Raw genomic sequence first — 57,046 nt, 5'->3', positions numbered from 1 at the left:
TTTGGCGGGGGAGGGGCTGCGGCTCCTGGTCGTGGACACCCGGGTGAAGCACGAGCTGGGGGACGGCGCGTACGCCCAGCGCCGCGCCATGTGCGAGCGCGGTGCGCGGGCGCTCGGCGTACACGCGCTGCGCGATGTGCCGTACGCACACCTGCCCGCCGTACTGGACGGACTCACCGCGGAGCACGGCGAGCCGGGCGACGGGCCGGGCTGCGGGCACGTCGACGTACCGGGCGACCGCGGTCCCGGCGTCCGGGCCGTCGTACGGCACGTCGTCACCGAGAACCGGCGCGTGGAGGACGTCATCGCCCGCCTGGACGCCGGCGAGCCCCGCGCCATCGGCCCGCTGCTGACCGCGGGGCACGCCTCGCTGCGCGACGACTTCCGGGTCTCCTGCGCCGAACTGGACCTCGCCGTCGACGCGGCGGTCGCGGCGGGCGCGCTGGGCGCCCGGATGACGGGCGGCGGATTCGGCGGCTCGGCCGTCGTCCTGGTCGAGGAGACGGAAGCGGACGCCGTCGCCGCGCGGGTCACCGAGGCGTTCGCGGCGGCCGGGCACCCGGAGCCACGGATCTTTCCGGCCGTTCCGAGCGCGGGCGCCCGGCGGTTGCTGTGAGGCCCGGCGCCCGGAGCTCACCCCGCTCCGGGCGCTTCCCGCCGGTCGCTCCGGCCGATCGGATTCGGACGAACCTTGTCGACTCGTGCCCCTCGACGACCGTTGGGCCCCACTGTGAACACTTGGGCCGGGCAGTTTTGCCAATAGCCTTCCGTTGCCGCACCCCGTCCGTACTCTGAGTCCCAGCACCGGTGGGGGCCGGTGCTGATCAGGGGGCGAGACAGTCGGGTACGACGCCCGGGGTGGGGTAGCCAGGCGGCACGGCGGCGGCCGTGCGGCTGCGTCGGCCTTGGTCCCGGGCGCCGTGCCCACTTGGTCCGTTCCCCGAGACAGGGGGTCTCAGTGCAACGCATCCGGGTTCTGGTGGTCGACGACCACCGCATCTTCGCCGAGTCCCTGGCGGCCGCGCTCGCGGCCGAGCAGGACGTGGACGTGGCCGCGGCCGGCAGCGGACCGGCGGCTCTGCGCAGCCTGGAGCGGGCGGCCGCGGACGGCCGGCGCTTCGACGTGATGCTCATCGACGCCGACCTCGGCACCGTCGCGGCGCCGCTGGCGTCCGTACCGGACCGGCCCGCGCCGGGCCGCGACAGCGCCGCGGACGGCGGCCCGCTGGACGGCATCTCGCTGGTCGCCGGCGTCCGTACGGCGTACCCGTACGTCCGTACCGTCGTGCTCGCCGAGAAGGACGACCCGCGCCGGGCCGCCTTCGCACTCCAGGCGGGTGCCGGCGGCTGGGTCGCCAAGGACTGCTCGCTCTCCCGCCTGCTCGCCGTCATCCGCGGCGTGCTGCGTGACGAGACGCACCTGCCGCCCGCGCTGCTCACCGGCGTCCTGCGGGAGCTGACGGCGGCACGCAAGCACCGTACGGAGAGCGAGCGGCTGGTGGAGTCGCTGACGCCGCGCGAGCGCGAGGTGCTGCGCTGCATGGTGGCGGGGCTGGGCCGCAAGGCGGTCGCCGAGCGGCTGTTCCTGTCCCCGCACACGGTCCGTACGCACATGCAGAACGTGCTCGGCAAGCTGGGCGTCCACTCCACGCTCGCCGCCGTCGCACTGGCCCGGCGGGCCGGCGTGGGCCCGGTGGAGCTCGAACCGGCCACCGCCGCGGCGTCCGCGCTGACCTGAGGCGCGGCGCGGGCCCGCCCGCGCCGCGCCCGGCACCGCCGGTCCCCGGTCAGCCGCCCGCGGGCACCGCCCCGTGCAGGTCCTTCAGCACGGCCGCACCGCGGGCCGGCAGCCCTATCCGGTACGTGTGCTCCGCCCGCTCCCCGCGCGTCCCGGCGAGCGCGTCGGCCATCGGGCACGGCAGGGTGATGTCGGCCGCCCGCGTGCCGTGGTTGAGCAGGAAGAGGAAGCGGCCGCCGGCGCCTTCCCGGACGGTGGCCTGCACGCCGTCGGGCAGCCCGGCCAGCACCGGCCGCACGCCCGCCGCCTCCCGTACGCGGTCCGTCAGGGCGCGCATCAGCGGCGGTTCGAGGCGGGTGCCCAGATACGTCACCGTGCCCGCGCCGTAGCCGTGCCGGGTGACGGCCGGGGAGCCCGCCAGATCGCCGTCGGTGAACTCCGCGACGGGCTCGGCGCCCTCCAGGCGGACGGCCTCCGACCACAGGTCCGCCGTACCGGCGGGCAGCACCCAGGCGCCCGCCGCCCCCGTACGCGCCCGGCCGCCGCCCCGCCCCCGTACCCCCGCCAGACCCCGCACCCCCACCGTCGCACCCTCGTCCAGCGGCCAGAACTCCTCCACCCGCAGGCCCAGCAGCGACCGCAGCGGCCCCGGACAGCCGCCCGGATGCACCCGGTCGCAGTCGTCCACGACCCCCGAGAAGAACGACATCAGCAGTTGGCCGCCGCCGCGCACGTACGACGCCAGGCGCTGCGCGACGGACCCCGTCACCAGGTACAGGTTCGGCACGACGACCAGCCGGTAGCCGGACAGGTCACGGTCCGGCGGCACGACGTCGCACGCCACCCCCGCTTCGAACAGCGGCCGGTAGTGCCCCAGCGCCAGTTCCGGCAGGCGCAGCGCCGTGGACGGGTGCGAGTCCAGCTCCAGCGCCCGCCAGCAGTCCCAGTCCGTCACCAGCGCCACCGTCGGCCGCACCACCCGCGTCCCCGCGAGCTCCGGTACGGACGCCAGCTCCCGTCCCAGGTCGCACACCTCGCGGAAGATCCGGGTGTCCGTACCGGCGTGCGGCACCATCGCCGAGTGGAACTTCTCCGCGCCGCCGCGCGACTGCCGCCACTGGAAGTACAGGACGGCGTCCGCGCCCTGCGCGACGGCCTGCCAGCTCCACAGGCGCATCGTGCCCGGCGGCTTCGGACCGTTGCGGGCCCGCCAGTTGACCGCGCCGGGCGCCTGCTCCAGCAGCAGCCAGGGCTGCCCGCGGCGCGCCGAACGCATCAGGTCGAAGGTGTACGCGGCCTTCAGATGCGTCTCCGGGTCGAACGGGTCCTGGTAGAAGTCCAGCGCCATCGCGTCCATGTCGCGCGACCACGCGAAGGCGTCCACCGGCTTGTGGAACGGCATCAGGTTCGTGGTCACCGGCATCCCGGGACTCAGCCGCGCCAGCACCTCCCGCTCCGCCAGGTAGCAGTCGCGCAGCGCGTCGTCGCTGAAGCGCAGATAGTCGAGCTGATGGGCCGGGTTGGGGAAGGTGGGCGCGGTACGCGGCGGCAGCACCTCCTCGAAGTCCGTGTACGCCTGCGACCAGAAGGCCGTGGACCACGCGTCGTTGAGGCGCGCCACGCTGCCGTACCGCTCGCGCAGCCACCGCCGGAAGTCCGCGGCGGACACGTCGCAGAAGCACTGGCGGGTGTGGCAGCCGTACTCGTTGCCGACGTGCCACAGGGCCAGCGCCGGGTGACCGGCGTAGCGGGCGGCGAGCCGCCCGACGAGACGGACCGCGTGCTCGCGGTAGACCGGGCTGGACGGGCAGTAGTGCTGCCGTCCGCCGGGCCAGCGGCGCTGTCCGTCCGGGCCCTGCGGCAGCACCTCCGGGTGCGCGCGGGTGAGCCAGGGCGGCGGGGAGGCGGTCATGGTGGCCAGACACACGCGGATGCCCGCGCCGCCGAGGCCGTCCATGACCCGGTCGAACCAGTCGAAGTCGTACGCGCCGGGCCGGGGCTCGGCCTTCGCCCACGAGAAGATCCCGGCGGTGACCATGGTGACGTGGGCCCGCTTCATCAGGCCGATGTCCTGCTCCCAGACCTCCTCGGGCCACTGCTCGGGGTTGTAGTCCGCACCGAAATGGATGCCCATCGGATCCCCTTGGTCGCGACGTGTGGTGGCACGAGCTGCGGGCGGCGCGGCCGGCCGTGCCCGGGAGCGGGCCGCCCGTACCGCCATGATTCCCGCGGCGGGGCGCCGCAGCGCGCACATCCGGCCTCACGGCGGTCTCACGTCGGCCTCACGGGGGCGTCGGCGTTTCGCGCCTGCCCCTCAGGACGACTCCTTCCGCACGCTCCAGCCGCCGTCCACGACCAGGTCGGTGCCGGTCACGTACGACGCGTCGTCGGAGAGCAGGAACGCGATGGCGGTCGCCACCTCCTCCGGACGCCCGAGCCGCCCGGCCGCCGTCGCCTCGGCGCTGGCCCGCCGGTCCGCCTCGCCGACGGACTCCCAGGCCGCTGTCAGCACCGGCCCCGGCAGCACACTGTTCACCCGCACCTGCGGCCCGTACTCGACCGCCAGCTGACGGGCCAGACCGGTCAGCCCCGCCTTCGTCGCGGCGTACGCGGGACGGCCCGGCAGGCCGAAGTGCGCCTGCACCGACGAGGTGAGCACGACGGCGCCGCGCCGCTCCCGCAGGTCCGCCAGTACGGCCCGTACGCCCAGGAAGGCCCCGGTCAGGTTCACCGCCAGTTGCCGGTCCCAGTCCGCCGGCGCGATCACGTCGGCGGGTGTGTGCGGCCCCTGCAGCGCCGCGTTGCTGACCAGCGCGTCCACCGGCCCGTACCGCTGCCGGGCGGCGTGCGCGGCACGCTGCCAGTGGTCCTCGCGTGCCACGTCGCAGTGCTCGTACGAGGCCTGGCCGCCGAGGGCGCGGATCCGGCGGGCGGTGCGCTCGCCGCGCTCGTCGTCGATGTCCAGGAGCAGCACCCGCGCGCCCTCGGCCGCCAGCCGGTCGGCGGTCGCCGCGCCGATTCCGGCGGCGGCACCGGTCACCAGGACCGTACGCCCGGTGAAGCGTGACCCGTCCGGCGCTCCGGCGGGCCGCCGGTGTCCCTGGCGCCGGGAGTGGCCCTGCTGCCCGTACCGGTCCTCGTGCCCGTACCGGTCCTGCTGTCCGTACCGGTCCTGCTGTCCGTACCGGTCCTCGTGCCCTGGCCCGCCGTCATGCCCCTGCTGGCCCCGCGGGCCGTGCTGGCTCATGGTCGCGATCCAAGCCCAACGGGCGGGGGCGAGGCAAGGGGACGTGACGGGGCCCGGCGGCGGCCGGGGCCGGCCGTCAGCCCGGCGTGTTGTCGAACGGCGCCGTCAACTGCCGCAGCAGCCCGGACAGTTCACCGCGCTGCTGAGGGGACAGCTCGGCCAGGATCGCGCGCTCCTGGGTGAGCAGCCCGGCCAGCGACTCGTCGGCCGCCTCGCGCCCCTCCGGGGTGAGCCGGACCAGTACGCCGCGCCGGTCGCTGGGGTCGGGCAGCCGTTCGACCAGGCCCTTCTTGGCGAGCCGGTCGATGCGGTTGGTCATCGTGCCGGAGGTGACCAGCGTCTGCGTCAGCAGCGCGCCGGGGGACAATTGATACGGAGCCCCCGCGCGGCGCAGCGCGGTCAGCACGTCGAATTCCCAGGGCTCCAGACCGACCTCGGAGAAGGCGAGGCGGCGCGCGCGGTCGAGGTGCCTGGCCAGCCTGCTGATGCGGCTGAGGACCTCAAGCGGTTCCACGTCGAGGTCCGGGCGCTCCCGGCGCCATGCCGCGACCAGTCGATCGACCTCGTCCTCCATGTCGATCAGTGTAGTTGGTCTGTCGATGTGAAGTCTCTTGACATCAAGATATATTTCCGTGGACTATTGGGCATCGTCGGCGATGGGCTCACGCCGCGCTCGCGTGGCCTGTACCAACCCTGCACCAGCCGAAGGGGTTCGAACATGCACGTCGCACCAACCTGGGACCCGCAGCAGTACCTGCGCCACGCCGGACACCGCACGCGCCCGTTCCGCGATCTCCTCGCCCGCATACCCGAGCTGCCCCACCGCAACCGCCCCGCCCGCATCGCCGACCTCGGCTGCGGTCCCGGCAACGTCACCGTCCAGCTCGCCGACCGCTGGCCCGACGCGCACATCACCGGCCTGGACAGCTCGGCCGAGATGCTCAAGGAAGCCGACCTGTACGCCGGACCCACCCCCGGCGGCGGCCACCTCGACTTCGCACACGCCGACGCCGCCGACTGGCGCCCCGCCGAACCGTTCGACCTGATCATCTCCAACGCGGCGCTGCAATGGGTCCCCAACCACCCCGAGTCCCTCCCGGCGTGGATCGACGGCCTCACCCCCGGCGGCACCCTCGCCTTCCAGGTCCCCGGCAACTTCACCTCGCCCAGCCACGCACTGCTCGGCGAACTCTGCGACGAACCCCAGTGGCGCGACCGCCTCGCCGACCACGGCCGCCGCTTCGTCCACATCCTCGCCCCCACCGCCTACCTGGAACGCCTCACCGCGCTCGGCTGCGCCGTGGACGCCTGGGAGACGACCTACGCCCAGCTCCTCCAGGGCGAGGACCCGGTCCTCGACTGGGTCAAGGGCACGGCCCTGCGCCCCGTACTGACCGCCCTGGAGGACGACCCGGCGGCCCGCGACGAATTCCTGTCCCAATACCGGGACCTGCTCCGCAAGTCCTACCCGCCCGGCCCGCACGGCACGGTCTTCCCGTTCCGCCGGATCTTCGTCGTGGCCCACAAGGAACACTGACCCCGGATGAGGTGAACCCGTGATCACCGGCCTCGACCACGTCCAGCTCGCCGCACCACCCGGCAGCGAAACCGTCCTGCGCGCGTTCTACGGCGGCATCCTGGGCCTCCGGGAGATCCCCAAGCCGCCGTCGCTCGCCGCGCGCGGAGGCTGCTGGTTCGAGGCCGGCCCCACCACCCAGCTCCACCTGGGCATCGACCCCGACTTCAGGCCCGCCCGCAAGGCCCACCCGGCTCTCCGCGTCACCGGCATCCGCGCCCACGCGACCCGCCTCACCCGCCACGACATCACAGTGACCTGGGACGACACCCTCCCGGGCCATCACCGCTTCTACGCACACGACCCCGTGGGCAACCGGCTGGAATTCCTGGAATGAGGCAGGGGCCTACGGAATCGGATCCTTGTGGCCGAGCGTCCCCGGGAAATGCTTCATGAATTCCCCATCCCCCGGAACGAACAGAGTTCCCCACGACCCGTCGGAAAACCCGAACTGTATCTCGTTCTTCGGCTCGTGCCGCCGGGTCCACACCAGAGCGTCGTGCGGAAAAGAGGCCCCCAGCTCGACAGCCTCACCCAGTCCACCTAGGACGCGCCGGTACTGTACGTAGACAAAACGCATACACACATCGGTGACGGCCACGACGGCAGCCACCCCGGTCTTGGACTGCGGCTGGCCGGCGATCAGGAACTGCCCGGTCAGACTGTCCCAGCCACCGAAGAACGAGTCCTTGTTCTTCTGGCGCTCGCCCCGCAGCGAAGGCCCCTCGACGGAGACGCCGCGCTGCTGAGCAGGCACATCAGTGGTGAACACGCGAAAAACCCGGGAAATGAAGCGAGTCCAGCCGTCCCCGTCCTTCTCCTGCCCTACCAGCACCTTGGGCCGTCGCGAGTCCGGAGCGCTGCTGCTCCCGCCCCGACCGCGGCTGAACGCCAACGAACGCGAGACCTCGAAGCCCGTCAGCAGCTTCTCGCCCGGCGGCAGAGCGGAAAAAACCTTCTGTTCGAGCTCGGGTGTCATGACGGGCAACTCCTCATACGATCTGTCCAGCGGTCTTCCGGAAGAAGACGAGGGTTCATGGAATGGGCACCAGGTGGCTGAGAGTCCCGGGAAAAACCTGGAGGAAATCTTCTTCCGGCGCGGCCATGACCGTGCCCCAGGACCCGTCGGTGAACCCGAACTGCATGTCCAAGTGCGTGTTCCTGCGGCGCGTCCACGTCAGGGAGTCAGGCGAGAAGGACGCCCCCAGCTCGACCGTGTCGCCGAGGCGGCCGGTCAGACGCCGACGGAGTATGTACTCGAAGCGCAGCCGCTTGTCGGTGAGGACCACGGTAGTGACCAGCCCCGCACGGGAGCGAGGCTGTGCCGCCGCCAGCCACTGCCCGGCCAGACTGTCCCGGCCACCGAAGAACGAGGCGTTCTTCCGCTGCCGCTTCGGACGTTTGGCGGGATCCTCGGTGCCCTCCCGGGCTGACGGCGACCCCACATCGTTGATGACCCCCTTGAAGGAGGCCGAGATGCCGGCACCCCACAGAGCGCCCTCCCCGGCCAGCGCCCGCGGCCGACGCTCGGCCGGCGCGTCGGAACTCACCGAGTCCTGGCCGGTGGTCGCCCGCATGACGCTGAACCCGCCCACGAACCGCTCGTCCTGAGGCAGAGCCGCAACGATCCTTTGCTCCAAGTCTGGCCGCATGGGTCAGTTCTCCTTACGGGGCAGCGCATGCGTACCACCGGAGCGATAGGGAGTTCGTCAAGGAATGGGAAGTTCTTTTCGGTGAGCGTACCGGGGAAGAAACGGCGGAAATATTCTTCGTCCGGACCCGAGGCCACGCCCCACGACCCGTCGGTGAAACCGTACATGTAATCAAGGAACTGCTTGTCGCCCAGACGGGTCCACGCGAGGGCGGAGCGGTCGAAGGACGCACCCAGCTCCATGACACCGGCGCTCCCCGCCTGAGCGCGGAGCCTGCGCGTACACGAACTGGAACGTCCGCTCGGTGAGTGCCGCGTACGTCAGCACTCCCGCCTCGGAACGGGGCTGCGCCGCCGCCAGCCACCGGACCGCCGGACTGTCCCAGCCGCCGAAGAACGTCGCCTTCCGCTTCTGCCGCTCCCGGCGCAGGGCGGGACCGTTCTCGGTGCGGGTGGTGGACGAGGGCGGCAGGTCGTCGAGGACGGGACGCAGCAGCAGCGACCCGAATTTCCCCCGGTCTCCGCGGACGGCCGCACCCGACAACACCACGGGCCGTTTCGCCTGCGGCGCATCGCACCCCTCCTTCCCTGACGGACAGTTCATCGACCGGCCGACACGGAGTGTGCCGACACATATCTCCCCGCGGGGAGTGCGGCGGCGAAATTCTGCTCCAGGTCAGGGCGCAAGGTGACGGAACTCCACTTCAGCCGGAAACGGAATCCGATGCTATCGAGGTGTGTTCGCGCGGCGAAGACACCTCGACGGTCGGCCGGATTTCGGCGAATGTTCCGCGAAAGGGGAGACCGGGAGGTTTGGGGAGTGCAGGAGGGTTGTCGCTCTATGGGGTGTTTTGGGGTGCGTGGGCAGGAGGCGCCTGCGGGCCGGGGCCGGAGCGGTCCGGGGTCAGGCCCGCCGATGGCCTATCAGGCGGGGCTTCGGTTCCAGGCCGTCCAGGCCGTGCCAGGCGAGGTTCACCAGGTGGGCGGCCACCTCGGACTTCTTCGGTTTGCGGACGTCGAGCCACCACTGGCCGGTCAGGGCGACCATGCCGACCAGGGCCTGGGCGTACAGGGGGGCCAGTTTCGGGTCGAAGCCGCGGGCCTTGAATTCCAGGCCGAGGATGTCTTCCACCTGGGTGGCGATGTCGCTGATCAGGGAGGCGAAGGTGCCGGTGGACTGGGCCACGGGGGAGTCGCGGACCAGGATGCGGAAGCCGTCGGTGTAGGTCTCGATGTAGTCGAGGAGGGCGAAGGCGGCCTGTTCGAGGAGTTCGCGGGGGTGGCCGGCGGTCAGGGCGCCGGTGACCATGTCCAGCAGCTGGCGCATCTCGCGGTCCACCACGACGGCGTACAACCCCTCCTTGCCGCCGAAGTGCTCGTAGACGACCGGCTTGGAGACGCCGGCCTTCGCCGCGATCTCCTCGACCGAGGTGCCCTCGAAGCCGCGTTCGGCGAAGAGGGCGCGACCGATGTCGAGCAGCTGCTCACGGCGTTGGGCGCCCGTCATCCGCACCCTGCGGGTGCGCCGGGTCCCCGCGCCGGAGGGGGCCTTGCCCTGGTTGTCGTTCACGCTGCTGCCGTCGATCGCCACCCGTCAATCATGCCTTCCCCGGCTGTCACCGCCCGGTACCCCCGGGCGCGGCGGCGTCCGCGCGCTTCGCGTCGAGGCGGGAGGCGTTCGGCCAGCGCACGTCGTACGCCCAGCCGGCCTTCTCGAACCAGCGGATGAGGCGGGCGCTGGAGTCGAGCTGCCCCTTCATGACGCCGTGCCGGGCGCACGTCGGGTCGGCGTGGTGCAGGTTGTGCCAGGACTCGCCGCAGGAGAGCACCGCCAGCCACCAGACGTTGCCGGAGCGGTCGCGGGACTTGAACGGGCGCTTGCCGACCGCGTGGCAGATCGAGTTGATCGACCAGGTGACGTGGTGGAGCAGACCGACGCGGACCAGGGAGCCCCAGAAGAACGCGGTGGCCGCGCCCTGCCAGGACATCGTGACCAGGCCGCCGACCAGGGGCGGGACGAGGAGGGAGACGACGGTCCACAGGACGAACTGGCGGGAGATCCGGCGGATCACGGGGTCCTTGATCAGATCCGGCGCGTACTTGTGCTGCGGCGTCTGCTCCTCGTCGAACATCCAGCCGATGTGGGCCCACCACAGGCCCTTCATGAGCGCCGGCACCGTCTCGCCGAACCGCCAGGGGGAGTGCGGGTCGCCCTCCGCGTCGGAGAACTTGTGATGCTTGCGGTGGTCGGCCACCCAGCGCACCAGCGGCCCCTCGACCGCCAGCGACCCCATGACCGCCAGGGCGATCCGCAGCGGGCGTTTGGCCTTGAAGGCGCCGTGCGTGAAGTAGCGGTGGAAGCCGATGGTGATGCCGTGGCAGCCGATGAAGTACATCGCCGCCAGCAGCGCCAGGTCGAGCCAGGTCACACCCCAGCCCCAGGCCAGCGGCACCGCGGCCACCAGCGCCACGAAGGGCAGGGTGATGAACAGCAGCAGGGTGATCTGTTCGACCGAGCGCTTGCTGTCGTCGCCGAGTGTCGCGGACGGCAGCGGCGTTTCGGCGGGTTTCGGTGACTCTTCGATGACTTCGGGGCCAGCGGTCATGTGGTGTCCCTCGTAGGGGGCTCGGGGGCACGGTTACGGCTACGGGACCGTAACCTACGGTTTCGTAAGTATGGCAGTGCCCTCGGTACGGGCAAGGGTCCGACAGGTCGGTAACGGGTGACCGATTGCGGCAAAAACATCAGGCAATCAGGTGAGAGAACCGTGCAAGTTCCGTCACATATGAACAACGTCCAGGTGTGAGCGCCACCCCGAACAGGTAGGTGCCCACAGAACGGACAGGGTGATCCGCCGACGCCGCGGAGACCTATCCTGGGGAACGTCGGACAGCGCGGTCCGCGAACCGCCCCCAGCACCGCCGGGCCCACCCCCGGCAGCCGCTGGGGAGCACCCCTGCCAGCGCCCGGACGTGCTCAGATCACGAAGATCACTGCAAGGAGCCGCACCTGTGAGCAGTGCCGACCCCACCCCCGCCGCGAACGACGAGCGCACCGGCGCCACCGACACCCCGGCCGCCGCCGACGCCGCACGCGACAACGGGCCCCTGCGCGCCGACATCCGCCGCCTCGGCGACCTCCTCGGCGAGACCCTCGTCCGCCAGGAAGGCCAGGACCTCCTCGACCTCGTCGAACAGGTCCGCGCCCTGACCCGCACCGACGGCGAGGCCGCCGCCCGGCTCCTCGGCGAGACCGACCTGGCCACCGCCGCGAAGCTCGTCCGCGCCTTCTCCACCTACTTCCACCTCGCCAACGTCACCGAGCAGGTCCACCGCGGCCGCGAACTGCGCGCCCGGCGCGCCGCCGAAGGCGGCATCCTCGCCCGCACCGCCGACATGCTCAAGGACGCCGACCCCGAGCACCTGCGCGCCACCGCCGCCAACCTCGGCGTACGGCCCGTCTTCACCGCCCACCCCACCGAAGCCGCCCGCCGCTCGGTCCTCACCAAGCTCCGCAAGGTCGCCGAACTCCTCGACCGTACGGACACCACCGAACGCCGCCGCGCCGACCTGCGCCTCGCCGAGAACATCGACCTCATCTGGCAGACCGACGAGCTGCGCGTCGCCCGCCCCGAGCCGACCGACGAGGCCCGCAACGCCATCTACTACCTCGACGAGCTGGGCCGCGGCGCCGTCGGCGACGTCCTCGAAGACCTCGCCGCCGAACTGGAACGGGCCGGCGCCCAGCTCCCGCCCGGCACCCGCCCCCTCACCTTCGGCACCTGGATCGGCGGCGACCGCGACGGCAACCCCAACGTCACCCCCCAGGTCACCTGGGACGTCCTGATCCTCCAGCACGAACACGGCATCACCGACGCCCTCGAACACATCGACGAGCTGCGCGGCGCCCTGTCCAACTCCATCCGCAACTGCGGCGCCACCGACGAACTCCTCGCCTCCCTCCAGCAGGACCTCGACGCCCTCCCCGAGATCAGCCCCCGCTACAAGCGGCTGAACGCCGAGGAGCCCTACCGCCTCAAGGCCACCTGCATCCGCCAGAAGCTCGTCAACACCCGCGAACGCCTCGCCAACGACACCCCCCACGTCCCCGGCCGCGACTACCTCGGCACCACCGGCCTCATCGAGGACCTCACCCTCGTCCAGACCTCCCTGCGCGAGCACCGCGGCGGCCTCGTCGCCGACGGCCGCCTGGAACGCACGATCCGTACGATCGCGGCCTTCGGCCTCCAGCTCGCCACCATGGACGTCCGCGAACACGCCGACGCCCACCACCACGCCCTCGGCCAGCTCTTCGACCGCCTCGGCGAGGAATCCTGGCGCTACACCGACATGCCGCGCGACTACCGCCGCAAGCTCCTCGCCAAGGAACTGCGCTCGCGCCGCCCCCTCGCCCCCAGCCCCGCCCCCCTCGACGAGGCCGGCGCCAAGACCCTCGGCGTCTTCCGCACCGTCCTCAAGGCCAAGGAGACCTTCGGCCCCGAGGTCGTCGAGTCCTACATCATCTCCATGTGCCAGGGCTCCGACGACGTCTTCGCCGCCACCGTCCTGGCCCGCGAGGCCGGCCTCATCGACCTGCACGCCGGCTGGGCCAAGATCGGCATCGTGCCGCTCCTGGAGACCACCGACGAACTGAAGATCGCCGACCAGCTCCTCGACGAGATGCTCGCCGACCCCTCCTACCGGCGCCTGGTCGCCCTGCGCGGCGACGTCCAGGAGGTCATGCTCGGCTACTCCGACTCCTCCAAGTTCGGCGGCATCACCACCAGCCAGTGGGAGATCCACCGCGCCCAGCGCCTGCTGCGCGACGTCGCCCACCGGCACGGCGTACGCCTGCGCCTCTTCCACGGCCGCGGCGGCACCGTCGGCCGCGGCGGCGGCCCCTCCCACGACGCGATCCTCGCCCAGCCCTACGGCACCCTCGAAGGCGAGATCAAGGTCACCGAACAGGGCGAGGTCATCTCCGACAAGTACCTGGTCCCCTCCCTCGCCCGGGAGAACCTGGAACTGACCGTCGCCGCCACCCTCCAGGCCTCCGCACTGCACACCGCGCCCCGCCAGTCCGACGAGGCGCTGGCCCGCTGGGACGCCGCCATGGAGACCGTCTCCGACGCCGCCCACGGCGCGTACCGGCGGCTCGTCGAGGACCCCGACCTGCCCGCGTACTTCTTCGCGTCCACCCCCGTCGACCAGCTCGCCGAACTGCACCTCGGCTCCCGGCCCTCCCGCCGGCCCGACTCCGGCGCCGGACTCGACGGCCTGCGCGCCATCCCCTGGGTCTTCGGCTGGACCCAGTCCCGGCAGATCGTCCCCGGCTGGTTCGGCGTCGGTACGGGCCTCAAGGCCGCCCGCGAAGCCGGACTCGACGTCGTCCTCGACGAGATGCACGAGCACTGGCACTTCTTCCGCAACTTCCTGTCCAACGTCGAGATGACCCTGGCCAAGACCGACCTGCGGATCGCCCGGCACTACGTCGACACCCTCGTCCCCGACGAGCTCAAGCACGTCTTCGACACGATCAAGGCCGAACACGAACTGACCGTGCAGGAAGTCCTGCGCGTCACGGGCGAGAGCGAACTGCTCGAATCCAACCCGGTGCTCAAGCAGACGTTCCACATCCGGGACGCCTACCTGGACCCGATCTCCTACCTCCAGGTCACCCTGCTGCACCGCCAGCGGGCCGCCGCGGAACGCGGCGAGGAAGCCGACCCGGTACTGGCGCGGGCGCTCCTGCTCACCGTCAACGGGGTGGCGGCGGGACTTCGCAACACCGGATGAGCCGGACGGCCGACCGGTAGGACACACACCGTTGGCCGGGGCCCGTGCCCCGGCCAACAGTCGTGCGCGGATACGAACCCCCGCCTACAACGCCGCGAACGTCGCCCCCAGCAACACCGTCCCCATCAGCCCCATCACCCAGGCCGTACGCTGCAGCTTCATGCCGCCCGCCACCACCAGAGCCGCCAGCAGCAGCGACCCCGCGAACGGCACCCACGCATGCAGAACGCCGCCCGCCCCGATGCGCACAGCCCGGTCCGTACCCGGCTTCACCGTCACCTCGACCTGCTCACCCCGGTCCGGAGCGGCCGCGGCGGCCATCGACACCTGCGTCCGGCGCCGACTGCCCTCCAAAGGCAGATACGGGCCCGTGCACCGGTCCTCATGGCAGGCCGTCACCGTCATCGTCCCGCGCTCCCGCGCCTCCACGAGCATCGCGTACCGCGCCGTGTTCCACGACGTCCAGACACCCGCCACCAGCAGCAACAGCGCCAGCGCGCCCATCAGCCCCATACGGGCGACGAGCAGCAGCCCATAGGCACTCTCCCCCATCCGGCGGGTACGGCTGCGTTTGACGGGGCGGCTGCGCTTCTTGCTGCTCGGGCGGCTCTTGGGCATGGCGGCGATCCTTGGCCATATGACTGCGCGCGGTCAACCTGGGACGCCGGCCCGTTCAGGAGTTGTACGTACTCTGCGCCCGCTCCAGACCGTCCAGCACCAGCCCCTCCACCGCGTCCGCGGCCCGGTCCACGAAGTAGTCCAGCTCCTTGCGCTCGGCACCGGAGAAGTCCTTCAGCACAAAATCCGCCACCTGCATACGCCCCGGAGGACGGCCGATACCGAACCGCACCCGGTGATAATCCGGCCCCAGCGACTTCGTGATCGACTTCAGACCGTTGTGCCCGTTGTCACCACCGCCCAGCTTCAGCCGCAGCGCCCCGAAGTCGATGTCCAGCTCGTCGTGCACCGCGATGATGTTCGCCACCGGAACCTTGTAGAAGTCCCGCAGCGCCGTCACCGGACCACCCGACAGATTCATGTACGTCATCGGCTTGGCCACCACCACCCGCCGGCCACCCGGCCCCGGCGGACCGATCCGGCCCTCCACGACCTGCGCCCGCGCCTTGTGCGCCTTGAAACGCCCCCGCATCCGCTCCGCGAGCAGATCCGCCACCATGAACCCCACGTTGTGGCGATTGGCCGCGTACTCCGGGCCCGGGTTGCCCAGCCCCGCGATCAGCCAAGGGCCCTCGGCGTCCGTCGTCATCCTCATGTCTCCTTGCAGCGACCCACCCTGAAACGGCTCAACCGCCGCCCCGCACCGAGAGGGCGGGGCAGCGGTTGACAGTAACGCGCGTTACGGAAGCGATCAGCCCTCGGCGGACTCGTCGCCCTCGCCCGCCGCCGGCGCCTCGGCCTGCGCCGCGACGACCTGGAGCACCACGGTCTCCTCGTCGATCGCCAGCGTCGAACCGGTCGGCAGGGTGATGTCCTTGGCGTGCACCGAGTCACCGGCGTCCAGACCCGCCACGGAGACGGTCACCGACTCCGGGATGTGGGTGGCCTCGGCCTCCAGCGGCAGCGTGTTCAGCAGGTGCTCCAGCAGGTTCGCACCCGGCGCCAGGTCACCCTCGGTGTGGATCGGGATCTCGACGGTGACCTTCTCGCCCTTGCGCACGGCCAGGAAGTCCACGTGGACCAGGAAGCCACGGATGGCCTCACGCTGCACGGCCTTGGGGATGACCAGCATGTTCTCGCCGTCCATCTCCAGACGGATCAGCGCGTTCGGGGTCTTCAGGGCCATCATCAGCGCGTGGTTGTGGATGGCGATGTGCTTCGGCTCGTCACCGTGGCCGTAGACCACGGCGGGGACCATGTCCGCACGGCGGGAACGGCGGGCGGCACCCTTACCGAAGTCGGTACGGATCTTGGCGTCGAGCTTGACCTCAGCCATTGCGGCACTCCTCGTAGTCGGCGCGGTCGACGGACGACCGGACGGATCTGTGGGGCGTCACCCGGCCCACGACAGACCTGCTACGAAGAGCGCGTCGATAACGGACCGCCGCACCACAGAAAGTGCGGCCTCCCTCGCCGAGCAACTCCATGAGTCTACCCGGCGGGGAGGCCGCCCCCAAAGTCGATCTCCGCGCGCCCCTACGGGCTACGGAATCCGGCTCACTGCTCCTCGAAGAGGCTGGTCACCGAGCCGTCCTCGAACACCTCACGGATCGCCCGCGCGATCGTCGGCGCCATCGACAGCACCGTGATCTTGTCCAGCTCCAGCTCGGACGGGGTGGGCAGGGTGTTGGTGAAGACGAACTCGCTGACCTTGGAGTTCTTCAGCCGGTCCGCCGCCGGACCGGACAGGATGCCGTGCGTGGCCGTCACGATGACGTCCGCGGCACCGTTGGCGAACAGCGCCTCCGCTGCGGCGCAGATCGTGCCACCGGTGTCGATCATGTCGTCGACCAGGACGCAGACCCGGTCCTTCACGTCACCGACGACCTCGTGGACGGTGACCTGGTTCGCCACGTCCTTGTCCCGGCGCTTGTGCACGATCGCCAGCGGCGCGTCCAGCCGGTCGCACCAGCGGTCCGCGACCCGCACCCGGCCCGCGTCCGGCGAGACCACCGTCAGCTTCTCGCGGTCCACCTTGGCGCCCACGTAGTCCGCGAGGACCGGCAGCGCGAACAGGTGGTCCACCGGGCCGTCGAAGAAGCCCTGGATCTGGTCGGTGTGCAGATCGACCGTGACGATCCGGTCGGCGCCCGCGCACTTCAGCAGATCCGCGATCAGCCGGGCCGAGATCGGCTCGCGGCCACGGTGCTTCTTGTCCTGACGGGCGTACCCGTACGACGGGATGACCACGGTGATGCTCCGGGCCGAGGCCCGCTTCAGCGCATCAATCATGATCAACTGTTCCATGATCCACTTGTTGATGGGAGCCGTGTGGCTCTGCATCAAGAAGCAGTCCGCACCACGCGCCGACTCCTGGTAACGGACGTAGATCTCGCCGTTGGCGAAGTCGAACGCCTTGGTCGGGACCAGCCCGACACCCAGCTGGTGGGCGACCTCCTCAGCCAGCTCGGGGTGGGCGCGGCCGGAGAAGAGCATCAGCTTCTTCTCGCCGGTCGTCTTGATCCCGGTCACAGCAAATCTCCTCGAATCCTGTTTGCGTGCACTAATCACGGTACGCCCCGCACGGCGCACCCGAGCACGATCACTGCTCGCCGTCGGACTCCTGGCCAGCAGCAGACGCAGCCTGCGCGGCGGCGCTTCCGGGACGCTTACGAGCGACCCAACCCTCGATATTCCGCTGCTGGCCACGCGCGACCGCCAGCGAACCCGGGGGCACATCCTTGGTGATGACCGAGCCGGCAGCCGTGTAAGCGCCGTCCCCGACCGTGACAGGAGCCACAAACATGTTGTCCGAACCGGTCCGGCAGTGCGACCCGATCGTCGTGTGGTGCTTCGCCTCACCGTCGTAGTTCACGAACACGCTCGCCGCACCGATGTTGGTGAACTCACCGATCGTCGCGTCACCCACGTACGACAGATGCGGCACCTTCGTGCCCTCACCCACCGAAGCGTTCTTCATCTCCACGTACGCACCGGCCTTCGACTTCGGCCCCAGATCCGTACCCGGACGCAGATACGCGTACGGACCCACACTCGCCCCCGGCCCGACCTTCGCCCCGTCCGCGACCGTGAACGACACCTTCGCGCCCTCACCCACCGACGTGTCCGTCAGCCGCGCGTCCGGACCCACCTCCGCGTGCGCCGCCACATGCGTACCGCCCAGCAACTGCGTACCCGGATGCACCGTCGCGTCCGCCTCGAACGTCACCGACACGTCCACCCACGTCGTCGCCGGATCCACCACCGTCACACCCGCCAGCATCGCCCGCGTCAGCAGCCGCTCGTTCAGCAGGCGCCGCGCCTCCGCGAGCTGCACCCGGTTGTTGATGCCCAGGATCTCCCGGTGGTCGTCCGCCACCGCCGCACCGACCCGGTGCCCGGCCTCGCGCAGGATCCCCAGCACGTCCGTGAGGTACTCCTCGCCCTGGCTGTTGTCCGTACGCACCTTGCCCAGCGCGTCCGTCAACAGCTGCGCGTCGAACGCGAACACTCCGGAGTTGATCTCCCGGATGGCGCGCTGCGCGTCCGTGGCGTCCTTGTGCTCGACGATCTCGGTCACCGCGCCGGTGTTCTCGTCCCGCACGATCCGGCCGTACCCGGTCGAGTCCGGCACCTCCGCCGACAGCACCGTGACGGCGTTGCCGTCCGCCGCGTGCGTGTCACCGAGCTTCTTCAGGGTCTCGCCGGTCAGCAGCGGAGTGTCGCCGCACACGACGATCACCGTGCCGTCGAGGGTGACCCCGCCGTTGCCCAGCTCCTCCAGGCCCATACGGACGGCGTGACCGGTGCCGTTCTGCTCGTGCTGGACGGCGGTGCGCACATCCGGGTCGATCTCGGCGAGATGCCCGCCGACCTGCTCACGGGCGTGACCCACGACCACCACGAGGTGCTCGGGGTCCAGCTCACGGGAGGCGGCGACGACGTGCCCCACGAGGGAGCGGCCGCAGATCGCGTGCAGAACCTTGGGGGTCGACGACTTCATGCGGGTGCCCTCACCCGCTGCGAGAACGACGACGGCGGCCGGGCGGTTGGCGCTCACGGGGATGCCCTTCGGCTTCTTCGGGTGGTGGACACCCGAAGGATACCGGTGCGGTTTGCGGCCGAAACGCGGGCGGGTCCCGACCGGAGGTCGGGACCCGAACTTGGCTCCCCCGTCAGGACTCGAACCCGAACAGATGGCACCAAAAGCCACAGTGCTGCCAATTACACCACGGGGGATTATTGCGGTCTAAACCGGACATTGCGTCAGGCTGTCGACCGGACTCCCAACACTATGCCGTACCACCAGCCTTCAATGCGACGGTACAGCTCTGTGCCTTGCAGAACACGGACGACCAGACAGCCGTGGTAGTCCTCGCCGACATTCTTGCGGACGGTCTTCGGGTTGTGCTTCTTCAGCGTCGTCTTGCCGAAGGCCGCGACGTCGACTCCCACCAGTTCCGCCCAGTAGCGCTCGGACGCGGCCACGTCGGCGGATTCGTGGATCAGTACCCGGAACCGCAGTCGGTCGGCTCCTACGGCCAGCAGGTTCAGCCAGGCCAGGTAGACCTGGATCATGCCCGGGTCGCTGTTGATGAAAGTGACCGATTCGTCCGTTCGGTGCGGTTTGCTCTTCGAGCCCTCCGCCCAGTACAGGCCGACGCCGACGAGGAAGAGTTCCCGCTCGCTTAGGGGGCCGATGTCGCGGGTCGCCTCCTCCTTCGTCCGCATGCGCGCTTCGGCCACTGCCCTGCGGTGTGGCTCCCAGCGGGCTTCTCGCATCCGGTGCATGCGTTCCGGTGAAGCCACCGGCTTGGGGAGGTCGCGGACCCAGAGCGAGACGGAGCTCTTGGAGACGCCGAGTTCGGCAACGATCTCGTCATACGTCATCCCCTCCCCCCGCAGCTCCCGCGCCCTGGCCCGCAGGCCGTCCTTCGCGTTCGGGCGGCGGGTCCAGTCGGGAGGTGGTTCGCCTTCGAGGAGGCGGTTGAGGATGTCGTTGTTGTGGAGGTGTAAGCGGTCGCGGATCTGGCGGCGGCTCAGGCCGTCGCGGCGGAGGGTGACCGCCTGGTCGCGCAGGGACTCGAAGTCCGCTCGTGTGTGGTGGTGCATGGGCTCAGCTTCAGGCCGGGCGCTGGACAAACGAGTCGAAAATGTGGGCGATTCAACAGTTCGAGGGAAAACAGGAAAGTACTGGTCCGTAACGGTGCACTCGCGTGCAGAGCGCTCGACGGAAATTCGCGTGCGGGCGCCCGTAGGCTGGTCGGTATGACCGCAACGGGGGCAATCGAAGCAACGGGTGCGAGGGACGCGCCCGCCGGACCGTGGTGGTGGCCGCGGCGGCGGAGCGTGGTGCTCGATGTGTCGCTGGCTGCCGTGTCGACCGTCGAGACCGTGCTGGAAGGGCTGGACTTCGCGGGCGACACGGGGCTGCCGACGTGGGCCGGGCTGCTGCTCGGGCTGGTCGTGGGTCCGGTGCTGCTGCTGCGGCGCCGCTGGCCGGTGGCCGTGGTGCTGGTGTCGGTGGCGGTGACGCCGGCGCAGATGGGCGCGCTGCTGGGCATGGTCGGCCTGTATTCGCTGGCGGTCTCGGACGCGCCGCGGCGGGTGATCGGGTTGCTGGCGGGGATGGCGGTGGCGGGGACGCTGGTCTCCGGTTTCTTCACCATCCGGCAGGACGTGGGGGGCGAGCCGGATTTCAATCCGCCGACGTGGTTCGTGCTGGTGATGGCGGCGGCGGTGGCGCTGGTGGTGACGGCTCCGCCGGTGTTGTGGGGGTTGTACGTCGGTGCGCGGCGCCGGCTGGTGGAGAGTCTGCGGGAGCGGGCGGACGGGCTGGAGCGGGAGTTGTCGCTGCTGGCGGACCGGGCCGAGGAGCGGGCGGAGTGGGCGCGTAACGAGGAGCGGACCCGGATCGCGCGGGAGATGCACGACGTGGTGGCGCACCGGGTGAGTCTGATGGTGGTGCATGCGGCGGCGTTGCAGGCGGTGGCGTTGAAGGATCCGGAGAAGGCGTCGCGGAATGCGGCGCTGGTGGGGGACATGGGGCGGCAGGCGTTGACGGAGCTGCGGGAGATGCTGGGGGTGCTGCGGACGGCGGAGGGGGCGTCGGGCCGTCCGTCGGCGCCGGTGTCGAACGAGCCGGAGCGGCTGGTGGCGGTGGCGTCGAAGGCGAAGACGCAGGCGGCGGGGGAGGCCGCTGGTGCTGGTGGGGCCGGTGGCTCGTGGTCGGAGGGGTCGGGCCGGGTGGCGGAGGCCGGGGCGGGGTCCGGTGGTGGTGCGGTGCGCGGTGGCGCGGCGGTGGTGACGGCGGAGCCGGAGGGGGAGGGGCCTTCGCTGGCGGAGCTGGGGGATCTGGTGGGGCAGTCGCGGGCTGCCGGGATGGCGGTGGAGCTGTCGGTGGACGGTGCGGCGGGGGAGGCCGGTTATCCGTCGGGGGTGGAGCAGACGGTGTACCGGGTGGTGCAGGAGGCGCTGACGAATGTGCACAAGCACGCTCCGGGTGCGGAGGCCCGGGTGCGGTTGGCGCATCGTGAGGGGGAGGTGGCGGTGCAGGTGGAGAACGGTCCGTCGGAGCGGGGTGCGGCGGGTGTGGGGTTGCCGAGTGGGGGGAACGGCCTGGTCGGTATGCGGGAGCGGGTGACCGGGCTGGGTGGGGTGTTCGTGTCGGGGCCGACGGAGGCGGGTGGTTTCCGGGTGTCGGCGGTGTTGCCGGGGCGGTAGGGGGCGCGAGGGGGCGGTTTCGGGGGTGCGGGTCTGCGGGGGCCGGCGCAGGGCCCTGTTGAGCAAGGGCCGGGGGCGCGGCCCTGTTCGGCGGGTGTCGGGGTGCGGCCCCGTGAGGCGGGGGGCCGGGGGTGCGGCCCCGTGAGGCGGGGGCGCGGCCCTGTTCGGCGGGGGCCGGGGGTGCGGCCCCGTTCAGCTCTCTCGTGCCGTGGCCTGGCTCAGCCGGGTGGGGCGGATGCCGAGGACGAGGGTGTTGAGGGCCTGGTCGATGTGGGGGCCGAGGTACCAGTCGCCGGTGTGGTCGAGGCTGTAGACGCGGCCTTCGGTGTCGATGGCGAGGACGGCCTGCCCGCCGGCTTCCTGGCCGAGGGGGGCGACATCGGTCTCCAGGGCGCGGCCGAGGTCGCCGAGGGTGCGGGCGAGGTGGAGGCCGTGGAGGGGGTCGAGGGTGAAGGGGGTGGGGGCGATGTGGCGTCCGGGGCCGGTGGGGGTGATGTCGAGACCGCCGAATTCGGCCCACGCCTCGACGGCGGCGGGGAAGACGGTGTGGCGGTGTCCGGCGGGGGAGGTGTGGGCGCGCAGGGCGTCGGCCCAGTGTTCGGCCTGCTGGATGTCCCAGCGTCCGGTGCGCCAGCCGGCGTCCTGGAGGGCGGCGTCGACGGCGACCGGGAAGCGGGTGGCCGAGGTGCGGTCGTAGGAGTCGTAGACCGGGGCGACGGGCGCGGCGGAGGCCGGGGTGGTGGTGTCCGCGGACGGTGCGGTGGGGGGCATGGTGCGGGTCAGCTCCCTGCGTGCGTACCGATGGGCATGACGCCGAAGAAGGCGAGGAGGGCGTCGCAGGAGCGACAGGGGGGAGCGTAACTGCCGTGCAGGGGGTCGCCGTCCTCGCGGATGTGCCGGGCGGTGATTTTGGAGTGTTTCAGGGAGCGGCGGGCCTCGCCGTTGGTGAGGGGTTTGCGGGAGGCGCGTTTGCCGCGGTTGGCCTCGACGGCGGTGAGGTGGCGGCTGAGCAGGACGGCTTCGGGGCAGCGGCCGGTGAAGCGTTCGCGCTGGGCGGTGGCGAGGGTGTCGAGGAAGTCCTGGACGAGGTGGTGGAGCACGGGGGGTTGTTCGGCTTTGCTCGCGGTGCAGGTGAGGGTGCGTCCGCGGACGGAGAGGGCGGCGCCGACGGTGGGGAGGATGCCGTCGCGGCGGTGGCGGAGGGCAGGCGGACGGTCGTCGTCGGCGGTGCCGCTCCAGCCGACGCGGGGGTCTCCCGCGGTGGCGGTGTTGTGGTGTGCCGTGGTGCGCATGGTCAGTGCTTTTCCCTCCCCGAATCCCCGGGACGCCGGAGGTCCCCCGCAAGGGTAGGGGGAGGGTCAGCCTGCCAAATGTGGTGGGTGTTGGGGAAGTCGGGTGTGCTGTCGGTGATGTCACGGTTGTGTCCCGGGGCGGGGCCGGGTTCCGGGGTGTTCCGGTGGTGTTCCGGCCGGGGGCGGCGGGTGGTTGCGCGGTGGGGGCGTGCGGTGAAGTGGCGGTGTGCCGCCGTTGGTTGGGACGGGGGTGGGGGAGGCCGGTCGACGTGCGCGGGAGGGTGGGTTGCGGTACGGCATAGGCTGTGCCCAGTAGCCGGATTCAGCCAGGGAGCACCGCCATGACGTCAGGTCGGCACGGGCTGGGGGCACCTCCCGGCCCTCAGGCCGCGGGCCACGCCGCGCCACCGAACACGGCCTACGCCGGGCAGGTCGTGCATTTCCCGGATCCGGTGCGTGCGGCGCGGTATCCGCGGGGGGTGCCGGTGGACGGTGCCGGGTTCCCGGATTTCTCGTCGTACGCGCGGGCGGCCGCGGAGATCGCGGAGCCGCCGGAGGGTTTCGGCGTGGACGAGTTGCGGCTGACGGACTACGTGTCGGCGAACGTGGCGTTGCATGCGCGGGGGCACGAGCTGTGGGAGGACGTGCCGCCGGTGGCGACGCCGCACGGCTGGACGTGGCATCACGTGGCGGGGACGCGGCGGATGGAGCTGGTGCCGGTCGAGGTGAAGGCGCTGTTGCGGCATCACGGCGGGCTGGCGACGGCGGCGGTGGACCACGGGAAGCGGGGGACGCGGCCGTTGCAGGACACGCGGCCGGTGCATTTCGGGCTGCCGCACCGGGAACTGTCGGTGACGGAGGAGCAGGTGCGGCAGGCGGAGGAGGCGCTGGGGTACCGGCTGCCGGGTGCCTATCGTGCGTTCCTGAAGGCGGCGGGCGGGTGTGCGCCGGTGGGTGTGGGGCTGTACGCGGATCTGGGGCTGCTGGTGGACCAGCCGTTCTTCACGGTGCGGGACGAGGCCGCGATGAACGACCTGGTGTACGTCAACAAGTGTCTGCGCGATCACTTCACCAAGGACTACCTGGGTGTGGGGTTCGTGCAGGGCGGGGTGATAGCGGTGCAGGTGCGGGGTGCGGCGCCGGGTTCGGTGTGGTTCTGCGCGTACGACGACGCGCGGGACCGGGACGGGTGGCCGGTGCAGGAGCGGGTGGAGCAGCTTCTGCTGCCGTGCGGGGCGGATTTCGACGATTTCCTGCAGGAGCTGGCGGGGAGTCCGCCGGAGCTGGAGACGGTGGCGGGTCTGATGGTGGACGGCGGCTTCGCGCGTGTCGTCCCGGTGGAGGGTGAGGCGCGGTGGTGACGTTCGCGCAGGCGCAGGAGCGTGCGGAGCGCTGGGTCAACGAGGACGTGTCGGGTCCGTTCCAGCGTGAGGTGCGGGTACGGGAGTTCGATCTGGGGTTCGTGGCCTGGGCGGAGGACCGTGCGGGCGGTCCGACGACGGAGGGTGGCCGGGCCCGGCTGGTGATCGCGCGGGACAGCGGGGAGACGACGCTGTGGCCGGGGCTGCCGGTGGGTGAGGTGATCCGGCGGTACGAGGAGGAGTACGGCGCGGTGGCGGACGCCGCGGTGGTGGAGGCGCCGCCGCAGCGGATCGATCTGGAGGCGACGTCGTTCCTGCTGACGCCGCCGGAGTGGTTGCAGGAGGCGGCGGACCGGCGGACGTCGGGTGCGGGGCTGGTGCTGCCCGTGGACGGGCCGGCGGCGCCGGAGCAGGTGCGGGACGCGGTGCCTGTGGCGGATGCGGGCGGGGGTGCGGGTGCGCGGTCGGCGGGGGCCGGGGCGCCGCCCGTACCGGCGGACGCACCTTCCGTGCCGGATCAGGCCGCTTCCGTGTCCGTACCGGATCAGGCTGCTTCCGTACCGGTGCCGGGCCAGGCCGTTTCCGTACGGGACGAGCCGGCCGTCGTGACGCCGTGGGCGGGGACGGACGTCCGGGCGGACGAGGACACCGACGACCGTTCGGTGGGGCTGCCCGCGACGGTCTTCGCGCCGCCGCTCGCCGGTTTCGACGACGAGGACACGCCGCCGGCGGGCGCGGGGGCCGAGGCCAGGACGGAACTGATCGCGGGCGGCAGCCAGTTGCCGCGGACGATGATGGCGCCGGCGGTCGAGGAGGCGGGGGCCGGCGGGCCGGTGGCGCCGCCGATGCCGTCGTCGCCTCCGCCGGGGCCGCCCGCCGGGGCCGTGCCGTACGGCGGTCCGGTGCCGCCCGCGGACACGGATGCGGCGGGGCCGGACGGGACCGGGCCGGACGCGGCGGGGCTGGCGGAGCTGCCGCCGCCGTCCGGGCCGCCGATCGCCGATGTGCCGCCGCCCCCTGCGTACGCGGGCTCCGGTGCCGCCGAAGGGCCGGGGGCGCCGCCCGCGCCGCCCGGTGCGGGTGTGCACGCGGCCGCGATGACGCCGGCGGACGGTTCTGCGCTGCCGGGGAACGCGGGCGGTCCGCCGCCTCCCGGTGTGCCGGGTGCGGGCGGTGCGGACCGTACGGGTCCGGGCGCGCCGGACGGTGGCGCGGACGCGTCGGCGCCGTCCGCTGCCGCTCCGGCGGGCGGGTACGTCCCGACGCAGCTCGTGTCGCAGCTCGACGCCGATCAGGTGGATCTGAGTGCGGTGGACGGTCCGGAGGCGGCCGGGCCGGAAGGGGAGCAGGGGTCGCCCGCTCCGCCGTCGGCCGGTGCCGGTGCCGGTGGTGGGGTGCACGCGGCCGCGACGATGCTGGCCGGTGGCGCCGCGCTGCCGTCCGGCGCGGCCGGGCCGGGTGGTCCGGGCGGCGCCGGTGGCCCCGCCGGTCCCGGTGTGCCACCGCCCCCGGCGCCTCCTGGCGTGCCGCCGGGTCCGCCCGGTGGCCCGAAAGCTTCCGGTGCGCCCGGTACATCCAGTGCATCCGGTACGTCCGGTGCATCCGGTGACCAGGCTGCGTCCGGCGCCGCGGGCGGCCCGCCTCCGCCGCCGTCCGCGCCGCCCTCGGCCGTTCCCGGCGGTTCGGCCGGTGCCGGCGGCGGTGTGCACGCCGCGGCGACGATGCTGGCCGACGGCGCGGGTGGCCCGGGTGGCCCGGGGATGCCGCCGCCCGGCGTTCCGGGCCCGCCGGCGCCCGCTCCCGCCGCCCCCGGTCCGGCCGCCCCTCACCCGGTGGCATCCGCCCCGGCCGCGCCGCCGCCCGGTATGCCGCCGTCCGCCGCACCGCAGTCCGCCGCGCCGCCCGCTTCCGGCTCGTACGGCTATCCGCAGGCGCCGCCGTCCGGGCAGCCGACCGTCGGCCCCGGCTACATGGCCGTCCTGAGCTACCGCGCTCCGGACGGTTCGGAGCAGAAGATCGTGCGGCGTTCCGCGCCGGGCACCCCGCATCCGGAGTGGCAGCTGCTGCACGAGCTGCGGGGCATGAACGTCCCCCCGCAGCAGGTGCTGGAACTGCACACGGAGCTGGAGTCGTGCGACGTGCCGGGCGGGTACTGCGCGCGGATGGTGCGGGAGACCTGGCCGCAGGTGCGGATCAGCCACACCGCGGCGTACGGGACGGAGCACGCCTCGCGGCAGCAGGGGGTGCGCCACCTCCTGGAGCACCAGGGCGAGTTGCACCAGGTGGCGGACGGTCCGGCGCGGCCCGCGCCGGTGCGGGCGCCGTTGCCGCACCCGTCCCAGGTGCAGGTGGTGCCGCCGGTGCCGCCGCAGGTGTTCGGGCAGGAGCTGGAGCAGTCGTTCGGTCCGCAGGGGATCTTCCGTTTCGATCAGCGGGCGGTGTCCCGGCACGGGGTGCCGGAGGTGGTGGCACAGACGCTGGTGTGGGCCGGACTGCCGGTGGACTTCGGGCCGTTCTTCTGGGCGCAGGCGCAGCCGGGCCGTCCGGTGCCGACGCTGGCGGAGCTGGCGGCGGAGCGCGGGGTGCGGCCGGCGGCCGACGCGGGGTCGTACCTGGTCATGGGGAACGACTTCGGCCGTCAGCTGTGTGTGCAGTACGGGACGGCGCACATCGTGGCGGTGCCGCTGGACGGTGGTGCGCAGGGGCCGGGCGGGCAGCCGGCGGTGCCGCAGTTCGTGAACAGCGGGCTGCCGGAGTTCGTGCGCTGCCTGGCGATGCTGGGCCGGATGTGGCGGCTGCGGTACGGGCTGACGCCGGAACAGGCGGGGCGCTGGACGGTGGACTTCCAGGCGCAGCTGGTGGCGCTGGACGCGCCGGCGCTGGGGTCACCGGAGACGTGGTGGTCGGTGCTGCTCGAACAGATGTGGGACGGGCTGCTGTAGGGCGCGGCTGCGTGGGGCGGGTGACACGCCGGTTGCCGGTGGGCCGCCCGTGCCGCCTCCGGCGGCGCTCGACCTGCGGGACGCGCGGCTCACCATGATCCTTCGTATATGGGTCAGCCGTCGTGGTCGCCGCAGCCTCCGTCGCCGGAGGGTACGTCGACGCTGTACCGGTCCGGGCGCGGGGGCCGCTGGGGCCGCCGTCCGGGCGGGCGGCGGCGGATGTCCTGGCCGAAGCGGATCGCGCTGGTGCTGCTGGTTCTGGTGGTGCTGGCGGTGGCGGGCGGGGTGGCGCTGTACGTCTGGGCGGGTGACCAGGTGCGCCGTACCGACGCCGTCGCCGACTACTCCGGCAGGCCGTCGCCGGGCAAGGGCACGAACTGGCTGCTGGTCGGTTCGGACAGTCGCGATAGCCTGACGCCCGAGCAGCGCGAGCGGCTGCACGTCGGCAACGACCAGGGGCTGAACACCGACACGATCATGGTGCTGCACCACGGGGACAGTGGCCCCTATCTGGTGAGCCTGCCGCGGGACAGCTATGTGGCGGTGCCGGGGCACGGCCGGAACAAGGTGAACGTGGCGTTCGCCGAGGGCGGGCCGAAGCTGCTGACGCGCACCGTGGAGCAGGCGACGGGGCTGCGGATCGAACGCTACGCCGAGGTGGATTTCCTCGGCTTCGTGAAGGTGGTGGACGCGCTCGGCGGGGTACGGATGTGCCTGGACAAACCGCTCAAGGATGAGAAGTCGGGTGCCGACTTCCGGGCGGGTTGCCAGGAAATGGACGGAGTGCGGGCACTTGCGTACGTACGGGCGCGGTATACGGATCCGGAAGGCGACCTGGGCCGGGTCAGGCGGCAGCGGCAGCTGATCGGCGCGCTCGGCGACAAGATGCTCGGTGCCGGGGTGCTGCTCAACCCGTTCGCGCTGGTCCCGGCACTGGACGCGACGCTGTCGGCACTGACGGTGGACCGGGCGGCGGGCGTACCGGGCCTGGCGCGCCTGGGCTGGTCGATGAAGAAGATCGCGGACGGGGCGGGTGCGGCGACCACCGTTCCGGTGGCGAACCCCGGGGTGAACCTGGGCGGTCTCGGTGATGTGGTGGAGTGGGACGAGCAGGGAGCGCGGCGGCTCTTCCAGGCTCTCCGCGAAGATGTCCCGATTCCGACTTCTGGCAACAATTGACGCATCCTTGGACGATGGAAAGGGGCGGAGTGTCGCGTAACGGTCGCTTCGAATCGATCCAGAAAGATGTGCGCGCGAGTGCGCCGCACGTCGGAGAGGGGCTTGAGGGATGAGTGCATCGGTTTCGCCTCACGGGTTCGAGATCGTACGAGGACGTGGCTACCGTCCCGAGGATGTCGACCGCCGGGTGGAAGGGCTCTCGGTCGACCGTGATTCCTGCTGGGAGCGCGCGGCACGGCTGACGGTCCTCGCCAACGAGATGACGGCCGAGCTGGCGGAGCTGCAGGAGTACGTCCGGCAGCTGCCGCCGCAGACGTACGAGTCGCTGGGCGACCAGGCGCGGCTGATCCTGACGACGGCGGAGTCCGAGGCGGCGCGGCTGCGCAAGGATGCCGAGGAGGCGGCCGAGCGGGCGCGCGAGGAGGCCGAGGCGTACGCGCGGCAGATCCAGGAGGCCGCGGACCGGGCCGCGCAGCAGCTGCGGGACGAGACCGAGGACCAGGCGCGCCGCACGGTCGAGGCGGCGTGGGCCGAGGCGGACGGCATCGAGGCCGCGGCCGTCAAGGACGCCGGGCAGTGGCGGACCGCCGCCCAGGACGCGCTGCACGAGATGGAGCAGCGCACCACCGGGATGCTGCGCGAGCAGGAGCAGGAGCAGACCGAGGAGTGGGAGGCGGCCGGCCGCGACCTGGCCGCGCAGGAGGCCGACCTCGAACTGCGGGTGGCGGAGCTGGAGGAGCTGGGCCGGGCCAAGGTCGCCGAGGCGGAGCGCCTCCTCGCGGAGGCCGAGGAGGCGGCGCGGCACCGCGACGAGGACGCCGAGGCGCGCGCCGCCGACCTGCTGGCGCAGGCCAGGGTCGAGGTCGAGCGGATCGAGCGGGCCACCGACCGGATACTGCGGGAGCACACGGAGCGGCGCGAGAAGGTGCGTGAGCACATGACGCACGTCCGCAACACGCTGGCCGCCCTGACGGGCAAGGCTCCCGAGGAGGACGAGCCGGCGGGCGGCACGGCGGCCGAGGGCGCCGGGGACGTCGCGGACGCGGGGGCCACGACGAACGCGCGGGGCGGCACGGTGCTGCTGGAGAAGGCCGGTGGCGCGGGGGAGGCCGAGGACGCTGGAGTGTCCGAGGGGATCGAAAGCACCGGTGAGGCTGACGGGTCCGACGGGGCCGGTCGGGTACGGGAGGCCACGGTGTCCGGTACCGGTGCGACCGCGGCCGGGGAGCCCGCCGACACGCGGGCGCCGGTGGACCCCGACAACGAGGACACCCTGGAGACGAAGCTGCCGCGGCTGCCGGAAGGGCACCAGTGATACGGGCCGTGAACCCTGCGGGGAGGACGGCAGGCGCCGAGGGGCGCACGCCGCTTCCCCGCCGGGCGCCGTAGCGCTGTCAGTCAGCCGCTGGCGGAGTCGGCGACCGGCTGCTTGAGGGGCGGCTGCTCTATGGCCGTACCGGGTGTGCCATCCGTCCCGCCTGTACTGCCTGCCCCGGGTGTGCCGCCCGCCCCGGCAGTCCCACCCGTACCGCCTGTAGTGGCCCCGCCCCCGGGCTCGTCCTCGGACGTGTCCTCCGGCCCGCCGCCCGCCTCTCCGTGGACCGGGAAGCGGCGTGGCGCGAGGAACAGCAGGATCAGGAAGGCGAGAGCGGCGGCGGCCGCGGCACCGAGGTAGACGTGCTCGACGGTGGCGTCCACGGCGCGCCGCAGGTAGTCGGCGGCCCGGTCGGTGAGGGTGCCGGCGCTGGCCAGTGCGTGCGAGACGGAGTCCAGGTCGTCCGGCAGTCCCGGCCGGATGTCCGTGGGCGCGGCGGCCAGCCGGCCGTTGAGGGTGGCGTTGGCGACGGCGCCGAAGAGGGCGGCGCCGACGCACTGGCCGACCTGGCGGCAGAAGAGGATCGAGGCGGTCGCGGTACCGCGCTCCTCGAAGCCGACCGAGGACTGCACCCCGATGATCAGCGGCAACTGGAAGATCCCGAGGACGGCGCCGAGCGCGAACATCAGCAGCGCGGGCTGCCAGGCGGCGCCGGGGTAGGGGAGCAGCGGGAAGGTGAGCAGTACGAGGGTGGCGGCACCGATGCCGATCATGGAGCAGGTGCGGATGCCGACGCGGTTGTAGACGTGGCTGCTCAGGGCGGCGGACACCGGCCAGCTCAGGGTCATGGTGGAGAGCACGAAACCGGCCGCGATCGGGCCCAGGCCCAGTACGGCCTGGGCGTAGGTGGGCAGGAAGACGGTCGGCGCGACCATGAGCAGGCCGACCGCGCCGAGCGCGAGGTTGACGGCCGAGATCGTCCGGCGGCGCCAGACCCAGCCCGGGATGATCGGTTCGGCGGCGCGGCGTTCGATGAGGACGGTGGCGGCGCCGCAGAGCGCGCTGCCCGCGAAGAACAGCAGCGAGGGGGCGGAGAGCCAGGGCCAGGCGACACCGCCCTGGACGAGGGCGGTCAGCAGCAGGCCGCCGCAGGCGAAGATCGCGAGTGCGCCGGGCCAGTCGATACGGGGGCGCCCGGTACGGTCCCGTGCGGGCAGCGATTCACGGAAGTGCCGTACGACGAGCCAGAGCGCGAGGACCCCCACCGGCAGGTTGACCAGGAAGATCCAGCGCCAGTCGGCGTACGCGGCGAGCAGGCCGCCGAGGGCGGGGCCGGCGACCGAGGAGGTCGCCCAGACGGTGGACAGCTTGGCCTGGATCTTGGGCCGTTCCTTCATCGGGTAGAGGTCGGCGGCGACGGTCTGGACGGTGCCCTGGAGGGCACCGCCGCCGAGCCCTTGGAGGACGCGGAAGGCGATGAGGGAGGCCATGTTCCAGGCGGCCGCGCACAGCAGCGACCCGACGAGGAAGACGATCACGCCGGTGATCAGGATGGGCTTGCGGCCGAAGGTGTCGGAGAGCTTGCCGTAGACGGGCAGGGTGACGGTGACGGCGAGCAGGTATCCGGAGAAGAGCCAGGAGAACACGGCGAAGCCGCCGAGGTCGCCGACGATCTGCGGGACGGCGGTCGCGATGATCGTCGAGTCGAGCGCGGCGAGCGCCATGCAGAGCATCAGGGCGGCCACGACCCGGCCGCGCCCCGCGGGGGTGCCGGGTATCGGAGGTACGGGGGCGTCCGCCCCGGCCCCCGCGCCTCTCCGGGCCCCTGCGCCCCCGCCGGCCTCCGCGCCCCGGCCGGTGCTGCTCCCTGCCCCCGCCGCCCCTGCTCCCGCCGTCCCTTCCGCTGCCGTCCGGCCGCTCGTGCGGTGACCGCTCCCGCTGTGCTGGCTCACATGCCCCCCTCGGCTTTTGCGTGTACGTGACACCCTTCCATGGAGACGCCGCGACCGGAACGGGACTTCGCGCCCGGGTGGGGCGGGTCGCCGGGGCGAGTGGAACGCGGGTGTCAGCAGGGAGTCGTACTCTTGGGGAAACCCGGCCCGTCGCACGTGCCGGGCTGCTCGCGTTGTTCGCCTCACCGGGACGGAAAAGCCATTCTCATGAGCCTGACTGGTCTGCTCGACGCCGTCGCCCAGGACCCGGCGCTCGCCGAAGCCGTGCGGGCCGCGGCGGACGGCAACCGTCCCCAGGTGGACCTGGTCGGCCCGCCCGCCGCCCGCCCGTTCTCCATCGCCGCCCTCGCGCGCCGCAGCTCCCGTACGGTCCTGGCGGTGACCGCCACCGGCCGGGAGGCCGAGGACCTGGCCGCCGCGCTGCGCTCGCTGATGCCGGCCGGCGAGGAGAACGCGGTGGTGGAGTACCCGTCCTGGGAGACGCTGCCGCACGAACGGCTCTCGCCGCGCTCGGACACCGTCGGCCGGCGCCTCGCGGTGCTGCGCCGCCTCGCCCACCCCAGCCAGGACGACCCCACCGCGGGCCCGGTCCAGGTGGTCGTCGCGCCCGTACGCTCCGTGCTCCAGCCGCAGGTCAAGGGCCTGGGCGACCTGGAGCCCGTGGCGCTGCGGACGGGGCAGACGGCGGACCTGGAAGAGGTCGTGGACGGGCTGGCGGCCGCCGCGTACGCGCGGGTCGAACTGGTCGAGAAGCGCGGCGAGTTCGCGGTGCGCGGCGGCATCCTGGACGTGTTCCCGCCGACCGAGGAACACCCGCTGCGGATCGAGTTCTGGGGCGACGACGTCGAGGAGATCCGCTACTTCAAGGTCGCCGACCAGCGGTCCCTGGAGGTGGCGGAGCACGGCCTGTGGGCGCCGCCGTGCCGTGAGCTGCTGCTGACCGCCCAGGTGCGGGCGCGCGCGGCGGACCTTGCCGAGCAGCACCCGGAGCTGGGCGAGCTGCTGGGCAAGATCGCCGAGGGGATCGCCGTCGAGGGCATGGAGTCGCTGGCCCCGGTGCTGGTGGACGACATGGAGCTGCTGCTGGACGTGCTGCCCGAGGGCAGCATGACGGTGGTGTGCGACCCGGAGCGGGTGCGGACGCGCGCGGCCGACCTGGTGGCCACCTCCCAGGAGTTCCTCCAGGCGTCGTGGGCGGCCAGTGCGGGAGGCGGCGAGGCGCCGATCGACGTGGGCGCGGCCTCCCTCTGGGGCATCGCGGACGTCCGGGACCGGGCCCGCGAGCTGGGCATGATGTGGTGGACGGTCAGCCCGTTCGCCGCCGACGAGGAGCTGGACGAGGACACCCTCAAGCTGGGGATGCACGCCCCGGAGACGTACCGCGGCGACACCCAGCGGGCGCTGGCCGACACCAAGCGCTGGATCGCGGACGGCTGGCGGTCGGTGTTCATCACCGAGGGGCACGGCCCAGCCGCCCGTACGGTCGAGGTGCTGGGCGACGAGAACATCGCGGCCCGTCTCGACCCGGAGCTGGGCGAGCTGTCCCCGTCGGTCGTGCACGTCTCGTGCGGCTGCCTCGACAACGGCTTCATCGACCCGGGCCTGAAGCTGGCGGTGCTGACCGAGACGGACCTGACCGGCCAGAAGTCGGCGAGCAAGGAGCTGGGCCGGATGCCGGCCCGCCGCCGTAAGACCATCGACCCGCTGACCCTCCAGGCGGGCGACTTCATCGTCCACGAGCAGCACGGCGTCGGCCGCTACATCGAGATGGTGCAGCGCACGGTCCAGGGCGCCACTCGCGAGTACCTGCTGGTGGAGTACGCGCCGGCCAAGCGCGGCCAGCCCGGCGACCGCCTGTACATCCCCACCGATCAGCTTGAGCAGGTCACCAAGTACGTGGGCGGTGAGGCGCCGACGCTGCACCGCCTCGGCGGCGCCGACTGGACGAAGACCAAGGCGCGCGCCAAGAAGGCCGTCAAGGAGATCGCCGCCGACCTGATCAAGCTGTACTCCGCGCGGATGGCGGCGCCCGGCCACACCTTCGGCCCGGACACGCCCTGGCAGCGGGAGCTGGAGGACGCGTTCCCGTACGCGGAGACGCCCGACCAGCTCACGACGATCGCCGAGGTCAAGGAGGACATGCAGAAGTCCGTCCCGATGGACCGGCTGATCTGCGGCGACGTCGGGTACGGCAAGACCGAGATCGCGGTGCGGGCGGCGTTCAAGGCCATCCAGGACGGCAAGCAGGTCGCGGTCCTGGTGCCGACGACGCTGCTGGTGCAGCAGCACTTCGGTACGTTCACCGAGCGGTACGGCCAGTTCCCGGTCGTCGTGCGGGCGCTGAGCCGCTTCCAGAGCGACACCGAGGCCAAGGCCACCCTCGAAGGGCTCAAGGACGGTTCGGTCGACCTGGTCATCGGCACCCACCGGCTGTTCTCCTCCGAGACCACATTCAAGGACCTGGGCCTGGTCATCGTGGACGAGGAGCAGCGGTTCGGCGTCGAGCACAAGGAGCAGTTGAAGAAGCTGCGCGCCAACGTGGACGTGCTGACGATGTCCGCCACGCCCATTCCCCGTACGCTCGAAATGGCGGTGACCGGCATCCGCGAGATGTCCACGATCACCACCCCGCCGGAGGAGCGGCACCCGGTCCTGACGTTCGTCGGGCCGTACGAGGACCGGCAGATCGGCGCGGCCATCCGGCGTGAACTGCTGCGCGAGGGCCAGGTCTTCTACATCCACAACCGCGTCGAGTCCATCGACCGGGCCGCGGCCCGGCTCCGCGAGATCGTGCCCGAGGCCCGCATCCAGACCGCGCACGGACAGATGGGCGAGGCCCAGCTCGAACAGGTCGTGGTCGACTTCTGGGAGAAGAAGTTCGACGTGCTGGTGTCCACGACGATCGTCGAGTCCGGCATCGACATCTCCAACGCCAACACCCTGATCGTGGAACGCGGCGACAACTTCGGCCTGTCCCAGCTGCACCAGCTCCGCGGGCGCGTCGGCCGTGGCCGGGAGCGCGGTTACGCGTACTTCCTCTACCCGCCCGAGAAGCCCCTGACGGAGACCGCGCACGAACGCCTGGCCACCATCGCCCAGCACACGGAGATGGGCGCCGGCATGTACGTCGCCATGAAGGACCTGGAGATCCGCGGCGCGGGCAACCTCCTCGGCGGCGAGCAGTCCGGGCACATCGCGGGCGTCGGCTTCGACCTGTACGTACGGATGGTCGGCGAGGCCGTCGCCGACTACCGGGCGTCCCTGGAGGGCGGCGTGGAGGAGGAGCCGCCGCTGGAGGTCAAGATCGAGCTGCCGGTGGACGCGCACGTCCCGCACGACTACGCGCCCGGCGAGCGGCTGCGCCTCCAGGCGTACCGGGCGATCGCCGCCGCGTCCTCGGAGGAGGACATCGCGGCCGTCCGCGAGGAGCTGACCGACCGCTACGGCAAGCTGCCCGAGCCGGTCGAGAACCTCCTCCTGGTCGCCGGCCTGCGGATGCTCGCCCGTTCCTGCGGGGTCACGGACATCACGCTCCAGGGCTCCAACGTGCGCTTCGGCCCGGTCGAACTGCGCGAGTCCCAGGAACTGCGCCTCAAGCGCCTCTACCCGCGTACGGTCCTCAAGCCCGCCACCCGCCAGGCCCTGGTGCCACGCCCGTCCACCGGCAAGATCGGCGGAAAGCCGCTGGTCGGGCGGGACCTGCTGGCATGGGTCGGAGAGTTCCTGACGTCGATCCTGGGGTCCTGACGGCTCTGCCCGGCCGGGCGGGATGACCGGCCGGGGTGCCCGGCCGGGCGCGCACTGCCGTCTTCCGGAGGAGCCGGAGCGGAATTGCCCGGGGCGGTTCCGCTGTCACGGTGATTGATTACGATGCCGTGGCAGACCGCACGAGACACGGGGGAGAGCGTTGGGCAGCAAGTTCCAGGTCGAGACGCATGAGCTCGACCAGCTTCTACGGCAGTTGAGCACCGGGCGCGAGGACATGGAGAAGGCGCTCAACGCCCTGGAGCACGTGGGGCCGAAAAGCACGGGCAGTGTGGCTCTCGACCACGCCTGCGACGAATTCCACGACAGCTGGGACGACGCGATCAAGAAGATCGCGAAGGGTACCCAGCAGATCGAGGAGAAGCTGAAGGCCACCAAGAACAACTACGAGGAGACGGAAAAGGCCATCCGGGACGCCATGACCAAGGGCGCGGCCCCGCCGATGCCGGGCCGGCCGGCACCGCCCAATGTGGGCGGGTACCCGGCCGGCCCGCGGCCGTCGGCACCGTCCCCGTCCCCGTCGGCCGCCCCCGGGGCGGGTGCCCGATGAGCGACGACAAGGAATTCCCCGGCCTCGGCTTCAACCCGGCCCCGGGCAAGGTCGAGAGCGTCGAGGACCTCAGCAACAAGATCAACCGTGCGTCCGGCGGCCTGGAGAGCGCCCACAAGACGCTGATGGGCATCGCCAAGGGCGGCAAGACGTGGGAGGGCCTGGCGGCGAACGCCTTCACCCAGCACGTCGGCGACCTGCCGAAATCCCTCTCCGACAGCGTCGACGCGCTGAAGCAGGCGTCCACCCAGCTCGGCGGCTGGCGCGGCAAGCTGTCCGGCTACCAGAACACGGCCCGCCAGTACGAGGCGCAGGCCAAGGCGGCCAAGGAACGCATCAAGACGCAGGAGGCGGCCCACGACCGGGCGACCAACGACTACAACCAGGCCGCCTCGGCCCCGGCCTTCCGGCTCGCCGGCCAGTACTACACCGACCAGGCGGCGCTCAACGAGGCACAGAGCAAGCTGGACGCCGCCCAGGCCCGCCTGAAGACCGCCGGCCAGGAGCTCGACAGCGTCGGCAAGCGCCTCGACGCGGCCAAGGACGAGCTCGACGACATCATCAAGAAGGCCAAGGAACTCCTCGAACACCACCAGTCCGACGCGCGGGACGTCGCCGACCGGCTGCGCAAGGCCAACAAGAACGCCCCGGACATCAGCCTCTTCGAGCGCCTCGGCGACGCCTTCAAGCGCATGGGCCACGCCATCAAGGAATGGTGCGTCAAACACGCCGACCTGCTGAAGACGATCGGCGACTGGCTCGGCAACATCGCCGGCGTCCTGGGCGTCCTCTCCCTCCTCACCATGTGGTGCCCGCCCCTGTCCGGCGCCCTCGCCCTGGCGGGCGGCGCGCTGTCCCTGGGCTCACTGGCGGCCCACGCCGGGGCCAAGCTGGGCGGGGCCAAGGTGAGTTGGACGGATCTGGGCATGGACGCGCTCGGGGTGGTGCCGTTCGGCAAGTTCGCCAAGGTGGGGGCGATGGGGAAGGTCAAGGTGCGGGTGGGGACCAGGTGGGTGGAGGAAGCGGGCCGGCATGTGGACGACGTGGACAAGGTGGCCAAGGTGAACCGTCTGGAGGGGCTGGTGCAGCGGGGCGCGGCCCGCAGTAGCGACCTCGCGGGGGCGGATCCCATCCTTGGCATCGAACGCCACGCAGGGCGGGTCTTCGAGGCAAACGGCGGGTTCTCCAACCGCATGAAGCTGGCCTGGGAGGAACACGTCGGCCACACCATGGGGTCGGGTATCAAAGAACAGGGTTGGGCGAAGACGCTGGAGAAGATCCCCGGTGTCAAGGACCTCGATTCCTTCAAGGCGGCGGTCCGGGCGGACGGCACACTCGACCCCATGTCCTGGTGGTCCAAAGGCCCGCTCGTCGGGCAGGGCGCCGTCGGCGCCGGGGTGGGTATGTACCAGACCGCGAACGAGGGGTGAGCGTGAACCACCGACAGGACAAGAGCGGCGGGCCCGCACACCTTTCCCGGATCTGGCTCCTGGTGTGGTTCGTGCTGCAGTGGCTGGTGGTGCCCGCCAAGGTGGCGCTCATGGTGGCCTATTACGTCATCGCGTTCCTCGGGGACGCGTCCGGCGACAACAAACCCCACTTCCACTTCGCGTTCCGGGACTACCTCGGCCCCCGGCGGTTCGCTCGCGAATGGAGCCGGGACCCGGGGCGCTGGGAGGAGCACTTCCGGGCGCTCCTGCCCACGCTGCGTGAGGAAGCGACGAAGTTCTCGGTGTCGCCGGGAGGGCTGGTCGAGCACCGGGTCCGGGCACGTATCAAGTACATGGTCAGGCTCATCAGAGCGGAAGGCGGGGAGCGCTCGGGCAGCGGTGCCGACGTGGCGTTCATGGTTCCTGTACATCACTACCGCGGATGCGGTCCGGAGGCCGCCCGGCGCATCGCGCGGGCGGACGGCTGGCGGATCCTCGCGCCCGGAACCTCTACGGGGAACGGCCTGGCCCCGAAAGAGCGCCACGGCCTCGTCCTGGCCATCCCGCATCCGCGCATGCATCCGACACCACCCCCCACCACCCCCTCCGGAAAGCCATGAAGAACTCCACCCAGCTCCAGATCGAGATACCGGACGGGTTCCACACCCTCGGCCTCGAAGGCGACGTCGCCTACCGTGCGGACTGCATCCGGGAGATGGCGGACCTCGTCTGGTCCGAGGGGACCGATCTCCAGCGCGACACCATGGCGGCCGTGTACGACGAGATGGCCGAGTCCTTCGCCGACGACGGGGCGTTCTACGCCGGTGTCTGCTTCGTGGGCATGGACGACGACCGCGTCAGTACGGCGTCGGTGGTCGCCCGGCTCGACGACGCGGACGCGACCGACGCCGACCTCGTCGCCACCGGTCTGGCGGAGGCGCTGTCCCACACCACGACGGAAGTCAGTGTGACGCGGGTGCCCGCCGGGCCGTGCGTGGTGTCCTTCCACGGCTCGGAATGGGTGCCGGCCGAGGGCGCTGAGCCGCTCGGCATCGCCCGCGTGGACGCGCAGATCCCCGTACCGAGCCGCGCCCAGTTGCTGACGCTCTCCCTCAGCACCCCGTCGCTGACCGATCTGCCGGTGTACGTCAACATGCTGCGTCTCATCGCGGAGACCGTGACGGTCGTGGACGCCGAGTCCCCGTCCGACGGGTCCGGCTCCGGCGCCGAGGTGGTCACCGGACAGCACAACGTCGCGGACGAGATGCGCTCCACCTTCGGCTGAGGCGCGGCGCGACCGTCTGACGCCATGGCGGGCCTGCCGGTCTTTGTGCCGTCTTCCGCCCGATTCAGGCACCTTGACGGTGACCGGTAGAAGATATCGCTCTATGGTCGGGCTGCCCCGCGCGTCGCACGGGGCCACCCGACCGCAGAGAACTGGATGTTCCCACCGTGATAAGACCCCGCCGCGCCGCCCTGTCCGCCGCCTCCCTGATCACCGCGGCCCTGATCGCCCTCTCCGGATGCACACCGGACGGCGGAGCGGACAAGGACGGCGCGGCGAGCCCGTCCGCGACAGCCTCCGCCTCGGCGTCCGCCACGCCTTCGCCGTCCGCGTCGCCGACCGAGAGCCCGAGCCCCAGCGCCACGCCGTCGGCCGCCGCGCCCACGCCCACACCCGAGGCGGCCGAACCGCCCGCGCCGGCGCGCAAGACGCACCGGACCGGCGGAGGTTCGGACTCCGGTTCCGGTGGGACCGGCTCCGGCTCCGGCGGTTCGTCCTCCGGCGGCTCCGGATCGGGTTCCGGCTCCGGTTCCGGCGGTTCCGGGAGCGACGCGTCCGGCGACGTGATCCTCGCGCCGTCCGGCAACCACTACCGCCGCGGCCAGTTCTGCAAGAAGGCCCACCTCGGCCTGACGACGAAGGACGCCCACGGCGCGACGCTGAGCTGCGAGATGCAGAGCGGTCGCCCGCACTGGCAGTGAGCGGTGCCGGCCGGGCGCCCGCACCGACGGTGAGCCCCCGCCGCCCGGCCGCCCTCACACCACGTACGCGGCTATCCGCCGTGCGCACGTAAGGGCATCGGTGACGCCGGTGTCCACTTCGACGTCGTAGCTGACGCCCCGGTGGACCAGTTCGGCCTGCGACGCCGCCATGCCGGTGATCCGGTCGCCGCGCGCGGCCTCGCGGGCGGCGGCCGTCTCCGGGGCGCAGCGCACGCCGACCCACAGCACCGACAGGCCCTTCAGCGTGCGGCGCCAGCGTTCCTGGCCTTCGGCGCCGCCGAGGAAGACCTCGTCCAGGAGGACGCCGGTTCCCGTGCGGGCGACGGCGGCGACGCCTTCCTGCCAGTCGTTCTGGAGGGCGCGGAAGACCGGGCCGACGGTGATGCTGCCGTCGGGGGCGAGGCCGAGGCCCGGTGCGCTGTCGGACGCCTCCGGTACGACGAGCGAGGGTGGCAGGGCCTCGATGAAGGAGTCGACGCCGAACGTCAGCCAGGGCCGGGGCAGGACCTCCTGGAGCTGCCGGATCAGGGTGGACGTGCCGGAGCTGGAGCCGCCGTTCAGGACGACGACGTCGGTGCGGGTGCGGGACGGGCCGGTGGTCATCGGGCCACCGTACGGAGTCAGAGCCGGCCTGTCCGCTGGATTACCGTGACGTCACCGGCCACCCCGAGGATGCCGTACACGGCCTTGGGGTGGCGCTTGCGGGCGTCCTCCAGGGCCTGTTCGGGCTTGCGGCCGTCATTCAGCTCCACGGCGACGTAGTCGGGGTCGATGCCGCGGGTGTCCCCTATCCAGAAGACCCGGGTGCGGTCGGTCAGGCGGGAGATGGGCCGTATGTCGGCCTCGACGGTGGCGCCGTCGGGGATACGTTCCAGCAGGTGCTCGGCGGCCGTCACGGACGGCGGTTTGCGGTAGGTGCCGGCCTCGGTGAGGCGGGCGAGGGGGAGGGTGGTGGTCAGGGCCAGCGCGGCGGCCAGTGCGGCGGCCGGCAGGTGGTGGGCGTAGGCGCGGAGCCAGGGGCGCGCGGAGGCCAGCGTGCGCGGCAGGGCGTCGGCCAGGGCGAGGAAGACCACCGGCATCAGGACGGCGTTGTAGTGCCAGTCGATGCCCCAGTAGTGCGGTTCGTGGGAGAGGAACCGCCAGCCGAGGGTGGGCAGCGCGGCCAGCAGCAGGGGGGAGCGCAGGGCGAGCAGGCCGGTGGTGGGCAGGAGGAGCCAGAGCAGGGTGCGTACGGCGGTGTCCGCCGGGATGCGGGGCGCCGGGCCGCCGGCGCCGCTGAGCTTGGTCCAGTAGTCGTACGAGCCGGACCCGTTGAAGCCGGGGATGATCACGCCGAGGGTGACGGCGGTGGCCGCGAGGCCGAAGGCGACGAGTCCGACGGCGAGCGGCACGGCGCGCCGCGCGCGGACGAGGATCAGCGCGCCGATGACGGCGGCGGTCACCCCCAGGTCCTCCTTGACCAGGACGAGCGGTGCCGCCCAGCACACCGCCGCGGTCCAGCGGCCGCGCAGCACCGCTTCCAGCGCGAAGGCGATCAGCGGTACGGCGAAGGCGACCTCGTGGAAGTCGAAGTCGGCGGCCTTCTGCAGGCCCCAGGACAGTCCGTACGCGACGCCGACGGCCAGGCCGCGGCCCTGCCCCAGGACGCGGACGGCGATCCGGGTCACCGGCACGGCCGAGAGCGCGAAGAGGAACGCCTGCGCGAACAGCAGTGTCTGGGGGCCGGGGAAGAGCCGGTAGAGCGGGGCGAGCAGGGCCAGGACGGGGCTGAAGTGGTCGCCGAGGATGTTGGTGCCGGGGCCCTTGAGGTCGGCGACGGGGGCCCGCAGGTGCGCGTAGGCCCGTACGGCCTGCTCGAATATGCCGAGGTCCCAGGAGGATGTCGCCATCGAGCGGAAGCGCAGGACGGAGACCGTGGCGAACAGGACGAAGAAGGCCGCGGCGGTCCAGTAGGGGAGCAGGCGCGGGCCGAGCAGGGTGGCGGTCCGGGCGCGGAGGCGGCCGGGGGCCGGTGCGCGGCCGCTTCCGGTGACGGGCACGGGCGTCGTCCTGCCGCTGGTCGCGGTTGCTGCGGCCGTGTCCATGGGCGTCCTTACTCTCAACTTCCGAAAAGATATCCGAGGCCGCTGAACCGGCCGGTATTTGTCGCCTGTTTTGAGATGGGATGTCCCTCTTGCACCGGATACGGACCGCATCGTCGCTCCGCACCAGGACCCTGCCCGGCACCCGCCGCGGCGGCGCCGTCGCCGCGGCCGGACTGGCCGCGCTGCTCGCCCTCACCGGCTGCACACCCGGCGGCGGCAAAGGGGGCGGTACGGGAGAAGACGGCGGCCCGGCGTCGTCCGTTCCCGCCGCGGGCGGCACCGCGCTGCACGCCGTCGGCACGCTCACCGTCAAGGGCCGCGCCCCCAAGACCGGTTACGCCCGCGCCCGCTTCGGCACCGCCTGGGCCGACACGGACGGCAACCACTGCGGGACCCGCGACGACATCCTCAAGCGGGACCTGACGGAGGTGCGGTTCACCGACGGGCACTGCAAGGTCGCCTCCGGGACGCTGAAGAAGGACCCGTACACCGGCCGGGCGGTCCAGTACGAGCGCGGGCGCAGCAAGGTGGACATAGACCACCTCGTGGCGCTGTCGGACGCGTGGCAGAAGGGCGCGCAGCAGTGGCCGGGCCGCAAGCGCGTCGCGCTCGCCAACGACCCGCTGAACCTGATCGCCGCCGACTCCTCCGCCAACCGGCAGAAGGGCGACGGGGACGCGGCGACGTGGCTGCCCGCCAACAAGGCGTACCGCTGCGACTACGTGGCGCACCAGGTGGCGGTGAAGAAGAAGTACGGACTGTGGGTGACGCAGGGGGAGAAGGACGCGATGACCCGGGTGCTCGGCGGGTGCCCGAAGCTGAAGCTGCCGGCGGGCGGCGGGCCGACGGAGGCGCCGGAGCGGTTCGCCGCCAAGTAGGGACGGCGCGGGCGGTGTGCGACAGGCCGCCGGCCCGGTTCCGCGTGCTGCGGTTCCGGGCCGGCGGCCTGTGTGGTGTGCGGGGCCCGCACCCGGGGCGTCGGGTGCGGGCCGAACGGCGCCGGGCCGTCAGAGGGTGAGCTGCCAGTGGGTGGCCTTGTGGTCGAAGCCGGGGCGGACCTCGACGTCCAGGGTCTTCGCGCCGGCCGGCACGTCGAAGGCGTAGTCGGCGGTGGCGGTCTTGCCGGCCGTCAGGGTGCCGCTGAAGCCGGAGTCGGTCTTGCCGTCGTAGATCCGCTCGGCGGTCTTGCCGTCCTTGCCGGCCCGCGCCTCGACGGTCACCAGGTCGCCGGTGACGTCCTTGGTGCCCTTGTTCTCCAGGCGCACGGTGACCTTGTAGGACTTGTTGCCCTGCTTGTGGCCGAGGGCGAACTCGTCGGCGGTGTAGGAGGCCGGCTTGGAGACGGTGACGTTCAGCCCGGTGCCGTAGACGGCGGTGGCGCCGCCCTTGTACTCCTTCGCGGACGCGCCGCCGTCCTTCGGCTTGGCCTCCGAGCCGTCGAGCGCCTTGTTGACCTCCTTCACCGCCTGGTCGACCGCGGTCACGGTGATCACCAGGCCGGCCACCGACGCGATCAGCGCGAGGACGCCGAAGATCGTGCCGGTCAGGGCCACGCCCTTGTTGGTGGCCTGCCTGCGCTTGACCCTGCCGAGTCCCACCAGGCCGAAGATCAGGGCCAGTACGCCGAGGATGCCGGCCAGCCAGAAGAGCAGCGGGATCAGGCCGCTCAGGGTGCCGATGATGCCGAGGGTGAGGGCGGCGATGCCCAGCCCGTTGCGGGCGGCCTGCTGCGGCGGCATGCCCGTCGGGGCCTGCGGCGCGTGCGGGTGGTGCATCTGGTGCGACATGGAGATACGGCCCCTTCCGGGCGCTGGAGCGGGAGATCGGCGGTTCAGGGCACCGGGGTGCGCCACGAGCCGGGGTGAGCCGGTTCCGCCGTGTGAACCGGTGGTGCGGTGGGTCAATAACAGCACTACCTGTGAACCGAGTCAACACGGTTAACAAGGTGGGGTCAATTCACGCCGTGAAGAGGGTGGGGTCGTATTCGTGGGTATGCTCGGCGTCACAGGCAGGTCAGGCGCGAGCGGACGGGAGCCGGCAAGGTGGCGGAGACAGCGGCGACGGACAGCGGACCGACCGACGGCGCGCCCCCCGGGCCCGTGACCGAGGTGACCGCCGCCGGCATCGCCCGGCTGGCCGGTGTCGGCCGCGCCGCGGTCAGCAACTGGCGCCGTCGGCACACCGGCTTCCCCCGGCCCGTCGGCGGTACGGAGACCAGCCCCACCTTCGCCCTCGCCGACGTCGAGCACTGGCTGCGCGCCCAGGGCAAACTCGCCGAGGTGCCGCTGCGCGAACGGGTCTGGCAGCAGCTCGTCTCACACCCGGCCGGCGCCGCCACCGCCCTGCGGCACGCCGGCGCCGTCCTGCTCTTCGTCCGCGACCGGCCCGCCGCCTGGCGCCGGCTGAACGCGGCCGCCGACGACACCGAGCTGGCCGGCCTGCTGCCCGCCCCCCTCGCCTCGGTCCTCGCCGCCCACCTGGGGCGCCACCACCCCGTGCACGGCCTGACCCGGGACGCCCTCCTGCCGTCCGCCGCCCTCGTGCGGGCCACCGCGGAACTCGCCACCGGCGAGGACGGCGCCGTACCCGCCTTCGAGTTCCTGCTGGGCCGTCACCTGGACGCCAACCCCCGGCAGTACACCCTCACCCCGCCCGGCCCCGCCGCCCTGATGGCCGCGCTGGCCGGACCGGCCCGGACCGTCCTGGACCCGGCGAGCGGCACCGGCAGCCTCCTGGACGCGGCCGCGGACGCCGCCGAGGACACCGCGGAGCTGTACGGGCAGGAGGCCGACCCGGACCTGGCCGCGCTCACCGCGCTGCGCCTGGCGCTGCACGCCCCCGCCGCCCAGGTGCGTGTGCACGCCGCCGACACCCTGCGCGCCGACGCCTTCCCGGAGCTGGCCGCCGACGCCGTCCTCGCCCACCCGCCCTTCAACGAACGCAACTGGGGCCATGACGAACTGGCCTACGACCCACGCTGGGAGTACGGCTTCCCGGCCCGTACGGAGTCCGAACTGGCCTGGGTGCAGCACGCGCTGGCCCGGCTGCGTGAGGGCGGCACCGCCGTCCTGCTGATGCCGCCCGCCGCCGCGTCCCGCCGCTCCGGCCGCCGTATCCGCGCCGACCTGCTGCGCCGCGGCGCCCTGCGCGCCGTGATCGCGCTGCCCGCCGGGGCGGCGCCGCCGTACGGCATCCCGCTGCACCTGTGGGTCCTGCGCAGGCCGGGCGCCGCCGCCCAGCCCTCGCCGCACCTGCTCGTCGTCGACACCGCGGCCCTCACCGCGGGCGGCGCTCCCGGCCGGGACAAGCCCGACTGGCAGGCCGTACGGACCACCGCGCTGGAGGCGTGGGAAGCGTTCGACCGGGACGGCGAGGTCGAGGAACAGCCCGGCGTCCGGCGCTCGCTGGCCGCCATCGACCTGATCGGCGACGACGTGGACCTGGCCCCGGCCCGCCACCTGCCGCCCCCCTCGGCCGCCGGCGGCCTCGCCGAACTGGCCACCGTCCGGCAGCGGCTGGCCGCCACCCTGTCCCGTACGGCCGAACTGACCCCGGAAGCGGCGGGCGGCCCCGAGTCCGCGCCCGCCCGCTGGCCGCTGACCACCGTCGGGGAACTCGCCCGCGCCGGCGCCCTCGTGCTGCGCGCCGGCGGCCCCGGCACCGCGACCGCGGACGCCGCGCCCGCCGTCCTCACCGAGCACGACGTGATCGGCGGCACGGCGCCCAGCGGCGTGCTGCCCGAGGGCGGCGCCGCACCGGCCGAGGAGCCCGTCCTCGTGGCGGCCGGGGACGTCGTGGTGCCCGTCCTGGGCGGCGGTGCCGTCGCCCGTGTCGTCGACGAGGCCACCGCGGGCGCCGCCCTCGGCCGCAACCTCTTCCTCCTGCGGCCCGACCCGGCCGCCCTCGACTCGTGGTTCCTCGCCGGGTTCCTGCGCGGCACCGCCAACACCCGGCAGGCCAGCAGCTACGCGTCCACCGCCACCCGTCTGGACGTCCGCCGCCTCCAGCTCCCCCGGCTGCCGCTGGCCGACCAGCTCCGCTACGGACGGCGCTTTCGCGAACTGGCCGATTTCGAGGAGGCCCTGCGCCTCGCCGCCCGCCTGGGCGAACAGCTCGTCCAGGGGCTCCACGACGGCCTGACGGACGGTTCGGTGACGCCCGGCTGATTCCCTACAACCCCGGCGGCCCCAGCGGAGTCGTATATACGCTCGATCTCACGCATCCGAGCATGTCCCGGCACCGCACACCACCGCCCCACGCCGGGCCTCGATCCGTCAGGAGCAGTCATGCACGGCCCCGTCCCGGCAGCACCGCCGCACCGTCCCGCGTCGCACAGGACGGTCGTCCTGCTGCGGGTGGTCTTCGTGGCGCTGGCCGTGCTCAGCCTCGGCTTCCTGGCCTGGGTGACGCTGCTGCGCGCCGCGCTCGTGCAGCGGCGGCCGCTGGGCTGGTGGGTGTTCGGCGCGGACCTGGCCCTCGTCTTCGCCGCGATCGCGTTGGCCGGCGGCCATGACGAGAACTCCTGGCAGTCGAACGCCGGCGCGGCGCTGATCCTCCTCCAGATGACCGGGGCCGTCGTGTACTACCTCGTCGTCGACGGGCGCGCGCAGCGCGTCACGGCCGACTGGCCGGCGCACGGGGCCCGGGGGACGGCTCCGGCGTACGGCTACCCCGGCTCGGCCCCCGGACCGGCCCCCGCGCCGGGGTACGGCTGTCCCGGTGCGGACGGTGCGGGGTACGGCTACCCCGGGCCGGACGGCGCGGCGTACGGCTACCCCGGACCGCCCCAGGTCCAGGCCCAGGCTCCCGCCCCGGCCCCCATGCCGCCCGCCCCGAACCCGTACACCGGAACGCAGCAGCCGCCCCACCAGCAGCCCCACCCGCACCCCCAGCCCCAGCGCATCGACCGCGTGCGCGCCGAACTGGACGAGCTGAGCGACTACCTCCGCAAGGAGGAGGGCCGTTGAACGGACGTGTCGTCGCCGAGCGCTACGAGCTCTCCGCACTGCTCGGCCAAGGCGGCATGGGCCAGGTCTGGATCGCCTACGACCGCCGCCTCGACCGCCGCGTCGGTGTCAAACTGCTGCGCCCCGACCGGGTGTCCGGCACCCCCGACGCGGAGGAGATGCGCCGCCGCTTCGTCCGCGAGTGCCGCGTCACCGCGCAGGTCGACCACCCCGGCCTGGTCACCGTCCACGACGCGGGCAGCGACGGCGACGACCTCTACCTCGTCATGCAGTACGTCGAGGGCGCCGACCTCGCCGACCACCTGGCCGAGCACGAGCCGTACCCCTGGCCGTGGGCGGTCAGCGTGGCGGCGCAGCTGTGTGCCGTGCTGGCGTCCGTGCACGCCGTGCCGATCATCCACCGCGACCTGAAACCGCGGAACGTGATGGTCAAGCCGGACGGCACGCTGACCGTCCTCGACCTCGGCATCGCCGCCGCCCTGGACACCGACACCACCCGCCTGACCAGCACCGGCTCACCCATCGGCAGCCCCGCCTACATGGCGCCCGAGCAGGCGATGGGCGGCGCGGTCGGTCCGTACACGGATCTGTACGCGCTCGGTGTGCTGCTGCACGAGCTGCTCAGCGGCGAGGTGCCGTTCGCCGGTTCCACGGCGCTGGGCGTGCTGCACCGCCACCTCTACGAGCCGCCCGTGCCGGTGCGCCGCCTCCGGCCGGACGTGCCCGAACAACTGGAGGCGCTGGTCCTGCGGCTGCTCGGCAAGGACCCGCAGGAGCGCCCCGCCGACGCGCAGGAGGTCTACCAGGCACTGGTGCCGCTGCTGCCCACCGCGGCGCAGGGCCGGGCCGGTACGGGCACGGGCGCGCCGATGGATCCGACCCGCCCGTTCCTGCACCCGCACGCGCCGTGGCCCGCCCGCGCGGCGACACCTCCGGCCCCGCAGCCGGTGGTGGCCGCGCCCGCCGTACCGCAGCAGACGGCCGCGGCACCCGCCGCCCACGCCCCGCCGCCCCCGTACCCGCCCGTGGGCGCCGACCCGCGGATGTCCCTGGGAAACGGGGGCTTCCGGGCCCCGGGAACCACCGACCCCCGGACCTCCGGCACCGGCGGCCCCGATGTCGCCGCGGCCGTGGACGAGGTCAAACGCCTCCTGGACCAGGGCCGTATCACCCACGCCGTGGACATCCTCGGTGGCATCCTCCCGGCCGCCGCCGCCCGGCACGGCGCCCACTCGCCGGTCGTACGGACCCTGCGCAAGCAGTACGCGGCCACCCTCATGGACGACGGCCAGTACCGCCGGGCCCTGCCGGAACTGCGCGCACTGGCCGAGGAATTCGGCCGCGACACCGGCCCGGGATCGGCCCGGCAGGCGCTCCAGTTCCACTACGAGGCCGCGCAGTGCCTGGAGCAACTGGGCGAGGTCACCCAGGCACTGGGCGAGTACCGGGCCCTGCTGCCGCACTTCGAGCGCTACCCGGACGACCCCATGAGGCCCCTGGAGATCCGGCGTTCCATCGGCCACCTCCTGCTCGCCCTCGGCGAGCGCGGCGCCGCCCAGGAAACCCTCTCCCGCCTCCTGCACGACGCGGAACGCCTGCACGGCCCGCACGGCGCCTTCCCGGCGGAGGTCCGCCGCACCCTGTACTGGCTGGGCCAGGTACGCGGTTGAATCCCGTACCTTCCCCGTCCCCGAAGAGAAACCGCCTCCCGGGCAACTCGTTGGTCGAATCAGTGGCCCGGACCACGCGGACTCTTTAGCATCGGCATCGATCAACGCCAGTTTTGCCAGGTTGGAAGAGCCGCACGTCGCCGCACCGTTCGCACCCTGCCAGGAGGCTTGATGTTCCGCCGTAGGACCGCGCTTCCCGTTTCCGCCGCTGCCGCCCTGTTGGCCGCCCCGCTGCTCACGGCCTGCGGCACGGAGGCGCACCCCGGCGCCGCGGCCGTGGTGGACGGGCAGCGGATCAGTGTCTCGCAGCTCCAGTCGCGGGTACGGGACGTACGCGCCGCCCAGGAGAAGTCCCCGCAGGCCGCCCAACTGGTGGAGAACACCGGGAAACTGAGCCCGGCCACCCTCAACGGCATGATCTTCGACCGGGTGCTGGAGCGCGGCGCGAAGGACGCCGGGGTCACCGTCTCCCGGCGGGACGTGCAGCAGTGGCGCGCGGCTGCCGAGCGCAGCGCGGGGGGCGCGGACCGGCTCAAGGAGATGTGGCTCCAGCAGGCCATCGCGCCCGGCGAGATCGACGCGGTGGTCCGCAACCAGCTGCTGCTGGACGGCGTCGCCAAGAGCATCGGCGCCGACCGGGGGCAGCCGCGGGGCCAGCAGCGGCTCGCCGAGTCGCTCGCCGAGACGTCCCGGAAGATGCGCATCGACGTCAATCCGCGCTACGGGAAGTGGGACGACAGTCAGGTCGTCCTCGGCGGGACGAAGGAGCCGTGGGTCAAGGACGTGACGGGCGCGGGGCCGCAGCAGACCTGAGAGCCCGGGTCATGACCCGGCCGGGGGCGGAGCGCGTACGAGGTCGTGCGTTACGTTCGTCGGGTGAACGCTGACGCCACCGACGCCCCCGGCACTCCGCAGGCCCCGGCCCCCGGCCGCCTGGTCCTGCTCACGACCAGCCACCGGGTCGCGCCCGGCCTGCTGTCCTGGCCCGCGTGGCAGACGCTGCGCGCCGCCGGCCTCGTGCTGTGCGCCGACGCCGCCCACCCGCAGTTGCCGTATCTGCGCGAGGCGGGCGTCGCGGTCGGTACGGAGGTGCCGGGCGCCCGTGAGCTGGTGGAGTTCTGCCGGGCCGGGAACCGTACGGCGGTCGTGATCACCTCGGCCGACGGTGACTCGGAGCTGACCGACGGCCTGGCCCGGATGGCGGGCTCCGGCCGGGAGACCATGCCGGACCTGGAGCTGCTGCCGGGCTCGTACGACCTGCCGGGCGCCCGCCTGCTCGACCTCGTCCAGGTCATGGACCGGATCCGCCGGGGCTGCCCGTGGAGCGCGGTGCGCACCCACCAGGACCTGGCGAAGTACGGCATCGAGGAGATGTACGAGCTGGTCGAGGCCATCGAGGACGGCGACCGGGAGGCGGTGCGCGAGGAGCTGGGTGATGTGCTCCTCCAGGTCGTCTTCCACGCCCGGATCGCGCAGGACGACCCGGACGAGCCGTTCTCCGTCGACGACGTGGCGGGCACGATCGTGGAGAAGCTGATCCACCGCCATCCGCACATCTTCGGCGAGGACGAGGCGCACACCCCCGAGGACGTCAAGGAGCACTGGACGCGGACGAAGGCGGCCGAGAAGCAGCGCGCCTCGGTCACCGAGGGCATCCCGCTCGGCCAGCCCGCCCTGGCGCTGGCCGGCAAGCTGGCCTCGCGGGCGCGTGCGGCCGGTATCGACGCCCTCCCGGCGGGCGAGGGCATCGGGTACGAGCTGCTCGCTCTCGCCGTACGGGCCGAGGCTGCCGGCACGGACCCGGAGACCGCGCTGCGCGCCGCCGCCCGCGCCTACCGGGACGTGATCCGCTCCGCCGAGGAGGCTGCCTCCGGCGCCGGGGACTGAGCCCTGGACCGGGCGCCCCGGTTCCGCAGCCGATCGGCCGTCCAGACGGCGGCCACGGCCGCGCTCACCGCCGCGCCCACGCCGCACACCCCGGCCCAGCCGGCCGCGCCCCATACCGCCGAGGTGAGCGCCGAGCCGGCCGCGCCGCCGACGAAGTAGCTGGTCATGTAGGCGGAGTTGAGGCGGTTACGGGCCTCCGGGCGCACCGCGTAGACCAGGTTCTGGTTGCTGATGTGCACCGCCTGCACCGCCGCGTCCAGGACGACCACCCCGGCCAGCAGGGCCACCAGCGACCAGGCACCGCCCGCGCCCCCGGCCGCCAGCAGCGCCCAGGAACCGAGCAGCAGGAACGCGCCCGCGCCGGTGACCCGGTGGGCCAGCCCCCGGTCGGCCAGCCGGCCGGCGGCCGAGGCGGACAGCGACCCGGCCGCGCCCACCAGGCCCAGCAGCCCGATCGCCGTCTCCGACCAGCCGTAGGAGGGGCCGGACATCAAGAAGGCCATCGCCGTCCACAGCACACTGAACGCGGCGAAGGACAGCGCGCCGAGCGCGGCCCGCCGGCGCAGCACCGGTTCCTGCCCGAAGAGGGCGAGCGTGGAGCGGATCAGCGCGGGGTAGCGCAGTCCGGCGCCGGTGTGCAGCGCGGGCAGCCGCAGCCGCAGCAGTACGGCCATCAGCAGCATCAGGCCCGCGTTGACCCAGTAGACGGTGCGCCAGCCGCCGAGGTCGGCCAGCAGCCCGCTGGCCGTACGGGCCAGCAGGATGCCCAGCAGCAGCCCGGTCATGACGGTGCCGACCGTACGGCCGCGTTCGGCGGGCGGGGCGAGGGAGGCCGCGTACGGGACGACCACCTGGGCGGCGACGGAGGTCAGACCGGTGAGGGCGGTGCCGACCAACAACAGCGTCCCGTTGGGGGCGCTCGCCGTCACGGTCAGGAAGACCGCGGTGGCCGCGGTCAGGCCCACCGCCAGCCGCCGCCGTTCCAGCAGGTCACCGAGCGGCACGAGGAACAGCAGCCCGAGCCCGTAGCCGACCTGCGCGACGGTCACCACCAGCGCGGCGGTGGCCGCCCCCAGGTGGAGGTCGTGTCCTATGACGTCCAGCAGCGGCTGGGCGAAGTAGTTGCCCGCCACCGACAGGCCGGTCGCCACGGACATCAGCAGCAGCGTGCCGCGCCCCAGCCCGGGATGCCCCTCTACCTGGGAAGCCATCGGGTCCCTTTCTCCATGACGCGTCACCCGTTCGGTGGTGCTCGGACCCTCAGCCTCCGCCGCGCCGGACGATGAGTCCAACACATAGTTTTCATCGCATCCATCGCGAAACACGATGGATGCGCCCCGCCGGCCGTTCCCGGCTGGCTACGCTCCCCGCCATGGAGCTGCAACAGATGCGGTACGTGGTCGCGGTCGCCGAGACCGGCGGCTTCACCCGCGCCGCCGAACGCTGCCACGTCGCGCAGTCCGCGCTCAGCCACCAGATCGCCCGCCTGGAGAAGGAGCTGGGCGCCCGGCTCTTCCACCGGACGAGCCGCAGCGTGCGGCTGACGGCCGCGGGGGAGGCGTTCGTGCCGGCCGCCCGGCAGGCGCTGGAGGCGGCCGAGCGGGCCCGCGCCGAGGTGGAGGCGGCAGTCGGCGAGGTACGTGGCCGGTTGGCAGTGGGGGCGATCTCCACCGTCGCGGCCGTCGACCTGGCCCGCGAGCTGGGCGCCTACCGCGCCCGCTACCCGCAGGTGCGCATCAGCCTGCGCACGGAGATGAGCGAGCAGCTCATCGACCAGGTCCGGCAGGGCTCGCTGGACGTCGCCTTCGTCGGCCTGGTGCCCGGCGCCCGCAGTCCGGGCGTACGGGAGCGGGCCCTGGCCCACGGCGAGCTGGTCGCCGTCGTACCGCCGGACCACCCGCTGGCGGGCCGGGAGTGGACGGACCTGCGGCGGCTGGCCGAGGAGACCTTCGTGGACTTCACGGCCGGGTCGGCGGCGCGCCGCCAGCGGGACGAGGCGTTCCGCGCGGCGGGCCTGACGACCGAGGTGGCCTTCGAGGTGACCACCGTGGAGTTCCTGGCCAAGCTGGTCCGCGCCGGGCTCGGCATCGGCATGGTGCCGCTGGCGTTCGCCGCGGAACTGACCGGGCTGAGCGTGGTGCGCGTCCCCGACGCGCCCGCCCGGGTCGAACGCGTCGTCTGGAGCGCCCGCGGGCCCTCCCCGGCGGCCGCGGCCTTCCTCGACGCGCTGGGCGTGGACCCTTCCGAGCCGGACCCGGGCCCTGCCGTACGCGGGCCGGACCCGGACCCCGTCGTACGCCGGCCGGACCCGGGATCGGCCGTACGGGGGACATGAGCCCGTACCCCGAGCCGGTGACCAGGGCGTTCGCACGGGTGGCGGCCTCCGGGGCGGGCGCCGTGGCCGCCCGCGCATCGTCCCCGCCCGCCCGGGTACCCGGGTCCAATGGCAGCAACGATCGCTTCGACCACACCGGCCCAGGACGTGACCTCCGTCCAGCAGGCCGTGGACTTCACGCGGGACATGGTCGTCGGCACCGGTCCGCTGATCGCCGGGATCGTCATCGTCGCGGGGCTGATCCTCGCCGTGGTCTACGGCAGGCGCCGCCGGGACCGTGAGCCCGACCCGCCCGAGCCGGAGACCCAGCCGACACCGCCCAAGAACCCGACCGGGTACGAGAGCGAGCTGCGCGACCCGAACGAGGTGCCGCGCGACGGCGACCACCGGCTGACCCCGCACGAACTGCCGGACTACGGCAACGCCCCCACCCGGCACGGCGACGACCAGGACCGGGAGCGCAAGCGCTGGCAGGACGGGCACAGCGGGTCCTTCGGCGGGGGTTAACGTCGAGGGGTGCGCCCGCAGACCCCTCTCCCCGCCGAATCTCCCGCCAACCCCGCTGCCGGTCTCCCCGCCGGCGAGCGGCCCGCCGACCCCTCCGGGGCCGGGCCCGCCTGCCCCGTGACCGGCCCCGCGGCCGCCCCCGCCTGCCCCGTGACCGGCCCCGCGGCCGCCCCCGCCTGCCCGGAACTGTTCACCTGGGAGTTCGCCTCCGACCCGTACCCGGCGTACGCCTGGCTGCGCGAGCACGCGCCCGTACACCGGACACGGCTGCCCAGCGGCGTCGAGGCCTGGCTGGTGACCCGGTACACGGACGCGCGGCAGGCGCTCGCCGACACCCGGCTGTCGAAGAACCCGGTGCACCACAGCGAGGCCGCGCACGGCAAGGGCAAGGTCGGCATCCCCGGCGAACGCGGCGCGAACCTGATGACCCATCTGCTCAACATCGACCCGCCGGACCACACCCGGCTGCGCCGGCTGGTCTCCAAGGCGTTCACCCCGCGCCGCATCGCCCGGTTCGCGCCGCGCGTACAGGAACTGACCGACGCGTTCATCGACTCCTTCGCGGAGCGCGGCGAGGCCGACCTCATCCACGAGTTCGCCTTCCCGCTGCCCATCTACGCCATCTGCGACCTGCTCGGCGTCCCGCGCGAGGACCAGGACGACTTCCGCGACTGGGCCGGGATGATGATCCGGCACGGCGGCGGGCCGCGCGGCGGCGTCGCCCGGTCGGTGAAGAAGATGCGCGGCTACCTCGCCGAGCTGATCCACCGCAAGCGCGAGTCGCTGGGCGACGAAGGCGCCGACGACCTGATCTCCGGCCTGATCCGCGCCTCCGACCACGGCGAGCACCTGACCGAGAACGAGGCCGCCGCGATGGCCTTCATCCTCCTGTTCGCCGGCTTCGAGACCACCGTCAACCTCATCGGCAACGGCGTGTACCAGTTGCTGCGCCACCCCGAGCAGCGGCAGTTGCTCCAGAAGGCCGCCGCCGAGGGCGACGAGGAGCTGCTCGCCACCGGCGTCGAGGAGCTGCTGCGCTACGACGGCCCGGTCGAGCTGGCCACCTGGCGCTTCGCCACCCGGGACCTCACCCTCGGCGGGCAGCGGATCGCCGAGGGCGACCCGGTCCTGGTCGTCCTGGCCGCCGCCGACCGCGACCCCGGGCGTTTCCCGGGGCCGGACGTCCTGGACCTGTCCCGCCGCGACAACCAGCACCTCGGATACGGCCACGGCATCCACTACTGCCTGGGCGCGCCGCTGGCCCGCCTCGAAGGGCAGACCGCGATAGCCACCCTGCTGAACCGGCTGCCGGACCTCCGGCTCGGCGCCGACCCGGACGAACTGCGCTGGCGCGGCGGACTGATCATGCGCGGGCTGCGGGCCCTGCCGGTGGAGTTCACCCCCGTACAGAGATGACGCGGTACCCGTACACGCGGTTCCGCGCACCCGCTGTACATGACATCCCGTCAGGCCGTGACCTGCGCGTGATCTCCGCTACACCGGCTTGTGACGGACGGGCCGTCCCGCTACTTTCAACCGTTTGAAAGGCCGGGGCGGGCGGCGCGGCAGCGCACGGGCCACGCAGCCGACGGTGCCGGCCTCTCGACGACAACTCAACCGCCGCTCGAAAGGCAACCGCATGCGCTCCGGGAACGGCCGTCACCGACGCCCCCGCCAGGCTCCGGCCATCTTCGTCACGGCGGGAGTCGCCGGCGGCGCCCTCGCCATGCCCCTGCTCGCCGCGAGCAGCGCCAACGCCGCCGACGCGGCCACCTGGGACCGCGTCGCGCAGTGCGAGAGCAGCGGGGTGTGGAGCGCCAACGCCGGCAACGGGTTCTACGGCGGGCTCCAGCTCACCCAGGAGATGTGGGACCGCTACGGCGGCCCGTCGTACGCCTCGCGCCCCGACCTGGCCAGCCGGTCGCAGCAGATAGCCGTCGCCGAGTCGATCCTCGCCGCGCGCGGCCCCGACACCTGGCCGAGCTGCGCGGTGAACGCGGGGCTCAAGCAGGGGGGCAGCGGGCCGGACGTCGACCCGGGCGGTACGGCGACGCCGTCCCCGGAGCCCTCCTCGCCGTCCCCGTCCACCCCGCCGCCCTCGTCCGAGCCGTCCAAGCCGTCCAAGCCGTCCGGGACGCCGGGATCCGGCGGTACGCGCACCCCGGAGCCGAAGCCGTCGCCCACCGGCCCGGCCGGCACCCCGGACCCGTCCCGTACGCCGGATCCGTCCGGCACGGGCCGTACGCAGGACCCGTCGCGGCCCACCGGCCCGGCCACCCCGGACGACGGCGCCTCCACGAGCCCCACCGCGCCCCCGTCGCAGGGCAAGCACCGCGGCCGGCCCGCCGAGCAGCCCGGCACGGGTGCGGGTACGGGCGCGGACACGGGTGCCGGCGGGGGCACGGGCTCCGGCGACGCGGGCCGGTCCGGCGGGGGGCACCCCTCGCGGGGCGGCGACGCGCACCGTACGGACCCGGGCGCGCCGGGCGACTACACCGTGCGGCCCGGTGACAACCTGTCAGTCATCGCGGCGGACCGCGGGGTCACCGGGGGCTGGCCGGCGCTCTACGCGGCCAACAAAGGCGTCATCGGGGGCGATCCGGACCTTATCCACCCTGGTCAGCGCCTTGAGCTCGGAGACCAGCAGGGATAGTTCGCAGGTATTTGCCCGCTTTGGTGAAAGTGAGACATGGATCTCGTTCGGGACCGCGGTGACCGTCCCGTCCGTTGTTTCCAAACCTGCGGCGACCTGCGGAAATGTGATGATCCTGTGATGTCTGGGGGTCAACTGGCCTCAGATGTAGGGGTTTGAACCCGCGGGGTGTTCCTGTTTACCGTCTTCATCGCTCGCCAAAGCGGGCCCTTCGATCGCACGCCGAATCCTGCCGGTGGTCGGAGGTCACTCGACGCGAGAGCGCCGAAGGCAGGAGCGGGGGACCCAAGGTAAGCGCCGGCCCCGCCCGCGGAAGCGGGTCCAACCGGCTAGGGGTGAAGCCATGTGTGAAGCACACACGGCCGGGCAACTCACATGGCCCGAACCCGACAGCTCACCTCGCAGGCGTCGGTGAGGAACAACCATGCTGAACACCAAGGGCAAGCACCGTCGTCCCTCCAAGGCCGTCCGCGTCGCCACGCTGGCGGGCGTCGCCGGTGCCGCTGTGGCCGTCCCGCTGATGGGCGCCACCTCTGCCTCCGCCGCGGGCAACAACTGGGACGCCGTCGCCCAGTGCGAGTCCGGTGGCAACTGGTCGATCAACACCGGTAACGGCTACTACGGTGGCCTGCAGTTCTCGAACTCCAGCTGGGCCGCCGCCGGCGGTACCCAGTACGCCCCGCGCGCCGACCAGGCCAGCAAGAGCCAGCAGATCGCCGCGGCCGAGCGCCTGCTCGCCATCCAGGGCCCGGGTGCCTGGACCTGCGCCGGCGGCCACCTCGGCCAGGGCAACGCGAACGCCAAGGCCGACGGCGGCTCGTCGCAGGGCAGCAGCTCGCACAAGTCGTACAAGTCGAAGCGCTCCTACTCCGCCCCGCAGAACACCTCGCGCTCCGAGGCCCGCAAGCAGGGCGAGGAGCTGGCCCGCAAGACCCCGGCCCCGGCCCAGAAGTCCACGCCGAAGTCGAACCCCGAGGGCAACTACACCGTGAAGTCCGGTGACACCCTCGCCAAGATCGCCGCTTCCCACGGCAAGAACTGGAAGTCGGTCTACGCGAACAACAAGTCCGTCATCGGCGGCAACCCCAACCTGATCTTCCCGGGCCAGAAGCTGGCCGTCTGAGCCGGCTCCGGTCCTGAGAGATCCCGGGTGACCGTGGCACTCCGTACGTACGGCGGTACGTACGGGCGGCCCGGCTCCCCGGAAGCCGCTCACCCCGGGAATCCGCTCTTCCCGTGAGACTGCCCCGTCACGGCACCTGTCCCCCGCAGGCGCCGCGGCGGGGCTTCTCCCGTTCCCCGGCCCCCCGGGCCACGAGCCCCGGCCGGGCCCGTCCAGGACCCGCCCAGGGCCCTGGAGGCCACCGTCCCGGCCGCTCCGCCGGACCCGCCCCGCCCCCGTCCGCCGACTTCTCCCTTCAGCGAACATTGCACCCATACGTCCCGTGAACAGGGCCTTTGTGGGTGTATTCGGCCCGAGGGCCGGGCTGGCGGCGAGCGGAACCCCCGGAGGCCGTTAGGCTCGTGCTGCAGAACTCCAGACACCCATGAAGGAGACAACGTGCCGTCCATCGACGTCGTCGTAGCTCGCGAGATCCTCGACTCGCGAGGCAACCCCACGGTCGAGGTCGAGGTCGGCCTCGACGACGGCAGCACCGGCCGTGCCGCCGTCCCGTCCGGCGCCTCGACCGGCGCCTTCGAGGCCATCGAGCTGCGCGACGGTGACCCGGCCCGCTACCAGGGCAAGGGCGTGGAGAAGGCCGTCCTCGCGGTCATCGAGCAGATCGGCCCGGAGCTCGTC

General features: G+C 72.6%; 48 protein-coding genes, 1 tRNA gene and 1 riboswitch (2 of these 50 only partly in view). Of the genes, 28 read left to right on the top strand and 21 right to left on the bottom strand.

Annotated elements, in window-relative coordinates; all coding sequences use genetic code 11:
• A protein-coding gene (gene galK, locus ACZ4QV_RS09120) for a galactokinase (RefSeq protein ID WP_467762727.1) crosses the window boundary here: on the top strand, window positions 1–616 show its end. 644 nt of this gene lie to the left of the window's left edge; the window shows 616 of its 1,260 coding nt (coding positions 645–1,260); its start codon lies off the left edge, out of view; the stop codon is at window positions 614–616.
• Window positions 617–958: 342 nt separating this feature from the next.
• A complete protein-coding gene (locus ACZ4QV_RS09115; protein ID WP_361149816.1) occupies window positions 959–1,738 on the top strand; it encodes a response regulator transcription factor in 780 nt (259 codons plus the stop codon).
• Window positions 1,739–1,787: 49 nt separating this feature from the next.
• Here ACZ4QV_RS09115 and ACZ4QV_RS09110 read toward each other — a convergent pair whose 3' ends face one another.
• The 3 genes from ACZ4QV_RS09110 to ACZ4QV_RS09100 all read right to left on the bottom strand — a co-directional run bounded on the left by ACZ4QV_RS09110 (window position 1,788) and on the right by ACZ4QV_RS09100 (window position 5,559).
• On the bottom strand, window positions 1,788–3,872 hold the full coding sequence (locus tag ACZ4QV_RS09110; protein ID WP_361637890.1) for a beta-galactosidase: 2,085 nt from the start codon (window positions 3,870–3,872) through the stop codon (window positions 1,788–1,790).
• Window positions 3,873–4,052: 180 nt separating this feature from the next.
• Window positions 4,053–4,985, bottom strand: a complete 933-nt coding sequence (locus tag ACZ4QV_RS09105) for an SDR family NAD(P)-dependent oxidoreductase (RefSeq protein ID WP_361637892.1) — start codon at window positions 4,983–4,985, stop codon at window positions 4,053–4,055.
• Between the two features lie 76 nt (window positions 4,986–5,061).
• On the bottom strand, window positions 5,062–5,559 hold the full coding sequence (locus ACZ4QV_RS09100; RefSeq protein WP_361149824.1) for a MarR family winged helix-turn-helix transcriptional regulator: 498 nt from the start codon (window positions 5,557–5,559) through the stop codon (window positions 5,062–5,064).
• A 144-nt stretch (window positions 5,560–5,703) separates the two neighbouring features.
• Here ACZ4QV_RS09100 and ACZ4QV_RS09095 point away from each other — a divergent pair, with 144 nt between their 5' ends.
• Entirely contained in the window at window positions 5,704–6,522 is an 819-nt protein-coding gene (locus ACZ4QV_RS09095) for a trans-aconitate 2-methyltransferase (protein WP_361617073.1), read from the top strand.
• Window positions 6,523–6,541: 19 nt separating this feature from the next.
• Window positions 6,542–6,898 (top strand): VOC family protein, encoded by a 357-nt coding sequence (locus ACZ4QV_RS09090; RefSeq protein WP_361588615.1) that lies wholly within the window; start codon window positions 6,542–6,544, stop codon window positions 6,896–6,898.
• Between the two features lie 9 nt (window positions 6,899–6,907).
• Here ACZ4QV_RS09090 and ACZ4QV_RS09085 read toward each other — a convergent pair whose 3' ends face one another.
• The 4 genes from ACZ4QV_RS09085 to ACZ4QV_RS09070 form a co-directional block, all read right to left on the bottom strand.
• Window positions 6,908–7,540 (bottom strand): hypothetical protein, encoded by a 633-nt coding sequence (locus tag ACZ4QV_RS09085; RefSeq protein WP_361617075.1) that lies wholly within the window; start codon window positions 7,538–7,540, stop codon window positions 6,908–6,910.
• Window positions 7,541–7,595: 55 nt separating this feature from the next.
• Complete coding sequence (locus ACZ4QV_RS09080) at window positions 7,596–8,213, bottom strand: hypothetical protein (RefSeq protein ID WP_467762726.1); 618 nt, start codon at window positions 8,211–8,213, stop codon at window positions 7,596–7,598.
• A 903-nt stretch (window positions 8,214–9,116) separates the two neighbouring features.
• A complete protein-coding gene (locus ACZ4QV_RS09075) occupies window positions 9,117–9,803 on the bottom strand; it encodes a TetR/AcrR family transcriptional regulator (protein ID WP_031006966.1) in 687 nt (228 codons plus the stop codon).
• A gap of 25 nt (window positions 9,804–9,828) precedes the next feature.
• Window positions 9,829–10,818, bottom strand: a complete 990-nt coding sequence (locus tag ACZ4QV_RS09070) for an acyl-CoA desaturase (RefSeq protein ID WP_361617080.1) — start codon at window positions 10,816–10,818, stop codon at window positions 9,829–9,831.
• Window positions 10,819–11,224: 406 nt separating this feature from the next.
• On the opposite strand from ACZ4QV_RS09070, the gene ppc reads away from it, so the two are divergent.
• A complete protein-coding gene (ppc, locus tag ACZ4QV_RS09065) occupies window positions 11,225–14,008 on the top strand; it encodes a phosphoenolpyruvate carboxylase (protein WP_467762725.1) in 2,784 nt (927 codons plus the stop codon).
• A gap of 84 nt (window positions 14,009–14,092) precedes the next feature.
• Here ppc and ACZ4QV_RS09060 read toward each other — a convergent pair whose 3' ends face one another.
• The 7 genes from ACZ4QV_RS09060 to ACZ4QV_RS09030 form a co-directional block, all read right to left on the bottom strand.
• Window positions 14,093–14,626 carry a hypothetical protein gene (locus tag ACZ4QV_RS09060; protein WP_361617082.1) on the bottom strand — a complete coding sequence of 178 codons (534 nt, stop codon included), beginning with the start codon at window positions 14,624–14,626 and terminating at the stop codon, window positions 14,093–14,095.
• Between the two features lie 55 nt (window positions 14,627–14,681).
• Window positions 14,682–15,275: an aminoacyl-tRNA hydrolase gene (pth, locus tag ACZ4QV_RS09055; protein ID WP_361150206.1), complete on the bottom strand. Its 594-nt coding sequence runs from the start codon at window positions 15,273–15,275 to the stop codon at window positions 14,682–14,684.
• Window positions 15,276–15,377: 102 nt separating this feature from the next.
• Complete coding sequence (locus ACZ4QV_RS09050) at window positions 15,378–15,962, bottom strand: 50S ribosomal protein L25/general stress protein Ctc (protein WP_361149844.1); 585 nt, start codon at window positions 15,960–15,962, stop codon at window positions 15,378–15,380.
• 221 nt (window positions 15,963–16,183) lie between these two features.
• Complete coding sequence (locus ACZ4QV_RS09045; RefSeq protein WP_030374403.1) at window positions 16,184–17,158, bottom strand: ribose-phosphate diphosphokinase; 975 nt, start codon at window positions 17,156–17,158, stop codon at window positions 16,184–16,186.
• Between the two features lie 70 nt (window positions 17,159–17,228).
• Window positions 17,229–18,686, bottom strand: coding sequence for a bifunctional UDP-N-acetylglucosamine diphosphorylase/glucosamine-1-phosphate N-acetyltransferase GlmU (gene glmU / locus ACZ4QV_RS09040; RefSeq protein WP_361149846.1), 1,458 nt, complete (start codon window positions 18,684–18,686; stop codon window positions 17,229–17,231).
• Between the two features lie 104 nt (window positions 18,687–18,790).
• Window positions 18,791–18,865, bottom strand: a tRNA-Gln gene (locus ACZ4QV_RS09035).
• 27 nt (window positions 18,866–18,892) lie between these two features.
• Window positions 18,893–19,738, bottom strand: coding sequence for a hypothetical protein (locus ACZ4QV_RS09030; protein WP_361588606.1), 846 nt, complete (start codon window positions 19,736–19,738; stop codon window positions 18,893–18,895).
• Between the two features lie 156 nt (window positions 19,739–19,894).
• Here ACZ4QV_RS09030 and ACZ4QV_RS09025 point away from each other — a divergent pair, with 156 nt between their 5' ends.
• Window positions 19,895–21,349, top strand: a complete 1,455-nt coding sequence (locus tag ACZ4QV_RS09025; RefSeq protein WP_361588604.1) for a sensor histidine kinase — start codon at window positions 19,895–19,897, stop codon at window positions 21,347–21,349.
• 192 nt (window positions 21,350–21,541) lie between these two features.
• Here the strand turns inward: ACZ4QV_RS09025 and ACZ4QV_RS09020 are convergent, their stop codons facing one another.
• Entirely contained in the window at window positions 21,542–22,120 is a 579-nt protein-coding gene (locus ACZ4QV_RS09020) for an SUKH-3 domain-containing protein (RefSeq protein WP_361149854.1), read from the bottom strand.
• 8 nt (window positions 22,121–22,128) lie between these two features.
• On the bottom strand, window positions 22,129–22,641 hold the full coding sequence (locus ACZ4QV_RS09015; RefSeq protein ID WP_125055897.1) for a YwqJ-related putative deaminase: 513 nt from the start codon (window positions 22,639–22,641) through the stop codon (window positions 22,129–22,131).
• Between the two features lie 341 nt (window positions 22,642–22,982).
• Between ACZ4QV_RS09015 and ACZ4QV_RS09010 the strand changes: the two genes are divergently transcribed.
• The 4 genes from ACZ4QV_RS09010 (at window position 22,983) to ACZ4QV_RS08995 (ending at window position 29,438) form a co-directional block, all read left to right on the top strand.
• Entirely contained in the window at window positions 22,983–24,002 is a 1,020-nt protein-coding gene (locus tag ACZ4QV_RS09010; protein ID WP_361588601.1) for an SMI1/KNR4 family protein, read from the top strand.
• The gene (locus ACZ4QV_RS09005; RefSeq protein WP_361588599.1) at window positions 23,996–26,944 is read left to right on the top strand and encodes an SUKH-4 family immunity protein; all 2,949 of its coding nucleotides are present in this window, start codon (window positions 23,996–23,998) and stop codon (window positions 26,942–26,944) included. The genes ACZ4QV_RS09010 and ACZ4QV_RS09005 overlap by 7 nt, the downstream gene beginning before the upstream one ends.
• Window positions 26,945–27,163: 219 nt before the next feature.
• On the top strand, window positions 27,164–28,123 hold the full coding sequence (locus ACZ4QV_RS09000; RefSeq protein WP_361588597.1) for an LCP family protein: 960 nt from the start codon (window positions 27,164–27,166) through the stop codon (window positions 28,121–28,123).
• A 109-nt stretch (window positions 28,124–28,232) separates the two neighbouring features.
• Window positions 28,233–29,438: a coiled-coil domain-containing protein gene (locus ACZ4QV_RS08995; RefSeq protein ID WP_361588595.1), complete on the top strand. Its 1,206-nt coding sequence runs from the start codon at window positions 28,233–28,235 to the stop codon at window positions 29,436–29,438.
• Between the two features lie 83 nt (window positions 29,439–29,521).
• On the opposite strand, the gene ACZ4QV_RS08990 is transcribed toward ACZ4QV_RS08995, so the two are convergent.
• The gene (locus tag ACZ4QV_RS08990; RefSeq protein WP_361588673.1) at window positions 29,522–31,216 is read right to left on the bottom strand and encodes an MFS transporter; all 1,695 of its coding nucleotides are present in this window, start codon (window positions 31,214–31,216) and stop codon (window positions 29,522–29,524) included.
• A 381-nt stretch (window positions 31,217–31,597) separates the two neighbouring features.
• Here ACZ4QV_RS08990 and mfd point away from each other — a divergent pair, with 381 nt between their 5' ends.
• The 6 genes from mfd to ACZ4QV_RS08960 all read left to right on the top strand — a co-directional run bounded on the left by mfd (window position 31,598) and on the right by ACZ4QV_RS08960 (window position 39,121).
• Entirely contained in the window at window positions 31,598–35,137 is a 3,540-nt protein-coding gene (gene mfd / locus ACZ4QV_RS08985; protein WP_361149870.1) for a transcription-repair coupling factor, read from the top strand.
• A 160-nt stretch (window positions 35,138–35,297) separates the two neighbouring features.
• Window positions 35,298–35,705, top strand: a complete 408-nt coding sequence (locus tag ACZ4QV_RS08980) for a WXG100 family type VII secretion target (protein ID WP_361149873.1) — start codon at window positions 35,298–35,300, stop codon at window positions 35,703–35,705.
• Window positions 35,702–37,135 carry a putative T7SS-secreted protein gene (locus tag ACZ4QV_RS08975; RefSeq protein WP_361588593.1) on the top strand — a complete coding sequence of 478 codons (1,434 nt, stop codon included), beginning with the start codon at window positions 35,702–35,704 and terminating at the stop codon, window positions 37,133–37,135. Before ACZ4QV_RS08980 ends, ACZ4QV_RS08975 begins: the two co-directional genes overlap by 4 nt.
• A gap of 2 nt (window positions 37,136–37,137) precedes the next feature.
• Entirely contained in the window at window positions 37,138–37,755 is a 618-nt protein-coding gene (locus tag ACZ4QV_RS08970) for a hypothetical protein (protein WP_361588591.1), read from the top strand.
• Window positions 37,752–38,420, top strand: a complete 669-nt coding sequence (locus ACZ4QV_RS08965) for a hypothetical protein (protein WP_361588589.1) — start codon at window positions 37,752–37,754, stop codon at window positions 38,418–38,420. The genes ACZ4QV_RS08970 and ACZ4QV_RS08965 overlap by 4 nt, the downstream gene beginning before the upstream one ends.
• Window positions 38,421–38,587: 167 nt before the next feature.
• Window positions 38,588–39,121, top strand: a complete 534-nt coding sequence (locus tag ACZ4QV_RS08960; RefSeq protein WP_361149883.1) for a hypothetical protein — start codon at window positions 38,588–38,590, stop codon at window positions 39,119–39,121.
• A 54-nt stretch (window positions 39,122–39,175) separates the two neighbouring features.
• Here ACZ4QV_RS08960 and cpt read toward each other — a convergent pair whose 3' ends face one another.
• Complete coding sequence (cpt, locus tag ACZ4QV_RS08955; RefSeq protein ID WP_361149885.1) at window positions 39,176–39,745, bottom strand: chloramphenicol phosphotransferase CPT; 570 nt, start codon at window positions 39,743–39,745, stop codon at window positions 39,176–39,178.
• 17 nt (window positions 39,746–39,762) lie between these two features.
• Window positions 39,763–41,226 (bottom strand): DUF2079 domain-containing protein, encoded by a 1,464-nt coding sequence (locus ACZ4QV_RS08950; protein WP_361588587.1) that lies wholly within the window; start codon window positions 41,224–41,226, stop codon window positions 39,763–39,765.
• Window positions 41,227–41,306: 80 nt separating this feature from the next.
• Here ACZ4QV_RS08950 and ACZ4QV_RS08945 point away from each other — a divergent pair, with 80 nt between their 5' ends.
• Window positions 41,307–42,104 carry an HNH endonuclease family protein gene (locus ACZ4QV_RS08945; RefSeq protein WP_361149889.1) on the top strand — a complete coding sequence of 266 codons (798 nt, stop codon included), beginning with the start codon at window positions 41,307–41,309 and terminating at the stop codon, window positions 42,102–42,104.
• 129 nt (window positions 42,105–42,233) lie between these two features.
• Here ACZ4QV_RS08945 and ACZ4QV_RS08940 read toward each other — a convergent pair whose 3' ends face one another.
• Window positions 42,234–43,013, bottom strand: a complete 780-nt coding sequence (locus ACZ4QV_RS08940; protein ID WP_361149891.1) for a DUF4190 domain-containing protein — start codon at window positions 43,011–43,013, stop codon at window positions 42,234–42,236.
• Window positions 43,014–43,334: 321 nt separating this feature from the next.
• Between ACZ4QV_RS08940 and ACZ4QV_RS08935 the strand changes: the two genes are divergently transcribed.
• From ACZ4QV_RS08935 to ACZ4QV_RS08915, 5 genes are all read left to right on the top strand, one after another.
• Window positions 43,335–45,392: an N-6 DNA methylase gene (locus ACZ4QV_RS08935; protein ID WP_467762809.1), complete on the top strand. Its 2,058-nt coding sequence runs from the start codon at window positions 43,335–43,337 to the stop codon at window positions 45,390–45,392.
• Between the two features lie 120 nt (window positions 45,393–45,512).
• The gene (locus tag ACZ4QV_RS08930; protein ID WP_361149893.1) at window positions 45,513–46,193 is read left to right on the top strand and encodes a hypothetical protein; all 681 of its coding nucleotides are present in this window, start codon (window positions 45,513–45,515) and stop codon (window positions 46,191–46,193) included.
• Complete coding sequence (locus ACZ4QV_RS08925) at window positions 46,190–47,863, top strand: protein kinase domain-containing protein (RefSeq protein WP_467762724.1); 1,674 nt, start codon at window positions 46,190–46,192, stop codon at window positions 47,861–47,863. The genes ACZ4QV_RS08930 and ACZ4QV_RS08925 overlap by 4 nt, the downstream gene beginning before the upstream one ends.
• A 171-nt stretch (window positions 47,864–48,034) precedes the next feature.
• Window positions 48,035–48,676, top strand: a complete 642-nt coding sequence (locus tag ACZ4QV_RS08920; RefSeq protein WP_361149897.1) for a SurA N-terminal domain-containing protein — start codon at window positions 48,035–48,037, stop codon at window positions 48,674–48,676.
• A gap of 63 nt (window positions 48,677–48,739) precedes the next feature.
• Window positions 48,740–49,750: a nucleoside triphosphate pyrophosphohydrolase gene (locus ACZ4QV_RS08915; protein ID WP_361149899.1), complete on the top strand. Its 1,011-nt coding sequence runs from the start codon at window positions 48,740–48,742 to the stop codon at window positions 49,748–49,750.
• Here the strand turns inward: ACZ4QV_RS08915 and ACZ4QV_RS08910 are convergent.
• Window positions 49,696–50,961, bottom strand: coding sequence for an MFS transporter (locus ACZ4QV_RS08910; protein ID WP_361149901.1), 1,266 nt, complete (start codon window positions 50,959–50,961; stop codon window positions 49,696–49,698). The genes ACZ4QV_RS08915 and ACZ4QV_RS08910 overlap by 55 nt on opposite strands.
• A gap of 161 nt (window positions 50,962–51,122) precedes the next feature.
• Between ACZ4QV_RS08910 and ACZ4QV_RS08905 the strand changes: the two genes are divergently transcribed.
• The 6 genes from ACZ4QV_RS08905 to eno all read left to right on the top strand — a co-directional run.
• Window positions 51,123–52,085: a LysR family transcriptional regulator gene (locus tag ACZ4QV_RS08905; protein ID WP_361149904.1), complete on the top strand. Its 963-nt coding sequence runs from the start codon at window positions 51,123–51,125 to the stop codon at window positions 52,083–52,085.
• 108 nt (window positions 52,086–52,193) lie between these two features.
• Window positions 52,194–52,592, top strand: coding sequence for a DUF6479 family protein (locus ACZ4QV_RS08900; RefSeq protein ID WP_361149906.1), 399 nt, complete (start codon window positions 52,194–52,196; stop codon window positions 52,590–52,592).
• Window positions 52,593–52,709: 117 nt separating this feature from the next.
• The gene (locus ACZ4QV_RS08895) at window positions 52,710–54,008 is read left to right on the top strand and encodes a cytochrome P450 family protein (protein ID WP_467762808.1); all 1,299 of its coding nucleotides are present in this window, start codon (window positions 52,710–52,712) and stop codon (window positions 54,006–54,008) included.
• Between the two features lie 223 nt (window positions 54,009–54,231).
• Window positions 54,232–55,245, top strand: a complete 1,014-nt coding sequence (locus ACZ4QV_RS08890) for a transglycosylase family protein (RefSeq protein WP_361149909.1) — start codon at window positions 54,232–54,234, stop codon at window positions 55,243–55,245.
• Window positions 55,246–55,497: 252 nt separating this feature from the next.
• Window positions 55,498–55,668, top strand: a riboswitch (cyclic di-AMP (ydaO/yuaA leader).
• A gap of 1 nt (window position 55,669) precedes the next feature.
• The gene (locus ACZ4QV_RS08885) at window positions 55,670–56,368 is read left to right on the top strand and encodes a transglycosylase family protein (protein WP_361149912.1); all 699 of its coding nucleotides are present in this window, start codon (window positions 55,670–55,672) and stop codon (window positions 56,366–56,368) included.
• A gap of 438 nt (window positions 56,369–56,806) precedes the next feature.
• A protein-coding gene (gene eno / locus ACZ4QV_RS08880) for a phosphopyruvate hydratase (RefSeq protein ID WP_361588576.1) crosses the window boundary here: on the top strand, window positions 56,807–57,046 show its beginning. The gene runs 1,047 nt beyond the window's last position; 240 of the gene's 1,287 nt are visible here — the first part of the coding sequence; the start codon lies at window positions 56,807–56,809; its stop codon lies off the right edge, out of view.

This window comes from Streptomyces sp. NPDC026394, assembly GCF_055567735.1.
The sequence above is the reverse complement of the archived record's forward strand: the minus strand, read 5'-3'. Positions and strand labels throughout refer to the sequence as shown.

Coding starts and splice junctions, on each gene's coding strand:
- ACZ4QV_RS08930 (WP_361149893.1), top strand. CDS start 45,513: ATGCACGGCCCCGTCCCGGCAGCACCGCCGCACCGTCCCGCGTCGCAC.
- ACZ4QV_RS08920 (WP_361149897.1), top strand. CDS start 48,035: ATGTTCCGCCGTAGGACCGCGCTTCCCGTTTCCGCCGCTGCCGCCCTG.
- ACZ4QV_RS08905 (WP_361149904.1), top strand. CDS start 51,123: ATGGAGCTGCAACAGATGCGGTACGTGGTCGCGGTCGCCGAGACCGGC.
- ACZ4QV_RS09025 (WP_361588604.1), top strand. CDS start 19,895: ATGACCGCAACGGGGGCAATCGAAGCAACGGGTGCGAGGGACGCGCCC.
- ACZ4QV_RS09085 (WP_361617075.1), bottom strand. CDS start 7,540: ATGACACCCGAGCTCGAACAGAAGGTTTTTTCCGCTCTGCCGCCGGGC.
- mfd (WP_361149870.1), top strand. CDS start 31,598: ATGAGCCTGACTGGTCTGCTCGACGCCGTCGCCCAGGACCCGGCGCTC.
- ACZ4QV_RS09080 (WP_467762726.1), bottom strand. CDS start 8,213: ATGCGGCCAGACTTGGAGCAAAGGATCGTTGCGGCTCTGCCTCAGGAC.
- ACZ4QV_RS09110 (WP_361637890.1), bottom strand. CDS start 3,872: ATGGGCATCCATTTCGGTGCGGACTACAACCCCGAGCAGTGGCCCGAG.
- cpt (WP_361149885.1), bottom strand. CDS start 39,745: ATGACCACCGGCCCGTCCCGCACCCGCACCGACGTCGTCGTCCTGAAC.
- ACZ4QV_RS09105 (WP_361637892.1), bottom strand. CDS start 4,985: ATGAGCCAGCACGGCCCGCGGGGCCAGCAGGGGCATGACGGCGGGCCA.
- ACZ4QV_RS09015 (WP_125055897.1), bottom strand. CDS start 22,641: ATGCGCACCACGGCACACCACAACACCGCCACCGCGGGAGACCCCCGC.
- ACZ4QV_RS09050 (WP_361149844.1), bottom strand. CDS start 15,962: ATGGCTGAGGTCAAGCTCGACGCCAAGATCCGTACCGACTTCGGTAAG.
- ACZ4QV_RS08885 (WP_361149912.1), top strand. CDS start 55,670: ATGCTGAACACCAAGGGCAAGCACCGTCGTCCCTCCAAGGCCGTCCGC.
- ACZ4QV_RS08975 (WP_361588593.1), top strand. CDS start 35,702: ATGAGCGACGACAAGGAATTCCCCGGCCTCGGCTTCAACCCGGCCCCG.
- ACZ4QV_RS09060 (WP_361617082.1), bottom strand. CDS start 14,626: ATGCCCAAGAGCCGCCCGAGCAGCAAGAAGCGCAGCCGCCCCGTCAAA.
- ACZ4QV_RS08900 (WP_361149906.1), top strand. CDS start 52,194: ATGGCAGCAACGATCGCTTCGACCACACCGGCCCAGGACGTGACCTCC.
- ACZ4QV_RS09030 (WP_361588606.1), bottom strand. CDS start 19,738: ATGCACCACCACACACGAGCGGACTTCGAGTCCCTGCGCGACCAGGCG.
- ACZ4QV_RS08945 (WP_361149889.1), top strand. CDS start 41,307: ATGTCCCTCTTGCACCGGATACGGACCGCATCGTCGCTCCGCACCAGG.
- ACZ4QV_RS09095 (WP_361617073.1), top strand. CDS start 5,704: ATGCACGTCGCACCAACCTGGGACCCGCAGCAGTACCTGCGCCACGCC.
- ACZ4QV_RS08910 (WP_361149901.1), bottom strand. CDS start 50,961: ATGGCTTCCCAGGTAGAGGGGCATCCCGGGCTGGGGCGCGGCACGCTG.
- ACZ4QV_RS08940 (WP_361149891.1), bottom strand. CDS start 43,013: ATGTCGCACCAGATGCACCACCCGCACGCGCCGCAGGCCCCGACGGGC.
- ACZ4QV_RS09100 (WP_361149824.1), bottom strand. CDS start 5,559: ATGGAGGACGAGGTCGATCGACTGGTCGCGGCATGGCGCCGGGAGCGC.
- ACZ4QV_RS09020 (WP_361149854.1), bottom strand. CDS start 22,120: ATGCCCCCCACCGCACCGTCCGCGGACACCACCACCCCGGCCTCCGCC.
- ACZ4QV_RS08965 (WP_361588589.1), top strand. CDS start 37,752: ATGAAGAACTCCACCCAGCTCCAGATCGAGATACCGGACGGGTTCCAC.
- ACZ4QV_RS08995 (WP_361588595.1), top strand. CDS start 28,233: ATGAGTGCATCGGTTTCGCCTCACGGGTTCGAGATCGTACGAGGACGT.
- ACZ4QV_RS08950 (WP_361588587.1), bottom strand. CDS start 41,226: ATGGACACGGCCGCAGCAACCGCGACCAGCGGCAGGACGACGCCCGTG.
- ACZ4QV_RS08890 (WP_361149909.1), top strand. CDS start 54,232: ATGCGCTCCGGGAACGGCCGTCACCGACGCCCCCGCCAGGCTCCGGCC.
- ACZ4QV_RS09000 (WP_361588597.1), top strand. CDS start 27,164: ATGTCCTGGCCGAAGCGGATCGCGCTGGTGCTGCTGGTTCTGGTGGTG.
- pth (WP_361150206.1), bottom strand. CDS start 15,275: ATGACGACGGACGCCGAGGGCCCTTGGCTGATCGCGGGGCTGGGCAAC.
- ACZ4QV_RS09010 (WP_361588601.1), top strand. CDS start 22,983: ATGACGTCAGGTCGGCACGGGCTGGGGGCACCTCCCGGCCCTCAGGCC.
- ACZ4QV_RS09070 (WP_361617080.1), bottom strand. CDS start 10,818: ATGACCGCTGGCCCCGAAGTCATCGAAGAGTCACCGAAACCCGCCGAA.